The organism is Pseudoalteromonas ardens (assembly GCF_030125445.1).
In the GTDB taxonomy this organism is placed as follows: domain Bacteria; phylum Pseudomonadota; class Gammaproteobacteria; order Enterobacterales; family Alteromonadaceae; genus Pseudoalteromonas; species Pseudoalteromonas ardens.
The window spans coordinates 230,686-288,356 of sequence record NZ_JASJUV010000004.1 but is presented as its reverse complement, the minus strand read 5'-3'; the positions used below and the strand labels follow the sequence as shown (position 1 = coordinate 288,356).

The 57,671-nt window shown below is 41.4% G+C and carries 46 protein-coding genes and 1 tRNA gene (1 of these 47 running past the window's edge); 2 read left to right on the top strand and 45 right to left on the bottom strand.

Features of this window, described 5'->3' with window-relative positions; translation table 11 throughout:
- The 39 genes from QNM19_RS14945 to QNM19_RS14755 all read right to left on the bottom strand — a co-directional run.
- Window positions 1-482, bottom strand: the start of a protein-coding gene (locus QNM19_RS14945; protein WP_049864419.1) for a glycosyltransferase. Its footprint begins 634 nt before the window's first position; 482 of the gene's 1,116 nt are visible here — the first part of the coding sequence; it begins with the start codon at window positions 480-482; the stop codon falls past the left edge of the window.
- Window positions 479-1,324 (bottom strand): hypothetical protein, encoded by an 846-nt coding sequence (locus tag QNM19_RS14940; protein WP_284026873.1) that lies wholly within the window; start codon window positions 1,322-1,324, stop codon window positions 479-481. The genes QNM19_RS14945 and QNM19_RS14940 overlap by 4 nt, the downstream gene beginning before the upstream one ends.
- A gap of 73 nt (window positions 1,325-1,397) precedes the next feature.
- On the bottom strand, window positions 1,398-2,486 hold the full coding sequence (locus QNM19_RS14935; protein WP_284026872.1) for a glycosyltransferase: 1,089 nt from the start codon (window positions 2,484-2,486) through the stop codon (window positions 1,398-1,400).
- Entirely contained in the window at window positions 2,479-3,612 is a 1,134-nt protein-coding gene (locus tag QNM19_RS14930) for a prenyltransferase/squalene oxidase repeat-containing protein (RefSeq protein ID WP_049864416.1), read from the bottom strand. The genes QNM19_RS14935 and QNM19_RS14930 overlap by 8 nt, the downstream gene beginning before the upstream one ends.
- Window positions 3,599-5,149, bottom strand: a complete 1,551-nt coding sequence (locus QNM19_RS14925) for an asparagine synthetase B family protein (RefSeq protein WP_049864415.1) — start codon at window positions 5,147-5,149, stop codon at window positions 3,599-3,601. Before QNM19_RS14925 ends, QNM19_RS14930 begins: the two co-directional genes overlap by 14 nt.
- Window positions 5,118-5,921: a hypothetical protein gene (locus tag QNM19_RS14920; protein ID WP_156202266.1), complete on the bottom strand. Its 804-nt coding sequence runs from the start codon at window positions 5,919-5,921 to the stop codon at window positions 5,118-5,120. The genes QNM19_RS14925 and QNM19_RS14920 overlap by 32 nt, the downstream gene beginning before the upstream one ends.
- Before the next feature lie 379 nt (window positions 5,922-6,300).
- A complete protein-coding gene (locus tag QNM19_RS14915; RefSeq protein ID WP_049864413.1) occupies window positions 6,301-7,821 on the bottom strand; it encodes a capsular polysaccharide export protein, LipB/KpsS family in 1,521 nt (506 codons plus the stop codon).
- Window positions 7,793-8,806 carry a nucleotidyltransferase family protein gene (locus QNM19_RS14910; protein ID WP_049864412.1) on the bottom strand — a complete coding sequence of 338 codons (1,014 nt, stop codon included), beginning with the start codon at window positions 8,804-8,806 and terminating at the stop codon, window positions 7,793-7,795. Before QNM19_RS14910 ends, QNM19_RS14915 begins: the two co-directional genes overlap by 29 nt.
- Window positions 8,790-10,001, bottom strand: a complete 1,212-nt coding sequence (gene neuC, locus QNM19_RS14905; RefSeq protein WP_049864411.1) for a UDP-N-acetylglucosamine 2-epimerase — start codon at window positions 9,999-10,001, stop codon at window positions 8,790-8,792. The genes QNM19_RS14910 and neuC overlap by 17 nt, the downstream gene beginning before the upstream one ends.
- Complete coding sequence (locus tag QNM19_RS14900) at window positions 9,994-10,794, bottom strand: NAD-dependent epimerase/dehydratase family protein (RefSeq protein ID WP_284026871.1); 801 nt, start codon at window positions 10,792-10,794, stop codon at window positions 9,994-9,996. Before QNM19_RS14900 ends, neuC begins: the two co-directional genes overlap by 8 nt.
- The gene (locus QNM19_RS14895) at window positions 10,788-11,582 is read right to left on the bottom strand and encodes an SDR family oxidoreductase (RefSeq protein ID WP_284026870.1); all 795 of its coding nucleotides are present in this window, start codon (window positions 11,580-11,582) and stop codon (window positions 10,788-10,790) included. Before QNM19_RS14895 ends, QNM19_RS14900 begins: the two co-directional genes overlap by 7 nt.
- The gene (locus QNM19_RS14890) at window positions 11,563-12,273 is read right to left on the bottom strand and encodes an acylneuraminate cytidylyltransferase family protein (protein WP_284026869.1); all 711 of its coding nucleotides are present in this window, start codon (window positions 12,271-12,273) and stop codon (window positions 11,563-11,565) included. The genes QNM19_RS14895 and QNM19_RS14890 overlap by 20 nt, the downstream gene beginning before the upstream one ends.
- Window positions 12,248-13,210 (bottom strand): Gfo/Idh/MocA family protein, encoded by a 963-nt coding sequence (locus QNM19_RS14885; RefSeq protein ID WP_284026868.1) that lies wholly within the window; start codon window positions 13,208-13,210, stop codon window positions 12,248-12,250. Before QNM19_RS14885 ends, QNM19_RS14890 begins: the two co-directional genes overlap by 26 nt.
- Window positions 13,207-14,247: an N-acetylneuraminate synthase family protein gene (locus QNM19_RS14880; protein ID WP_049864252.1), complete on the bottom strand. Its 1,041-nt coding sequence runs from the start codon at window positions 14,245-14,247 to the stop codon at window positions 13,207-13,209. Before QNM19_RS14880 ends, QNM19_RS14885 begins: the two co-directional genes overlap by 4 nt.
- 8 nt (window positions 14,248-14,255) lie before the next feature.
- Entirely contained in the window at window positions 14,256-15,440 is a 1,185-nt protein-coding gene (locus tag QNM19_RS14875) for a UDP-N-acetylglucosamine 4,6-dehydratase (RefSeq protein WP_049864251.1), read from the bottom strand.
- A 10-nt stretch (window positions 15,441-15,450) separates the two neighbouring features.
- Window positions 15,451-16,467 (bottom strand): NAD-dependent epimerase/dehydratase family protein, encoded by a 1,017-nt coding sequence (locus QNM19_RS14870; protein ID WP_049864250.1) that lies wholly within the window; start codon window positions 16,465-16,467, stop codon window positions 15,451-15,453.
- 48 nt (window positions 16,468-16,515) lie between these two features.
- Complete coding sequence (gene tviB, locus QNM19_RS14865) at window positions 16,516-17,790, bottom strand: Vi polysaccharide biosynthesis UDP-N-acetylglucosamine C-6 dehydrogenase TviB (RefSeq protein WP_049864249.1); 1,275 nt, start codon at window positions 17,788-17,790, stop codon at window positions 16,516-16,518.
- Window positions 17,790-19,052, bottom strand: coding sequence for a UDP-N-acetyl-D-mannosamine dehydrogenase (gene wecC, locus QNM19_RS14860; protein WP_049864248.1), 1,263 nt, complete (start codon window positions 19,050-19,052; stop codon window positions 17,790-17,792). The genes tviB and wecC overlap by 1 nt, the downstream gene beginning before the upstream one ends.
- Window positions 19,053-19,112: 60 nt before the next feature.
- Complete coding sequence (gene wecB, locus QNM19_RS14855) at window positions 19,113-20,228, bottom strand: non-hydrolyzing UDP-N-acetylglucosamine 2-epimerase (protein ID WP_284026867.1); 1,116 nt, start codon at window positions 20,226-20,228, stop codon at window positions 19,113-19,115.
- A 259-nt stretch (window positions 20,229-20,487) separates the two neighbouring features.
- Entirely contained in the window at window positions 20,488-22,725 is a 2,238-nt protein-coding gene (locus tag QNM19_RS14850) for a polysaccharide biosynthesis tyrosine autokinase (protein ID WP_049864246.1), read from the bottom strand.
- Between the two features lie 14 nt (window positions 22,726-22,739).
- Complete coding sequence (locus tag QNM19_RS14845; protein ID WP_049864245.1) at window positions 22,740-23,174, bottom strand: low molecular weight protein-tyrosine-phosphatase; 435 nt, start codon at window positions 23,172-23,174, stop codon at window positions 22,740-22,742.
- An 11-nt stretch (window positions 23,175-23,185) separates the two neighbouring features.
- Window positions 23,186-24,307: a polysaccharide export protein gene (locus QNM19_RS14840; protein WP_049864244.1), complete on the bottom strand. Its 1,122-nt coding sequence runs from the start codon at window positions 24,305-24,307 to the stop codon at window positions 23,186-23,188.
- Between the two features lie 916 nt (window positions 24,308-25,223).
- Window positions 25,224-26,390, bottom strand: a complete 1,167-nt coding sequence (locus tag QNM19_RS14835; protein ID WP_049864243.1) for a nucleotide sugar dehydrogenase — start codon at window positions 26,388-26,390, stop codon at window positions 25,224-25,226.
- Window positions 26,391-26,975: 585 nt separating this feature from the next.
- Window positions 26,976-27,719 carry a glycosyltransferase family 2 protein gene (locus QNM19_RS14830; RefSeq protein ID WP_049864242.1) on the bottom strand — a complete coding sequence of 248 codons (744 nt, stop codon included), beginning with the start codon at window positions 27,717-27,719 and terminating at the stop codon, window positions 26,976-26,978.
- Between the two features lie 4 nt (window positions 27,720-27,723).
- The gene (locus QNM19_RS14825; RefSeq protein WP_156202253.1) at window positions 27,724-28,674 is read right to left on the bottom strand and encodes an exopolysaccharide biosynthesis polyprenyl glycosylphosphotransferase; all 951 of its coding nucleotides are present in this window, start codon (window positions 28,672-28,674) and stop codon (window positions 27,724-27,726) included.
- A 319-nt stretch (window positions 28,675-28,993) separates the two neighbouring features.
- Window positions 28,994-29,842 (bottom strand): ATP-grasp fold amidoligase family protein, encoded by an 849-nt coding sequence (locus tag QNM19_RS14820; protein WP_284026866.1) that lies wholly within the window; start codon window positions 29,840-29,842, stop codon window positions 28,994-28,996.
- On the bottom strand, window positions 29,839-31,023 hold the full coding sequence (locus QNM19_RS14815; protein ID WP_049864238.1) for a glycosyltransferase: 1,185 nt from the start codon (window positions 31,021-31,023) through the stop codon (window positions 29,839-29,841). Before QNM19_RS14815 ends, QNM19_RS14820 begins: the two co-directional genes overlap by 4 nt.
- A gap of 64 nt (window positions 31,024-31,087) precedes the next feature.
- On the bottom strand, window positions 31,088-32,224 hold the full coding sequence (locus QNM19_RS14810; RefSeq protein WP_049864237.1) for a hypothetical protein: 1,137 nt from the start codon (window positions 32,222-32,224) through the stop codon (window positions 31,088-31,090).
- A gap of 25 nt (window positions 32,225-32,249) precedes the next feature.
- Entirely contained in the window at window positions 32,250-33,230 is a 981-nt protein-coding gene (locus QNM19_RS14805; RefSeq protein WP_049864236.1) for a glycosyltransferase family 2 protein, read from the bottom strand.
- A complete protein-coding gene (locus QNM19_RS14800; protein WP_284026865.1) occupies window positions 33,214-34,692 on the bottom strand; it encodes a lipopolysaccharide biosynthesis protein in 1,479 nt (492 codons plus the stop codon). The genes QNM19_RS14805 and QNM19_RS14800 overlap by 17 nt, the downstream gene beginning before the upstream one ends.
- Before the next feature lie 9 nt (window positions 34,693-34,701).
- The gene (locus QNM19_RS14795; RefSeq protein ID WP_082225415.1) at window positions 34,702-35,985 is read right to left on the bottom strand and encodes a polysaccharide pyruvyl transferase family protein; all 1,284 of its coding nucleotides are present in this window, start codon (window positions 35,983-35,985) and stop codon (window positions 34,702-34,704) included.
- 4 nt (window positions 35,986-35,989) lie between these two features.
- Entirely contained in the window at window positions 35,990-37,255 is a 1,266-nt protein-coding gene (locus QNM19_RS14790; RefSeq protein ID WP_284026864.1) for an ATP-grasp domain-containing protein, read from the bottom strand.
- The gene (locus QNM19_RS14785; protein ID WP_049866581.1) at window positions 37,252-38,313 is read right to left on the bottom strand and encodes a DegT/DnrJ/EryC1/StrS family aminotransferase; all 1,062 of its coding nucleotides are present in this window, start codon (window positions 38,311-38,313) and stop codon (window positions 37,252-37,254) included. The genes QNM19_RS14790 and QNM19_RS14785 overlap by 4 nt, the downstream gene beginning before the upstream one ends.
- Window positions 38,310-39,173 (bottom strand): glucose-1-phosphate thymidylyltransferase RfbA, encoded by an 864-nt coding sequence (gene rfbA / locus QNM19_RS14780; protein ID WP_049866582.1) that lies wholly within the window; start codon window positions 39,171-39,173, stop codon window positions 38,310-38,312. The genes QNM19_RS14785 and rfbA overlap by 4 nt, the downstream gene beginning before the upstream one ends.
- Window positions 39,170-40,234: a dTDP-glucose 4,6-dehydratase gene (gene rfbB, locus QNM19_RS14775; protein WP_284026863.1), complete on the bottom strand. Its 1,065-nt coding sequence runs from the start codon at window positions 40,232-40,234 to the stop codon at window positions 39,170-39,172. The genes rfbA and rfbB overlap by 4 nt, the downstream gene beginning before the upstream one ends.
- A gap of 49 nt (window positions 40,235-40,283) precedes the next feature.
- Window positions 40,284-41,201, bottom strand: a complete 918-nt coding sequence (locus QNM19_RS14770; RefSeq protein ID WP_284026862.1) for a Wzz/FepE/Etk N-terminal domain-containing protein — start codon at window positions 41,199-41,201, stop codon at window positions 40,284-40,286.
- 27 nt (window positions 41,202-41,228) lie between these two features.
- Entirely contained in the window at window positions 41,229-43,841 is a 2,613-nt protein-coding gene (locus tag QNM19_RS14765) for an SLBB domain-containing protein (protein WP_049863430.1), read from the bottom strand.
- A 115-nt stretch (window positions 43,842-43,956) separates the two neighbouring features.
- On the bottom strand, window positions 43,957-44,757 hold the full coding sequence (locus QNM19_RS14760) for a DUF481 domain-containing protein (RefSeq protein WP_049863431.1): 801 nt from the start codon (window positions 44,755-44,757) through the stop codon (window positions 43,957-43,959).
- 21 nt (window positions 44,758-44,778) lie between these two features.
- The gene (locus tag QNM19_RS14755; RefSeq protein ID WP_049863432.1) at window positions 44,779-45,594 is read right to left on the bottom strand and encodes a mechanosensitive ion channel family protein; all 816 of its coding nucleotides are present in this window, start codon (window positions 45,592-45,594) and stop codon (window positions 44,779-44,781) included.
- Between the two features lie 185 nt (window positions 45,595-45,779).
- Between QNM19_RS14755 and QNM19_RS14750 the strand changes: the two genes are divergently transcribed.
- Window positions 45,780-45,855 (top strand) — tRNA-His (locus tag QNM19_RS14750).
- Window positions 45,856-46,097: 242 nt separating this feature from the next.
- On the opposite strand, the gene nagP is transcribed toward QNM19_RS14750, so the two are convergent.
- The 5 genes from nagP to secA all read right to left on the bottom strand — a co-directional run bounded on the left by nagP (window position 46,098) and on the right by secA (window position 55,720).
- Window positions 46,098-47,399 (bottom strand): N-acetylglucosamine MFS transporter NagP, encoded by a 1,302-nt coding sequence (nagP, locus tag QNM19_RS14745; protein WP_010383632.1) that lies wholly within the window; start codon window positions 47,397-47,399, stop codon window positions 46,098-46,100.
- Between the two features lie 258 nt (window positions 47,400-47,657).
- The gene (locus QNM19_RS14740; protein ID WP_049863433.1) at window positions 47,658-50,243 is read right to left on the bottom strand and encodes a family 20 glycosylhydrolase; all 2,586 of its coding nucleotides are present in this window, start codon (window positions 50,241-50,243) and stop codon (window positions 47,658-47,660) included.
- A gap of 175 nt (window positions 50,244-50,418) precedes the next feature.
- Entirely contained in the window at window positions 50,419-52,488 is a 2,070-nt protein-coding gene (locus QNM19_RS14735) for a M13 family metallopeptidase (RefSeq protein WP_284026861.1), read from the bottom strand.
- Between the two features lie 39 nt (window positions 52,489-52,527).
- On the bottom strand, window positions 52,528-52,935 hold the full coding sequence (mutT, locus tag QNM19_RS14730) for an 8-oxo-dGTP diphosphatase MutT (protein ID WP_284026860.1): 408 nt from the start codon (window positions 52,933-52,935) through the stop codon (window positions 52,528-52,530).
- A 76-nt stretch (window positions 52,936-53,011) separates the two neighbouring features.
- Entirely contained in the window at window positions 53,012-55,720 is a 2,709-nt protein-coding gene (gene secA / locus QNM19_RS14725) for a preprotein translocase subunit SecA (protein WP_284026859.1), read from the bottom strand.
- Window positions 55,721-56,141: 421 nt separating this feature from the next.
- Between secA and QNM19_RS14720 the strand changes: the two genes are divergently transcribed.
- Window positions 56,142-56,633 carry a DUF721 domain-containing protein gene (locus QNM19_RS14720; RefSeq protein ID WP_049863434.1) on the top strand — a complete coding sequence of 164 codons (492 nt, stop codon included), beginning with the start codon at window positions 56,142-56,144 and terminating at the stop codon, window positions 56,631-56,633.
- Window positions 56,634-56,669: 36 nt separating this feature from the next.
- On the opposite strand, the gene lpxC is transcribed toward QNM19_RS14720, so the two are convergent.
- The gene (gene lpxC / locus QNM19_RS14715; protein ID WP_058797968.1) at window positions 56,670-57,593 is read right to left on the bottom strand and encodes a UDP-3-O-acyl-N-acetylglucosamine deacetylase; all 924 of its coding nucleotides are present in this window, start codon (window positions 57,591-57,593) and stop codon (window positions 56,670-56,672) included.
- Window positions 57,594-57,671 lie beyond the last annotated feature (78 nt).

Here is a 57,671-nt window from a genome sequence, read left to right as displayed (position 1 = left end):
TTAAAGAATGCTCTTTTTCTAAATGCCTTTGCAGCCGTCTCTGTTTGAAAAATCAAATAATCGTTATACCTAAGGTGCATACACTTATAGACTGAGTTCAGAAGCGCCTTAATAGAAAGTGAGATCGGCATGAAGTTGAAAAAATTGTTGAGACTTGAATGGGTCACGAATCCATCACTTATGCCACATACACTTAATGCCTTAACCTTCACATAAGACGGCCCCGACATAGTATAAAACACATCAGGCGATATTTCATTGGCTAACTTTGCAATTTCTTTTCTTGTTGACATGCATTTTGCAGGAGATTTTTTGAAAACATAAAGTCTCGAATCCGGAATATCGACACCCTGCAACTCCTCTAAAATGCATTCATGTACAAAGTAAACGTAATTGGGATACTTAACAGAATGCTTGATAAATAAAACCGCATTTTTCTTGCCTCCACCCATGATATTGGTAGTGCAGTTAAAAATAATCACTTTTTAATAATCCCCACAAATAGAAAAGGTAAAAACATCAACCTAAATCTCAGGTTATCATCGTGCTGAACTGTTAGCACAGCCATAACAAATGACATAGAAACCATACTAACCAACAAGGTTTGTAGCGAACTATTTCCTTTTTTATATAAGTTATAAAACAAATAAATTATAAGCACTGTTTCGGCATAAAGAAGAATATCAAACAAACCTCCCCTTCCGGATGGTGGAATAAACCAAAAAAATATGGGAGACAGTAGTACGTTCAACGCAGCATCGAACTGGTTCAAATTGTATATATCAATACCAATCATACCTAGTTCTGCTTTCTCTCTAAGATGGCCCAAAACAAAAAACTGAATGTAAGATTCGTATACACTCGAACTTTTCAACACCGCCAACGAAAAAAGAAAAATCGTAATAAATATTATGGGCGTTACACGCTTGAAATCGTACCTGTATATACCATAAGACACCAAGTAGAAAAGCGTAAACTCAGGCCTGACAAGGCTACACAAAACTGTTATCACTACGCCAATCAAATTATTAGTGTAGACAAAATATATAAAAGCGAATGATAGGATAAAGAAAAAGAAGTCACGCAAAAAAGTATTAGAAAAATACAAGTACGAAGGTAATATAAAAATCAAAACTATCGTTTTATGACTTACCAGCCCGACCTTCTTCAACTTTAACAACACATACAGCAGTAGTATATTATTAAATATGAAAAAAACACGAGGGTCGTAGGCTTTGAAAAAGCCTACGTATGTTTTCCACAACATGTACTTGAAGTGTTCAGTTTCCCTGTCTGACAAGAAAAACATCTCATCGCCAGACATGTAACTATCACCTACCCCGGATAGAAGGTACAGGCTAGAATAAAGAAATACCAGAAAGAAAAATAGGAAATTATTATTGGTATGCATTGTAAATAAACTCTGCGCGACTCTTCCAGTTGTACTTTTTCTCTATCAAATCATATGAACGTTTGATTTTATCCAGTAAAACATCAGCATCTTCACTTAAGATATCATCGATGACCTTCTGCCAGGAACTTAGATCGTTCTGGTTAACAATGTATGCATTATCATCATTCAAAAATGATTTAAGTACTTTGTGATTAGATACCAATAATAGCTTTTGATACGACATATACTCGAATATCTTAAGAGGACTCATGTATGCGGACGTATCTCTGCCATCGGGCACAAAGACTTTATCTTCATAAGGCGCAATTGCTATGTCAAACGTATCAAATGCTTCATCAAGCTTATCTCTACCAATGAACCCGTAACAGGTAATGTTTTCAGGTATCGACTGCACCGTATACTTATCCAAATCTTCTGTAGTTCCTCCGAACAAGTGAAAATTGATGTCTTCATACTTGTTGGCCAAGCCTACTATGATGTCTAATCCTCTTCCCTTATTGAAACTGCCTACATAGCCGATATCAGTTTTAACTGGTGCGGTATCTTTTTTAGGCTTTAACTCAGCGCCATCGTGGTAGAAATCAACATCTTTACAGCTGGTCTCATTTAAATAATACTCCTTAAGTTCTTCTGAAATCGTCAAAATTCTAAACTTAATTCCTCTTAGCATTATTATTTTAATAAACAGCTTGTTCCACATCGAGACCGTTGAGTGGGCCTCGTAAATAACTTTTCGGCTGCCTCGTCCAAAACTGAAAAGCGCGATAACAGCAAGACTAAGGGGGTTCCTGGTGAATACGCATTCGAATTTGTTAACAGCTAGAATAAGCTGAATCAAATACCCCAATATATATAGCTTGTTCTCATATCTGACCCCAAGAAGCTCAACACTCTTGTCTAATAGGTAACGATTAAACAGGATAGCTCTATGATCTTCTGTGCCTTTGTACTTAAACATAAAAGCTATACGAGAATAAAAGTTTCTTAAGCCATTAACCTGTTGCACAACTTGATTTGAGTTAGCCGACTTTGACGGGTAGATACTGGCACTGATATAAAGTAACTCACTCATGGTAGAATCCTATTCCTATAGTTCCTAACGCTCTGTTATCTCTATCTAAAACACCAAGCATTGTATAATACCTTTTTATAATCAAATATCTAAACCAGCTGTCCCACATATCTGATTCATTCCACCCTCTATCAACTTGAGACCAATGCGTACTGATCTTTGCAAATTGAGGCCTAGATAAGCTAAGAATCATTTTTAATTTTTCGGGAAACGATTGTAAATGCGGCTTCAAAAGACTAATTGAAATCTTGCAAATATTTTTGAAATTGAAAGGTCTAAAATACTGAGACTCGCAAAATCCGCCATCGCTGTTCTGTTCATTACAGATAGCATTAGCGAGCTTTTCCAAAGCTCCTAGAATCTTTTCGTCGCTACTCTTACTATAAGCAGTCATCAAAATACTAAATGCATCATAGTCATAGCACCCGCCTCCACCAGGGATCGGCGCGAAGTGCCCATCGGGGTCCTGTAGTGCTAGTACTAAACGTGCAGCAGCGTCTAGATTCTTAATCTCTTTTTCGAAGAAATCATAAATTTCATACTGATGATATCCGTTCTGAAATTGAGTATATGTTTCTCTACTAGGGGTACACCAAAACCCAAAGTCATTCATGTTTCTATTATGATAGTCAAACCACTTATCAATATTATCGTTTTCAATGATCCTGTACTTATTACTCATATGAGAAACAATCGCAGCAAACATAGCATAGTTTCCTGATGACGGCCGTCCAGTATCGACACCTTTAGAACCCAAGAAATGCTCTAAATCTATACTAGTTACAAACTCTTCAATGTACTCTCCTAATATATCCTTGACGTTTAGGGAGATCAATTCGAAAACAGAAAACACGAAACATAGCAGTTGTAGAAATGGCTTTGAGTAAATGCCGTGCTTTTCCTTTTGTTCTTCTAGACTGCTCTTTAAATAAGCGCTCAACTTTTCCTTATCTATATGCTTGAGAGGATCCTCGCCCACAGTATTTAGTCCAAAAACAGCAAAGCAAGTTGCATAAGCGCTTCTATCACCCCCTTTAGTCAATGAAAAAGAGCAATCATCAATCTTACAACTTAGGATGAATTTTAAGTAACGATTTTCAATTCGCTGTAATTCATCTAATCTCATGGTAATCCCTATTATTCACGCAAAAGATCAAACCTGTAAACTTTTCAACTTCAAGAGTATCGAGTTGAAGGTAGTCTTCAAAAGTACCAGGTAACACCAGTCCTACTTTAGAAGCTAAGGACTTAACTTCGTCTTTGCTAAACTGTTCTTTAAAATATTGGTATGTAGATTCGTTCTTGAACAAGGTAAAAAACTCGTCAAGTGTCTTATAGTTACCTCTAGAATAGGAATTCTTTGGAATATCCTTTCTCAACAAATCATAAAACAATGTCTTATATTGACCAGGTAGTTTTAAGAGGTTTTTCCACCCCCCGACTCTCTCTTTTAAAGAGTAATTTAACATCCTTTCCTGATAGCACTGCTCATGAAATGGATAAACATTTCTGGAATTATATTCATTGAAAGAGATAGTTTGATCTCTGTGATGCATCCACCATCGTTTAAGAGAGTTATAATTATCACAAAGTGTCAGGTTTGCAATTTGAGAAATTTCTCCTGTATCAAGTGCACACTTAAAGCGATTAACATATTCTGTTCTGACCTTATCACTGCAGTGGCCGACCTTACAGACTAAATATCTTTCAAGAATTTTCTCGAGCATACTATCAGGTAGCACCGGGATGTATTTCGTAAAGAAAGTAAGAAAATTGAATAGTCCGAGGCTATTTGTTGAAACCGTTGGTGAAATAATCGAGTACTGAGAGCCCCAAATTATCTTCGCGTTATCATAACGGGAATCGACATATTCGTAGAACTTAAGCAAGTAGATAGGCATACCGTCTAATCGGAGCTCGCTCATACATTGATAAACCCCTTTAATGTAATTTTCCCAACAATGAATCGCATCTTTAGGATCTATCTCAATTGCAGTTACAGTCGCATCAAAATATGACGCAGACTTGTTCGCGTACTCCTTCTGAACAACATCCCCTTCGACACAGAAGGTTACTAATTCTACGTTTTTATAACCCAGCCTCTTAATTTCTTGAAGGAGTAAAAGAGAGTCACTTCCCCCTGAAAAAGCCACTACAATATCGTCATCAAGAGAAGCAGATTTTAATAGCACTTCACTTAGGGTATCCATATATTCAGTTTGAATTTCAGAATATGACTTGTCTGACGTTCTTGATATAGGAGTAAAATGCGACTTAACAACATAATCTAAAGGATTACTTAAGTCTATTACAATTTCAAACCCAGGAGGTAGCTCATTTATATTCTCATAGATAGTTTCATCTGTGTAGTGCTTACGATCCGATAGGAACTTGCCTACCCTTCCTACACTTAAATTAACAAACTCAGTCGGTATATGCTTAATGTCGTCCGAAACAATAATACGCCCTTCTGATATATAGTAATAGATACAAGTATATCCGGGCCAATCTCTTCTAATTGTTACTTTTGACCTGTTGACTATTATTTCAGATTTGGAGTTTGATACTGATATATTGCTCTTTGATGTAATATCAAAATACAACGGAGCTTCAAAAGCATCAATGCAATGCTCATCTCCGTTCGAGTAAAAATTTAAAATCAAACCTAAACCTCCAAACAAAATAACTAAAATCAAACAATGATTTAACTAACAAACCGTAAACAAAATATTGCACATAATCAGTTGCGTAACTTGACAGGGCATAGATAACTAATAGTAAACACCCTTGAAGTAGACTAAATTCCAAAAAGTCTCTCGTTGAAATAACAAAAGATTTAATTAACTCAGCTTGTGATATAGCAATAGCATAAAAGAACAAAAAGTAGACTAGTTCATCTTTAATAAACTGGCTATTTATATCACTACTTATCAATGAGCGATAAATGGAATCAGGGAGTATGAAAACCACCAATAATGCACAAAAATTAACAAGCAACATCGATTTCACATATTTAATGTACATCCCAAACTTATCTTCAAGCGCTTTATTAATTAGCTTAGGTGTCAAAGACATCCCAAAAGCGCCTAAAAATCCCATATATGCAATAAACAAGCTAAGTAACAACTTCGATTCAGTCGAGTTGATCTGTTCACTAGGAATAGAAAGTATCGCATTAGTTGAAAATAACACCCACGGAACAGTGAAAAACATACCAGACAAGTTGTTTTTAAATATGCTTTTGACGTCTTTAAAGTCAATTTCCTTTATATAAAGACCTTTATAAAGCTTCACTTTAAAATAAAGCAGAAAATATATAACTGAAGGCGTGAAAGCATAGAAAAAGATAAACAGCTCAAGCTCATTTTCGAAATAAATAAGCGAAAACAATAAAACAAGTCTAAATAGCGCGTTAATCACCTCAAACTTTTTCAACTGACTAATATCATTTATAGAAAAATAGTGCGATATAACCACCCTAAAAGGCAAGAGCAAAATAGGAATAAGCACGTAGTTGAAGTACTTAAACTCTGACAAATATAAGGTAGAAATTAGAGCTAGAGAGATAAAGCAGTATATATAAAAAACGAACGTTGAAGCAAAATTGACTTTATCCTTATTGTCAATATTAGTTCTTAGATATCTAGAAAGTCCGGTAATCAATACCCCATCGAGAATTGAGAAAATGACAACATACTGGTTAACATCAATCAATGTGTTAAGGTTCCCTTTTTCGTACTCGAGAACGAAAAAGGGAATAATAATAAAAAAAGAAAACCCAGATACAATTCTATGTAGCCAGATAAATAGTATGTCACTCAAAAATCTTATTCCCTACATATTGCGCCAATTTGAGGTACGGGTCTTCTTTTCCTTCAAACTTCTCAACGTAGTTTCTGCCTAATAGGTCAGAATACAAATTGACGTCTACTGAGTGATCTACGATATTTGCTATGAATTTATCGAGCAGCTCCAGATCGGGCTTATGATTATCCAGAAAATCCATATATTTTGTATAAAAGTCAGATAAATTCTCTAGATAAAGCACCATGCTTTCGGGCAAACAGTTAAATGGTGAACGACCTAAAGTGATTAATGGTTTATTACCCAATATAGCATCATATCCAGTAGAACCAGTTACAACTAATACTGATTCAGCAAACTTAATAATATCATTCACTTTCAACGAAGGTTCGGCAATACGTACATTCCCTAATTTGAGAACTTCCATATAAAACTGGATACTGCGTTTACCCACCATCCAGGGGTGCTCTTTAATTACAAGGGTTTTACCAATCGGTAATTGTAAAGAAATTAGTTTAATAATATTAAGCTGATCTATTAACGGCTTTCCGTAAACAAGTAGTGAAACTTCAGGTTCAGTATGTAACGGATAAAAAATAAAGTCTTCATCTTTAAAAGAATCCAAAGAAGAATATTTACCTTTGAGTTTCATCCGAGTTAGTTTGTCATATATATTGTTATAGAAATTCAGATAGAACAAACCAAGAAAGGGGTTATGTAAGTGGTTATCACCCTTAATTTCTGGATTCTTGAAGTAAAAAAGGATATCGCTTATTATCGTTCCCAGCTTTTTCAGTTTACTTGCTTTAAAGCTAGTTTGCACCTTTCCTGTAGACTGAATGACTCCTTCATAGGCAAGGCCCTTTTTAATTGTCTTGTCTATATACTGTTCAGCGACCTTATGCGCCTCTTCAGAGCTTTGTCGCTCGGTGTACTTCTGAAAAAAACCTGCAGGCTCGTAGATAGAGTTATCCAAGAAAATGTAGTTATCAATACGACTAGGGCGTAAGTTAAAAAACTTAATGTTTCTCTTCTTACATATTAGAGATGTGATGTAGTCGAATGAAGTTACACATATAAAAGTCACAACAACTTGCGGTTTCGTTTGGTCAAAGAATCGCAATACGCTTGATACCAGGTTATAAGTGATTTCTAGCTTTTGGCGTTCTGTAAACTTCGGTGTATTATCCTCACGAACAACACTCTTTTTACCCATCGAAACTCTGCGATCTGTCAGGCAAACGTCACGCAGCGAAAACTCTGGAGAGTATTCCCTTTCGAAGTCACTAAGGTAAGCCCTCAGTTCGGCATCGCTCATATCGACTGGCTTACCGAACTCTTCCCATTCTAATAACTTATGAGCAGGATCAATCAATTGATCGTAACCATTTTTCTTATAAAAAAAGCTATCCGAAATAAGAAAGTTATTACGTTTAAAACCTAATTTTTTACTAAGCCTGTAGAAAAGTTCCAGAGACCTTCCTTGGCAAACAAATAATATGCTATCGGTTGCATTCTCTGTTGTAGTCATCAATCTGTCCAATGTCGTTCCAATACTCGTACATTTTATAAATGTATACTTTCGATTCTAGTTTAACCTGATTAATTAAATCAGGCATGTCGAGATAGTCATTTTCGATACCTTTTACAATATTTGTATTCAATGCATAAATGCCCGAATTACAAAAATAGGTATAAGTTGGTTTTTCAACTATATTGCGAATCTCATTATTTGCGCCATACTCGATGATGCCGTAGGGCATAGGTACGCTGTAATCCTTTCCACAAATAGTCAACATTGAATCGTTATTTTTGTGAAACTGATAGAACTTGTTAACATTTAAATCTGTAACAACATCACCATTTAGGAGGATAAAGTCGCCTTCTTCCACAACGTCCAGCAAGCTCAGGCACCCGGCAGTACCTAACTTTTTATCTTCCTTTAAGTACTCTATCTGAACTCCGAGGCGACTTCCGTCTCCGAAGTAGTCAATAATATAATCACTCAAATAATTGACAGATATATAGAACTTTTTAATATTATAATTTACAAGCTTTAGAATCTGGTGCTCAAGCAATGGCTTATTATGCACAGGTAGCATTGGTTTAGGAATATCGTTTGTCAGAGGCCTTAAGCGCTTTCCTTCACCACCTGCCATAAGCAATGCGAAATCAAAGGATTTTTGCTCTTTTTCTTGAGTGCAAATTTCCAACACTCTGTAGCTTTCATCAACAATAGGAATAGCTTTGTATTTATCCCAATCGCTTTCTTCAATTTCACTATGGTTATATACTACAAATGGGTTTCTATTTAACAAGTTAGATATAGAATCATCAATATTTCCCGCGTTAATAAGATAGCGTCTTATGTCACCATCAGTAACAGTTCCTATTAAATGAGACTCGACATCACATACAAAGAGGATTTTAAATTTATTCTTATTAATACGGTTCAAAGTTTCACAGACACTAACATCCGGCGAAATTGTGTAAATAGTCTTATCTAAACCAGCCATTTTCAACCTCACCTTTAAGCGTCATCTGCTTTTGAATTAGCACTTTGTTCACTTCAGTCGTAGATAAAACATCGACCAGTGTTTTTGCTGCATTGCCAAAATCATATGGGTCTTTAACTTCTGAACATGCATCGCTAAACTCAGGTGAGAACAAACACTGTTCAATCGCAGCAATGATCTCTTCCTTGTTATAACCAACATGAATAGTATTGTGGGCGCTCAGTCGTCCATTTTGTCTACTACCTATGTTGACGGCAGGGCATTTAAACGCTGGGGTTTCTTTAATTCCTGAAGAGGAGTTACCGATGCATGCCAACTTGTATCCAAGCTTATTGAGCTTTAATAAGCCATGATATAAATAGCGTCCAAGACTAGGGACAATTTGTACATTATCAAAACTGTCTAATTCAGAGTGCAGTTTCTTGATAATTTCCTTTCCACCGGCGTCATTATTAGGGTAAGTACAAACAACTTGTACACCTTTATTTGCCCAATACTTCAGAGCTTCAATCGAAGGGATGATCTGATCTACAGCTTCATCGAATTCTGTGGTCACTGAATGCTGAGTGAAAACAATCATCTCTTTATCTAGGTCTAATCCCAATTGGCTCTTTATTTCGTCAGGTGTTGCAACTGAAATATCAGATAGAGTTTCCAATGATGGAATACCAATTGTGTGCACTCTCCATGGTTCTTCACCCATCGCAAGAAGACGGTTTGTAGCTTGCTGATTAGTGGTAAAGTGAAGATGAGATAGCTTACTGATGGAATGTCTCACAGAGTCATCCAACGCGCCGCCCTCGGTAATATCACCACCTTCAATGTGCGCGACAGGGATATTCATTTGCGTAGCAGCAATCGCGGCGGCAAACCCTTCAAATCTATCCGCATAAACGATAACAATATCAGGCTTTAGTTCAGCGAAAACCTCTGACAATTTTAGAATTCCATTACCAATTGCTTGAACTGTAGAAATCAAATTGTCCTTGTCATTATTGATAGAAATTAACTTATAGATGTCAAAACCATCTCTTTCTATTTCTTGTAATGATTTTCCAAAACTATCATCAAGATGAGCGCCAGCTACTACAAGGTAGTAGTCCAAGCCTTCTCTATCCTTAATTTCTTTCAGTATAGGAACCTGAAGACCATATTCAGCCCTATTACCTGTAAAGACACATATTCGTTTAATCATATAAATTCTCCAAGTTGTACACCGGGACCCAACCTGTATCATTTTTAAATTTGGTTATATCTTGCACTTGATAAGAGAAGGTTGAACTAGTATTTTTTGAAATCACTTGCTTACCAGGGAATTTGTGTTGCACAATTTGAGTTGCAAGGTCAAAAGCACTAAGCCCATCGCCGCTTCCAACATTATAAATACCTGAGACATCTTTATTAATAACTGCTAGTAAAGCTCGAGAAAGATCTCCAACATGTAGAAAATCTCGAACAGGAGAACCATTTCTTATGTAGACAGGGTCAGAAGTGGGCTCCTTTAGTTGTTTATAGATATCCCCAAAGATATTATTTTGAGTAAATGATTCCTTTGAATACAGATTACTCAATCTCAAAATTGTGTTATTCCCGAAGTTAAATAACGTCTCGTTTTTACACTTTAATTTAGCGTAGAGATCTATTTGTTCAAGCGCGTCGGTTTCAGTTGAAGGGGCCTTGTTTTTATCTCCGTAAACTACGGAGCTAGATAAATAGACAACCTTCGAAAAGTCTGAATCTAAAATATTTTGATTAAGACGCTCAAGAAATCCTTGATAGTCGTAATTATTATTGACATAGCTTCTGTCTCCACACTCACCAGCATGAATACAGATGGCATCCTTTCCACAATCAACGCGACTAAACTCCCGCGCAGAAATAACGGATAACTCAAAATTATCCTGTTCTGAAAAATAGGATGCCAGTTGCTTTGCTACGAAGCCACTTTTACCGATAACAAAGACTTTTTTTGTTGCAGCATTTACCACGATGTTAGGCCGCCATCAACGAAGAACTTCTGACCAGTCATGTATTTAGAATCATCAGAAACCAATAACCTCAACATAGGGTATAGATCGGCCGGTTCAGCCATTCTACCAAGTGGTACACGGTTACAATATTTTTCCTTAAAATTGTCGGATTGGATGCTATTAACCCCACCAGGATAAATTGTATTTATGCGACCATTGTATTGATTTAAATAGCTAGACAACCACAATGTGATACCATGAATTCCGGCTTTACTCGCAGAGTAGCTAATAAATGAAGAGAACTCCTCACCTTCATATATTCTATGATCAGGTGCAACTTCTCCATAAATGCTAGCCACGTTAACTATTGAGTGAGCCTCGCTCTTTTTAAGTAACTTCATTGATTTTTGAATAAGTAAAAATGGTGCGGTTAGATTAATCGCAATCACCTTTTCCCATAAACTCAATGGATACTCTTCAAAGCTCTCGAATACATTTCCGAACTGCAGAAGGTATTCTCCAGTTGCAGCTGCGTTGTTTACCAGCGCGTCCAATCTATCTGTGTGCTTTTCCACATCCGCAACTAATCGCTCAATATCCTTCTCAGAACATAAGTCAGTTACAAAGCCGTGCACTTCGGTGTTATATTTCTCACTTAAATGCTGAGCAAACTCCAGTGGCTTTCTGCTTTCGATGTCTGACAGGAACAACCTGGCGCCTTCTTTGACCAGATTCTCACAATAATAGCTACCGAGAATACCTGTGGCACCGGTAATCAATACAACTTTATCTTTTAGATTGTTCATGTAATTTTTTTCTCATGAAATATTCGACCAGTTCAAAGTCAAGCTCTGAATCGACATCAAAACACTTTTCTTGCCCGATGTCATAGCCTATGGTTTCTCCAGACAATAAGCCTGTGCCATTTTTGATATAGTCGGCTCCCATGACATAAATAGAGGCAACATGTTCATACACTTTTGGTGCATCTTGTCGTCTAACAATGGGGTTAGCGAGCGTTTTGGACATTTCAAAAAAGCCTTCACTATTCGCTTCTACGACATTAAAGTAAGGGTTCTTTCTAGCTTCACAGACTGAAAAAACACCATCACATTTACTGTTTTCATATAGCTCGATCGCGCGGTCAATATCAGAGACATCTCTAAGAGGAGAAGTGCAATCTAAATCGATATATGTATCAATTTTACCATCTTTAAGTTTGTTTAATTCTGACAAAGCATGCTGCCAAACTTCCCACTTACCAGCTGAATCATTTGCTAATTCATCAGGGCGCATGAACTCTACCTTTGCGCCATACCGCTCCGCGGTTTCAGCAATATCTTTACAGTCCGTGGAAATGTAAACTTCATCAATATATTTTGATTGCAAAGCAGTTTCTATTGACCATGCGATCAACGGTTTACCTAATAATTCCTTTATGTTTTTATTCTTAAGACCTTTGGAGCCGCCTCTAGCCCCTATTACGCAAACTTTCATCTACGTTTTCCTTTTTAATTACATTTATTAGCTTAACTATTTCTAATCCATCTTCTAAATCGGAAACAGCATTTTTCTCGCCACTTTTAATATTATTCAGGAAGTGTTGCACGTAATCCTCGTACATATCATTCCTGTCAAAATTGGACATGCTTTGAGATAGCGTTTCTACGCCTTCATTGTCAAAGACTTGCAGCTTTGCAGTAGCATAGTTCCAAAACACACTCCCTCTCTCAAAAATAAATTGAGAGTTTCGCGTATAAGCCAAATTGAGATAGTCCAGATGGACGTTTGATTGAATGCCATTATTGTGTATTGATATGACATCTGCACTGGCTTCTGACTCGATGTTAATAGCACTGCCTGACAGTATTTGAGCACTAGAGCTGCGATAAGCGCCACAAAAGAAACGAGCGAGATCTAACTCATGTGACAAGTCATTAAGTACTCCACCACCTTCTGTAGCCTTAGCACTATAACTATCAACATAATCAACGTTTGGTCGCCAGAACTTTAAGTGCTGTCCGACATTGAGCTTGCAATGAAGCAAACGACCAAGATCACCACTTTCGATAATCTCTTTTATTTGTTTGACTTGTGGATGCAATCTCAGCATAAAGCCGGTTTCGATATAATGCTCTGGATTAACAAGCCCACCCCATGAAGCAAATTCATCTAGCTTCATGAGCAAAGGCTTTTCAATAAAGATATTTTTCGAACACTGTAACGCAAACGCAATATGTTCTTCATGCTGACTCGTTTTAGAACAAACAAGTATACCATCAAATTCTTGCACGCTTAAAGAATCGATATAATCGAGTTCCTTGAACTTTCGTACGCCAGAGCAAGAATAAAGAACAGGACGAACTCCCAGCTTAAGCAGATTGTTAATATGCCTAGTGCCAATCGAGCCCGTGCCAATTACTAAGATCTTCATAGTGCTACGTCTGATTTTCTCAGTTGCACGTTTTTGGCAATTTTAGAGATGGCCTTTTTACCGATCAGAGCGTCGTAATCATTTACAGAGAAATCTCCACCACCTGGTCTACGTACCCAAAGGTTTTCTTCGGTCAAAACTTCACCGGCTTCGATTTCTCTCGTCGTCACTACTGAAGCAAAAGCAAACGCAATCGTTTTCTCTTCCTCAGCAATAGGGCCTTTACCAAAACCTTTGCTCTGATGAATAATTTTTGATCCTTCAATGAGCTCTTTTAAGGCACGAGGATCCATTGAGCAACAAATATCAGGGCCTTCACGATTCATAGTATCGGTGTAGTGCCTTTCTAAAATAGAAGCACCGAGCGCAACAGCACCTAGACATGGGTAATTAGACAGGGAATGATCCGACAAGCCTACAACTGTATCTGGGAATTCATTTTTCAATACAGTAATAGCATCCAGACGAATCAACTCCGGGGGAGTTGGATACACATTGGTACAATGCAATAAAGCTAAAGGAATATTGTTATTTTTCAATATTTCAACCGAGGGGCGTATCGTCTCGATAGTATTCATGCCAGTGCTCATAACGACAGGCATACCCATCTTAGCTACGAACTTGATTAGAGGGTAATTGTTACATTCACCCGAACCAATCTTAATCGCATCAATACCAAAACGTTCTAGTCTTTTAGCGGCTTCTCGAGAAAAGGGAGAGCTCATGAAGATCAAGTCCTTTTGCTTTACATATTTGAAAAGCTTGAACTCATCTTCTTCATTTAGCGCACACTCAGTCATAATTTGATGAATGTTTTTATCAGAATTACCAGGTACGATTCCCTTTGCCTCTTCTGACATTTCATCTTCGATGACATGTGTTTGGTGCTTGATAATTTCGACACCAGCGTCTATGGCCGAATCTACCATTTCAATAGCTAAATCCAATGAACCGCCATGATTGATACCAATTTCAGCTATAACAACTGGCGGATGGTTTTCACCGATTTTTCTTCCTGCAATTTCAATTTCAGACACAGTTACACCTACATTTTATCATCTAGATATTTTGATTTACTAATATGTTCGAACTCTGGAATCACCAATTCAAATAGTTTTAGTAACTCTTCTTTCGTCCACTTCTTTTCAGCTTTGAATCTCTCGATAGTCGCTTCAAACGTATCTAGCTCCTTTGTATATTCACCAAATCCATTTTTTATAACACCCAGGTTTTCGTAAAGCTCTAAGTCGAGTTCTTCTTCTTCAGAGAAGAATTCTTCAAACGGCTTTTCCCCTGCCGTATCACTGGTAGTAAAGAAGCAAGGCCAAACATTGTCGCTTGAATTTTTTCCTAACCAGCTTCTTGCTTCTTCTTCACTCTCGCAGAGGTGTGGGGTTAGCCTAAGACTCTCTAAATAATTCTTTGCAATCTGATCTAAGTTGAGCAGGTCAAGCTCAGAATCTAGCTTAGGAAAATAGATATCACCAGAGCGACCAAACATACATGAGAGCAAACATAATTGCCCAGCTTCTTTAGGTGTTACAAAGTACCGCTTGACATCTTTAGGGGCAACTATAGGCTGCTTTTTCTCAATTCGTTGCTTAAAACTGTGCAATAGAGAACCATCTGAGAAAGCAACGTTTGCAAAACGCGCTGTTGAAATCTCAATTTTATCCTGATATTTGGACAGGAACTTTTCCATTATACGCTTTGAAGCACCCATCATATTGACGGGGTTTGTTGCTTTGTCTGTTGAAACGCAAAAATATTTTTTCGCGCCCATTTCTATGCTCTGCTCAATGGTTTTAATTGTGTTAAAGATATTTACATTGATTAGTCTCATTAACGTAAATTGGTCTTTTTCACTTCGAACATGTTTTAGAGCAGATAAATTAAGCACGTAGTCATATTTAACGCCCTTTGCCATAAACACATCAAACTCATGCGAGCCAATGTCCAGAACAAAGGTCTTGAATTCGCCTTCGATATAGCCAACAGAGCTTCTTATATCTCTCACTAATTCAGCTAGATTATTTTCGCTAATATCCACTACATGCAGCAATTTCGGATTTCGTTCAAAAATTTCTTTTGTTACTGCTTGGCCGATAGAACCTGCACCACCGATTACCAGAAAACTACTACTTTCAACCAAATCAATTAATTCAGACGAATTGCCATCAATATCGCTGTTTAATAGAGCATTTTCCCTACCAATTATGTTTAATTCCATAATATCGCCTTTAAATATTCTTTATATACCAAGCAATTGCTTTTTCAATGCCTTGCCCAATTCGATACATCGGTTGATACCCAAGGTTGTTAACTGCTTTAGAGATATCCGCTTGAGAGTGTCTAACATCACCAGCCCTAAAATCTCTATAAATTGGAGATTTTTCAATTTTAATACCGTTGGCTTTTAAGGCTTCAGTGATTGAACTATACAGTTCGTTAAGAGATGTTCTATCACCAACTGCAACGTTATAGACCTCATTCTTGACTTCATCTTTCGCTGTTGCAGCAAGCAGGTTCATTTGAACTGTATTTTCGATAAAACAAAAATCACGGCTAGTTTCACCATCACCATTGATATAAACATCTTCCTTTTTCATCAAAGAAGCTGTCCATTTAGGTATTACAGCTGCATATGCACCATTGGGGTCTTGACGTTGACCAAATACATTAAAATATCGTAAGCCAATAGACTTAAATCCATAAGTTCTGGCATACACAGATGCATACAACTCATTAACGTACTTGGTTACAGCGTATGGAGACAGAGGGTTTCCTATGTTTTCCTCTACTTTAGGCAAAGCAGGATGATCGCCATAAGTTGAGCTACTTGCCGCATAGGTGAAACTCTTAACATTAGCTTCTTTGGAAGCATGCAGCATATTTAGAAAGCCTGAAATGTTTACGTCATTTGAGACTGTGGGATTTTCTATCGACCGCGGAACAGAGCCCAATGCAGCTTGATGTAAAACATAGTCTACTGAGCTGGTAAGCTCCAAACAGGTAGCATAGTCTCGGATATCCCCTTCAACAAATTGGAAGTTTTTCCATTGTTCTGAAGTTACAAGACTCTTTACCTCGTCTAGATTTGCTTGATGACCTGTCGCAAAGTTGTCCAGGCCATAAACTTTCTGATCCAATTTAAGTAAAGTTTCTAATAAATTTGAGCCAATAAAGCCAGCAACGCCTGTTATAAGCCAAGTCTTAGGGCTGGCTTTTAACTCTTGCTGTAAATTCTGATAATGCATATAAATCCTATCCGGTAGATTGAGTATTTAGTAGGTAAGAGCTTACCTTTATAAACGCATATCTACATCGCTTTTATCTAAAACATATTTGAGATCATACAGGACATGCGTATCCTTACCTAGAGCTCGGATTTTGTCAGCTCCAAGTTCTTTGAACTCGTTATGGCCTACGGCAATAATAATCGCATCATAATTGCCGGTTTCTGGCTTATCTTGTAAAGCAATCCCATATTCAGCTTGTGCTTCTTCGCTAGAGCACCAAGGATCCACAACATCAACGTTAACATTGTACTCCTCTAACTCAGCAACGATATCAACTACTCTGGTATTGCGTAAGTCTGGGCAATTTTCTTTAAATGTAAGCCCCATAACCAGAACATTTGCCCCTTCGACATGGATTTTCTTCTTCAGCATTTTCTTTACTAACTGAGAGACGACGTACTCACCCATACCATCATTTAAACGGCGGCCGGCTAGAATCATTTCTGGATGATAACCCACTGATTGTGCTTTATGGGTTAGATAATATGGGTCTACACCAATACAGTGACCACCAACTAACCCTGGTCTAAATGGTAAAAAGTTCCATTTAGTACCCGCAGCTTCCAATACTTCCAGAGAGTCGATATTAAGCTTATTAAAGATAATTGAAAGCTCATTTATTAATGCGATATTGACATCACGTTGAGTATTTTCGATCACCTTCGCAGCTTCAGCTACTTTTATTGAGCTAGCCTTATGCGTGCCTGCTGTAATAATTGAGCCATAAAGTGCATCTACAAAATCAGCAACCTCTGGCGTTGATCCAGAAGTAACCTTTCTAATGTTTGTTAACGTGTTGACCTTATCTCCAGGATTAATTCGCTCCGGAGAGTACCCTGCAAAGAAGTCTACGTTGAACTTCAGACCTGAAACTTTCTCGATAATAGGGAGACAAACTTCTTCCGTTGCACCTGGGTAAACGGTGGATTCATAAATAACTACATCTCCCTTTTTGACAAATTCACCAAGCATTTTAGATGCACCCTGTAAAGGGGATAAGTCAGGTGTATTACTGTCGTCAATAGGAGTGGGCACAGTAACAATAAAAACGGTGCAATCCGTTAACTCATTTTTTTCACTTGCAAAGCGCAAAGAAGTTGCTGCTTTTAGTTCTTCAGTAGTCACTTCTAAAGTCGAGTCATTTCCTTTACTCAATTCATCTACGCGGGATGAGTTGATATCAAAACCCAGTACATTGTATTTTTTTGATAATTCAACTGCCAGTGGCAAACCGACATAACCAAGACCTATGACTGCGATTTTTACATCACTTAAATTCATTACCAAATCCCCTTTGTATCGATTAGGTAGTCACTTTTGACTCTAGTTTCTTTAAATTCTTTGTGGTCAACCAACAAAACGTGAATATCTGCAGTTTTAAGTCCTACATCTAAATCTACTAACTCTATGTTTGTTAATGATTTTGGTAATACCTCGATATTTGGCTCAACGGCCAACAGACTACCTGCATGATAATCACGCAGCATTTTTGTTATGTTTAATGCAGGGCTTTCTCTTAAGTCGTCTATATCAGGCTTAAACGCAAGGCCATAACAAGCTATCGTAACTTCTTTAATTGTTCTATTGGGATTTGCTTGAAGAAAACGCTCAATAGCTAGCTTAACTTTTCTTATCACCCAATCTGGCTTCTCATCGTTTACCTGACGAGCCGTATGTATAATTCGGGCTTCTTCTGGTGTTTTACTCACAATAAACCAAGGGTCAACCGCGATACAGTGGCCACCAACCCCGGGGCCTGGCTGTAAGATATTAATACGAGGGTGTCGATTGGCTAAAGAAATAAGCTCCCAAACATCAATATTTAGCTTGTCACAAATAACAGATAACTCATTTGCGAAAGCTATTTGTACGTCCCGACAAGAATTCTCTGTTAACTTCGCCATCTCCGCAGTACGCGCATTTGTGGTTACACACTCACCTTCTACGAATGTCTTGTAGAGCTCAATAGCCGCTTGTGAACATTTAGCGGTCATACCACCTATTACACGGTCATTTTCAACCAATTCACGTACAACGTGACCAGGTAACACTCGTTCAGGACAATGCGCAATACGAATATCTGACTCTTGCCCTTTTTGTTGTGGGAATGTCAAGTCAGCTCTCGCTTCCGCCAACCATTCAGCCATCTGTTCTGTAGCACCGACAGGCGAAGTCGACTCAAGTATAACCAAATCTCCCTTTTTCAATACGGGTGCAATAGCTAAAGCTGCTGATTGGATATAAGACAAATCTGGCTCAGGTATTTCAGAGCCATTATTTTTAAAAGGCGTAGGTACTGCAATAAGAAAAGCGTCAGCTGCCTCGGGAACCGTTGTCGCTTTCAAGTAATTTTCAGTGACGGCTGCATGAACAATCATATCGAGCTCAGGTTCAACTATGTGAATTTCACCTCGGTTAATCGTATCAACAGCATGTTGGCTAACATCAACACCGATTACTTTTTTCTTTCGGGAGGCAAACATCGCCGCTGTAGGTAAGCCAATATAACCAAGGCCGATAACCGAAATTGTATTGAAAGACATGGTATCCCTTTTTTTAAGTCTGTAAGCTATAAGTGAAATTTGAATTCAAAGTTGTATTAATTAGCTAGCTAAAATATCACAAATACGTTGACATGCATTGCCATCACCATAAGGGTTATGTGCTCTGCTCATTTCAGCGAAGCTATCTTCATCTGTTAGCAACTTAGTTAAAGATGAGGTAATCAGCTCTACATTTGTGCCTACCAACTTAACTGTGCCAGCCTCAACTGCCTCTGGACGTTCCGTAGTATCTCTCATTACCAATACCGGCTTACCTAAACTCGGAGCTTCTTCTTGAATACCTCCAGAGTCAGTGAGGATTATATGGGCGCGATTCATTAAGTAAACAAACGGTAGATACTGCTGAGGTTCAATTAGATGAATATTATTAATGTCTTTTAAGATACGATTTACGGGCTCTCGTACATTTGGATTTAGATGTACAGGGTAAAGGATCTGTGTTTCTGGGTGAGCCTTCGCTGTTTGGGCTAATGCTTCACAGATACGCTCAAAGCCACCACCAAAGCTCTCTCGACGGTGGCCTGTCACTAAAATAAGTTTCTTTGACCGATCTAAAAATGGAAACTGAGCAGAAAGCGTCGATGATAAATCGCTGTCCTGCTCAATTTGCGTCTTAACCATTAATAAGGCATCAATGACCGTATTACCAGTTACAAAAACATTTGCTTCTTTATAGTTTTCTGCAAGTAGGTTACTTTTAGAGGTTTCTGTTGGTGCGAAGTGGAACTTAGTTAGTGCACCTGTCAGCTTTCTGTTTGCTTCTTCAGGCCAGGGTGAATAAATATCACCTGTTCTTAAACCCGCTTCAACATGGCCAACTGCGATTTGCTCATAATATGCTGCAAGACTAGCAGCAAAAGTGGTTGCTGTGTCACCATGGACTAAAACAACATCGGGTTTAAACTCTTTTAATACTGGTGTTAGCTCTAATAAAATACGGCTAGTAATTTCTGGTAAAGTTTGCCCAGCTTTCATTAAGTTTAGATCGTAGTCAGGCGTGATTTTGAAGAGCTCTAAAACCTGGTCTAGCATCTCACGGTGCTGTGCGGTTACACACACTTTAGCTTCAAAACGCTTATCCGACGCAAGAGCATGAACAAGGGGAGCCATTTTGATTGCTTCTGGCCTAGTGCCGAAAACTGTAAGAACTTTCACAGGTGTTCCTTTATTTTGTTGGTGCATATTTGTGAAGAAACATTTTTATTTCTTCTGTTACTTTCTATATAGAAATAATTAGGCCTTCAAGACTTTAAAGAGTGAAGTTATTAAAACTCTGCTATCGCGGTTATATGCAAAATCATAAAGCTAACTCTCGTCTTAAAAAACTCATGGTTTATTATCTATCTCTGCCCCGTTTAAGCCGATGCAACCATGTCAGTTCAAACCCTGAGATAACCTCAGGGTTACGAGATTGCTACTTGTCTGATTTATATTCGTAGTTATAGTAGCCATAATAGCCGTAGGCATTGCTGGCTTTTTTCACTACACCGTTAAATACGACACCTTTCACGTCTATGCCATTTTGCTCGAAACGATTACGCGTAACTTCCAGCTCCTTTACGTGGTTTTGTCCAAAGCGAGTGACAAGTAACGTACTTCCCGCATGAGCGCTAACAATGGCTGGATCAGTTACAGCTAGAATAGGGGGTGTATCAATAATGACGAGATCGTATTTTGCGCTCACTTCTTCTATCAATTTAGTAAAGTTCGCGTGCATTAGTAGCTCAGATGGGTTCGGCGGTATTTGGCCTCGGGTCATTACTTCTAAGCCCGCTACTTGGCTTTGCTTTATTGCTTGCTCTAAACTGATTCGACCGGATAAATAATCACTTAAACCATCGTCCCATTGCATGCCGAACTGGGTTTGAAGGTAGCCTTTACGCATGTCGGCGTCAATAATCAGTACTTTTTTATCACTTTGCGCCAAAACCGTTGCTAAGTTAACGGAAATAAATGACTTACCTACGCCAGGGCTGGGACCTGAAATAGCTATTACATTGTTTTTAGCTTCCATCATTGCAAAATGCAGACTAGTACGGAGACTTCTTAATGCTTCAATAGAAAGGTCTGCCGGGTTATCCATAGCAAGGATTGATTTCGCCTTTGCTGTTTTACCTTTACGTGCTTTAGCAAAGCCAGTGAGTTTAACTTGATACTCAGAATAAGGCACGCTTGCATAGACGGGTAAACCCAAAGCTTCAATTTCACTCGGATCTTCAATACCTTTGTGCATTACCTTTTGGATCAATACAATAGACACAGCCAGCATACCACCCAGCATAATCGCCATCATTACAATCAATGCTTTTTTAGGTTTAATCGGCTTTGAGGTGTTAACTTCAGCTAGGTCTATAACACGTACATTACCCACTGTACCGGCACGTACAATGTCTAGTTCTTGAGTTTTAGCCAGTAATAATGTGTAGATTTCATTATTAACCTCTACATCTCTGGTTAAACGTAATAATTCCTGTTGTGTCTCAGGTAGTACTTGCACTTCTGCAGTTAAGCGTCGCTTTTGATTTTCTACAACTTCAATTTGCTCTACTGCTGCTTGGTAGCTAGGGTGACTTTGCTTAAATTTGCGACTAAGCTCCAGCTTTCTTAGCTCAAGTTCCTGCAGCTGAGTCTCTAGCTTCACCAATTGCTTTAACACGCCTTCGGTTTCCAACGAAATGTCCACCGATCGCTGTTTTACCTGGTAGTCATTAAAGCGTTGTTCAGCAGCCTCGAGTTGCTTCTTCACTTGTGGTAACTGATACTCCAAGAAGTCTAGAGACTTCTGTGCTTCCGCACTACTACGCTCTACATTACGACGAACATATATATTAGCTACTTTGTTAAGTACTGCTTCAGCATATTCTGGGTCTGAACCTTGAAAACTTAAGTTAATGATACCTGAATCTTTACCTTTTTCGCTTGCGCCAATAGCCGCTTGCAAATCTAGTATTGTATTCAAACGATCACGCCTGGCCAAAGTAAACTCAGTATCGGGACGGGCGGTCAGCGTTCTAAGTGTTAGACTGAATGCACCATTTGATACCTCTTCTCCCACTTTGCCTTTTAGTATAATTTCACCATCGCCGCCGAGTAATTGAAACTCATTGTTTGCAAGCGTTACCAGAGTAAACCCTTGGCCAATTGCGTTGCTAGGAACGTCAAATTTGAATACGTCAATTTCTTCACCACCCCACGCATAGCTAGTAGCGGCAAAACTCGGTTCAGCCAAGTCACCTTCATGTGTAGGTGTGAATTTACGAAATGCACGACCACCTATAATTGGGTATAACTTTGGTTTTGCTACGATGTCTAGTTTGAGGCTATCAACCGCTTCGCCAATAATGCTACGCGATTTAAGCAGCTCAATTTCAGTGACTGCGGCAGAGGTGCTCTCAAACATGCCCCCCAGCTCATCAAACCCTGGGACTGAGCCTCCTTTTTCTTCAACCTGTATCATTGCAGTGGCTTGATAAACAGGCGCGCTAAACATAGCAACCGCCACACCTATAATCATAAATAAAGTGGTTATAGCGATTATGAATAATTTGCGGTCCAGTAAAGCACCGAGCAATGCCATTACATCGATTTCTTGCGCTTGTTGCGTGGTTTGCTTTGGTTGCACGCCACTTAATAGGTTTGATTGAGCGTTCATTGACTCTTTCATCCTTATAAATACTTCTGCCAAGCGCCACACGCGCTATCGATTAAATCGTATACATGTTCGAATGCTTCACGGCTTTGACGGTATGGATCAGGTATTTCTTTATCCCCTAACCATTTTCCTAGCAAGAATGTTTTTCCTCGTGCTTGCGGGTAACGGGAGCAAAGATCTTCTAGGTGGCGCTGCTCCATAACTAGTATCACACTATTCTGAGCAATCAACGATGAGCTAACTTGCTGCCCTTTGTGTGCAGACATATCAATGCCATTTTGCGATGCAAGCTCTTTGGCCATCGGGTCTGCCGGTTTATCAACCAAAGCAGTAAGGCCAGCTGAAGCTACTTTTATATCTCGGTCCTTGAGTTTATTTCTCAAGACATATTCTGCCGTGGGGCTACGACAAATATTCCCGGCACATACCATTAAAACACTATCAAACATGAATTTTCACACTATTGATTGTCGATATCTTGTAGTGCATCCACTGTTGCAAGTGAAGGCAATAAGAGACTGATAACTTTGTTCCATCTAGCAAGTGGAGCGCTAGTAATATAAACGATATCTTGTGGCTCCAGTTCAAATTGCTCTGCAAGCACCAAAGACGCTATGTTTCTGGCATGCAACTGATATACATCTGCAACGACCCCATCGCTTTTCAAATCGCGTTTGCGCAACACAAAGACACCATTAGCATCTGCGGTACGTTCATTAATGCCACCGGCCTCAGTAAGCGCCTCAGCAAGACTTAAACCATAGCGATTAATGCTGACTTTACCTGCTTTGGTCACATCGCCAAGTACATAAACATTGCGCTTATCATTACGACTCACATGGATAACATCTCCATGTTGCAACAATCGATTTTGAGAAATATCACCGTTACTATAAAACTCGTCAAGCTTGATTTGCTCTGTTGTATTCCCACGAGTAAAGTTCACAACTTCCCAATTAGCATTGTTAGTCAATCCACCTGCCTGATTTACTGCGTCGATCAAGGTAAGTGGCGTCTCTGTAATAGGTAGAACGTTAGGTTTTTTCACTTCGCCGGTGACGTAAACTTTCTGACTTTTGAAGCCCACAACTTTCACATCGATTTGGGGATCTTCGATAACTCGGCTTAACCGTTTCACCAGTTCAGCACGTAATTCCGTAACAGTACGACCTGCCGCCGGAATATTCGGGGCATAAGCAAAAGTAATGGTGCCATCAGCCTGGATTCTGAAGCCATCAAATTCAGCCGTACGTTGGACTGCAGCTGGAATGGTTAATTCTGGGTGGTCCCAGACACCTATAGTAAGGACATCTCCGACACCAAGACGATATTCAAAACCAGATAGGTCAACACCTTCACTAAGCTGGCTAGGTCTGATATCACCTTGATCTTGATTTCTTTTGTATTCCTGAATGAGTTGAGCATCAATCAAATGGATATTGATATTCTCTAGGTCGTTTTGCAAGCTTGCGGTCTGCTCACTTGAGCTTATTCCTTCAAAATGGCCGCCGGGAACAATCGAACAGCCAGTCATTGCAAGAAATAGAGTAGAAGCAATGATAGTTTTACAGCTAAGCGCCATTATTTTTTCCCAAAATATGTAATTTTCTTTCAGTTCTTTGATAATTTGATATTACGAGCAGCCAATTAAAGCATGCGCTGTTGTTAATCGCAAGTGACAATTCTTTTCATGCTCAAATCATCAATAATGTCCGGCATTACGGGCTCTTACTCCCATCCAGCTTTGCTTGTCCAAGGTAAATTTAAAACTTCTTTGCCAAGTACTCCGTTACACTTTAGACATTATGACTTACCAAAGTTACAGAGATTTTTAAGCCCTTTTCAATTGGCAAAGAGAGCTTTTATGCTCAAGCTAATTTTTCATAACTCTTGCCAAATTGAGTCCGTTCCCGTCAATGTTGTTCCAAGATTTACAAGCACGTCTAAATTAACACTTTAGCTACATACCACTGTCAATTACATTACTTCAGCTGATAATTTGAAATGAGAAAACCAAAAACCGGAACAATTAAAAATTTGCAACAATATAATTCCCCTTGCTAAGTGATTTACAGCGACTCCATTTCATTACACTCTTTCAGTGCCCTGCAGGCTATTCAGTGCCCCATAGAGTAGGGAGACCGCCTTGATGTGCAGAGTGGCGCTTATCTAAACAGCGCCGATGATCGTGTAAGTATTTCTAAATTAGAGTTATTCAAAAAACAAACTTCAGCAATTACACTAGGTTCTTTGCATGAAACATCATTTTGACAAGGTGGAAGAAAAAGCAGAAACTAATGAGTTAAAACTTCGGCTTCGCGAAGTTTTCTTTTGACAAATATCTGCGTTCCTTGCACTGACTTCTCAATCGAATATTCCATTAATGTTCATTATACTGCTTTTGTTACGTGAGTCTAGCGCTTAAGGTAACTTAGCTCTCAACTTTAGAAGGACTAAAAGAGCCTAAATTAAAAAACAAAATTTCAAAAGTCAAAAACTTAGTCATTACCAAATAAGTCTCTCGTATATACTTTATTTTCCACGTCACGAATATCATCTACCATCCGGTTGGCCACGATAACATCTGATACTTTCTTAAATTCATCCAGCTCTTTGATCACGCGAGAATGAAAGAACTCGTCTTCACTCAAAACCGGCTCATAGATGACAACCTCGATGCCTTCCGCTTTAATGCGTTTCATAACCCCTTGAATAGCCGAAGCTCTGAAGTTATCAGAACCACTTTTCATTATCAGACGATAAATCCCCACAACCTCAGGCTTGCGATTCAAAATAGATTCCGCAACATAATCCTTACGCGTGTCATTAGCGTCAACAATAGCGCGGATCAGGTTATTCGGTACGTCTTGATAGTTGGCTAACAACTGTTTGGTGTCTTTTGGTAAACAATAACCACCATAACCAAAAGATGGGTTGTTATAATGCTTGCCAATACGAGGGTCCAAACCAACCCCTTCAATAATTTGCTTTGAATCTAGCCCATGCGTTTCAGCATAGGTATCGAGTTCATTGAAGTAGGCAACACGCATTGCCAGGTATGTATTTGAAAAGAGCTTGATAGCTTCGGCTTCTGTAGAGTCCGTGAATAACACATCGATTTCTGCTTTTTCGGCCCCTTTTAGCAGCAGATTTGCAAAGACTTCAGCGCGCTCAGAGCGTTCTCCAACGATAATACGAGAGGGATGAAGATTGTCGTAAAGCGCTCTACCCTCACGTAAAAACTCCGGTGAAAACATGATATTATCTATACCAAACTCTTTTTTCACACGCTCTGTATACCCGACGGGGACAGTGGACTTAACGACCATCACAGCATTTGCGTTGTACTCAAGCACATCTTTGATCACAGCCTCGACCGACTTTGTGTTGAAATTGTTAGTTTCCGGGTCGTAGTCGGTAGGCGTGGCGATGACAACATAATCAGCATCAGCATATGCTACAGCTTTATCAGTTGTCGCATGTAACTTAAGCGACTTAGAAGTAAGATAGTGAGATATCTCAGGGTCGACGATAGGTGACTGCTTGTTTTTCAACATAGATACCTTGCTTTCATCGATATCTAATGCAATAACGTCATTATTCTGAGCTAACAAAATAGCATTGGACAGTCCTACATAGCCAATACCCACGGTGGTGATTTTCATATCTGTATTTACTCCCGCCTAAAAATAACGATTCTAGGGCTTAAATATAATGCGTAAGTCTAACACAACAGCCCTTACTCTGTAAGCTTTGTGACACAGGACAAAGGCAAGTAAATATGCATTCACGACAACAACACCCTCAGGAGTTTCACCTATCCAGCGTGCAGAGTTCTCAGCTCAATTTAGCGATAAGAACAAAGGCAAACACAGTGTTTAATTGCATGTGGTAATTAGCACTCAGGCCTCCTCGTCTCATCTCAATACCACCATCTAATCAACACTCAAGCGCAGGGTGATAGATATTGACCGCATAAGGAAGTTAATAAATGCCAATCGAGCGGCTATATACCGAATAGGATGACCCCCTTAGGCCAGAGCATGAATTCGGCTCTTAACACTTAATCTCTCGGGGGGCAAAACAAAGGGGATGAAGGTGTATGAAGCCCTGATGATTTCCACCATTGTGGGCTTTAAAATGAGCTTTCAATGAAACAACTGCTAAAGCTAAATAAAACAATAACCACGCGAAACGGTTTATTCAGCCCAGTAAGTTAAGACATGAATATTACGCAGCTAAACCTTGCATTATTTTTTGTACTTTAGGTAGCCCTTCACCAGATATTCCAAAAAATAACGAGAGGACAAAAAGAGATTCAATCCAAGAACTTCTCTATATAAACGCCACTGCCAGACAATTATCTTAAACTTGTTTTTGGACATGCCAGAGTCAACTCTATAAAGCGCGAGAGGTTCTTGCAATGATGCAGCCATTGGGATCTGTTGCAGAATTGTCAGCCAAAGAGCATGATCTTGCCTTTTGCGGATCGAAGGCATATAAACTTTACCCAACTTTTCAGTATCATACATAGCGGTCAGGCAGCCGATGACATTACTACCCAGCAATTGCTTAAATGTCACCGATTTTGGGGGAATAACCTGCCCAAGTTTCGCTTCGGTGGTAAATTTCTGGTAAGCGGTGAAAGTGAGTGCGTGATCATTCTTTAGTGCAAATGCTACCTGCTTCTCAAGCTTTTCAGGAAGCCATAAATCATCTGCGTCTAGAAAAGCAATAAAGCGACCTTCAGCACGGCTTATTGCATTATTTCGTGCCAAACCAGCTCCGCCATTTTGACCCTGAATAAACAATTTGATACGAGGGTCTTTCTTTGCTTCTTCTTTAATTAACTCAACAGTGTTATCCGTAGATAAGTCATCAGTTATCAACAACTCCCAATTTTGGTACGTCTGTTCAAGAACTGACTGAATGCTATCAATTACATACCTTTCAGCATTATAAGTTGGCATGATCACTGAAACTAAAGGTGTCATTCTATTAGCGCCCCATACCCATAACCACTACTTTTACGGTGTGAAGCATGATTTTAAGATCAATATAGGTACTGTGGTGTTTGATATAATGGATGTCGTATTTGTGCTTCCAAATCGCATCTTGCACCGATGCACCATACGGATAGCTAACTTGAGCTAACCCTGTCACACCTGGTTTCACCGCATGGCGGAATCGATAATACTTAATCTCGTTTTCAAGAGTCTCAATGAAGATTTCACGTTCAGGGCGCGGGCCAACCATAGACATCTCACCTTTCAGAACATTTAGAAGCTGAGGTAATTCATCTATGCGAGTCTTGCGAATAAACTTTCCGACCTTTGTAACTCGGCTATCATTCTTCGTTGCCCATTGCGCACCGCCTTTCTCAGCATCCGTGCGCATTGAGCGAAATTTAATTACGTCAAACTCGATATTGTACTGTCCGGTTCTTTTTTGCCTATAGAAGATGGGACCTGGTGATTCAAGTTTGATCATCAAAGCTGCGATAACAGAGATAGGCGCTGTTAAAACTAACAATATCAGCGCAGAGAAAATATCAATTACCCTTTTTGCTCTCTGAGTTCGTTTAGTCGATAAAATTGAAAATGCTTTCTGATGCAAAAAGTAGCTACTTTTCAATAAGGACACTTCCGTATAACCACATCGCTCATCCAAATAACTAACCAAAGGCTCAACCCAAGCGCCATATTCGGTAGCAGAAACTAAGAATTCTCTTTCGTCATTACTTAGTCTTGTATTTTCAAAGTGTGTAATTACTTTCTGATCCAGGTTAGTCAAATGATAATCATTAAAAACAACTTTAACGTCACTTCCCGCAAGCACTTCCTGGATAACGTCAACCTGATCATTCGGACAATATACATAAATTTCTTTTGCTTTATAAGCATACTTGGGCGCTTTAAAAGACTTACTTTTCTTAAATTTATTAACCATGATTAAGTCGAACAGTTCCTGACAGTTATTGAAAAATAATAACGTATTTTTCTCATAGAAAAAGGTGAGATATAACATACATAACGACGGCATGATAACCGCACATTACGCAAAATCAATTAAGAGACAGATGATAGCACACTAGCAGATCTTCGAACAGTACAAAGTCTGTTAATTCTTGTAAAGATAGTGGATCTTGTTGTAGTTCGGTGCAGTAAGCTAGAAAGTAAACATAACTGAAGGAAGCTGTACCGCTCCCTTAGCCATGTATTACGCCCAAGACAGGAGAGACCTCTCGATGGGGAAGGCCTCTTCAGCCTCAGAACAAAGACTTTGCGTAAAGTTCTCCCCAATACGCCTCTGCTTCACGAGATGAAAATGCTTCGAACCCATTTCCTGGAGTCAAGGTGAGTTCGCCAAAATAGATCTGCCCACCGACTAAATACAAATCGACTCTCATATACTCGCTATCTCCAAGCAATGCGATGGCTAGTTCTGCCATTTTATTTAGCTCTTTGCTATTCGGTAACTGATAGTTACCATTTTTGTAGATCACTTGGTAGTCTAACTGATTTAACTCACTATCATAGTAATTTCTCTTATGATCTGTAAATCTATCAAAATCAACTTGCAATATCCAAATGGGGTTACCGCCATTCCTGAAAACATGAAACTTAAAATCTTCTGGAACTTCGCCATTAATACCTATTTTTTTCTCAACAACAACTCTTCGGTCAATATACTTGTATTGAACCTCACCCAGCAAAACTCCTCGATAATCTTGCATTAATGCACTATTAAACTTATCACTAATCTCTTTAGCCGTTTTATCAGTGGGAAATATTTCGAGGTGTGCACTACCACTTCCGTGGTTAGTTTTTATTACTATATCATCTCTCGAAGTATCAACATCATCGACACCTAGTTTTTCATACACACCTATTAGAGGGATCAAATACTCAGTACCTATTTTTTCCTCAACATACTTCCGCACTGCGTATTTATCAGCATATACGCTTTCTTTTTTTCCCAAACGAAGCTTGCGCAGCTGGATATACTCACTGAAAAGCTCAGGCTTACTCCAGCTCATAAAGTAGCCATGCTTAAGGTAAAAATATATGAAAATTCTAACTTTTAAAGGCAAGAGTTTTAGTACTGTATCTATCATTTCGAAACGTTAAACCTCTTTCCTGCGATCTGAGTAATAACTTCATGCCAATACTTTTGTAAAGTCAGAGGCTGTACTTTTGCAACATGTTGAGATAGCCGCTCTCTGGTTTCCACATTCATCATAGCTTGGATTGCCTCTTCTAGGCCGATAGGATCTCCAGGGCGAATGATCATGCCATTTTCCCCATCTTTCACAAAGGCATGAATGCCCCCGACATCAGAGACGATGACTGGTTTACCTAAGCTCCATGCCTCCATAATAACCCTCGGAAAACCTTCATAATTATTCTTAGAGGGCACAAGTACGACATCACTTTTATCGTAAAGCTTTGCTACATCTTGGTTTCGAACCTGCCCATACAGCGTCACACAATCGGATAAGTCATGCTCTTTAATGAACTGCTCTAATGATGCTTTGATTTCTCCACCGCCAGCGATATGGAAATTAACGGTACCTTTCAGCCTCTTTGCTGCTTCCATGATTTCCAGAATGCCTTTGTCTTCTGTCAACCTTCCTACGAACAAACAATTCAACTTTTCATTCTTTTGTACAACATCAGCCTTTGAATGACTCTGCACCATAGTGTCGACAAACTGGTACGTACTAGTAGGGTTGTACTGAGCACTAAAATCATACATAGCCTGGCCAGTACACACATTTTCTACAGTATCTCCAGCACAAATTTTTGCCATATAGTGCTTTATTACCCGTGAGAATACATAAGCTAAGAACTTGTTTACCCCTTTATATTTACCATCGCGCCAAGTGTTGAAGCCATCTGCACAAATATGGTTAAACAAGGGCTTCTTGTGCTTCATCACTCTCAGTGCGAAAACAATCGCTCCCATTGAAGGAGTTCTCGCCCAGAATATAGCGTCATCATGCTCTAAGATAACTTTGTCACACGCAGCTTTGAAATCTCTCAGGTAACCTGGTTTAAGCAAAACAGACTTGGCAAATTGCATAGTCGAGTCATACCAGGGAGCCTCATAAAAGTGGCTTTCACTAACTTCTGTGCTCGCACCTTCTGGCATAACGTCATTATTATATGCCTGAGACATAACATAGACATTCTCTTTCCCTACCATATTCTGTAAGAAAGCTGCTGACGTTTGTCTTGTATAATAATGGTCACCAAACTTAGTGTAAGGCTCTCCCAAAAAAGCTATAACTTTCATTATGTACCTTATAAAAATTCAGGCCTACCAAACCTTCAGGTGTAATATAACCGTAAATTATATCCTATTTCTCAGTTCTAATCGAACTTGAGTACTTGTAACTTAGGCCTATCGCAATGCCATTGCATAGAAAAATGGTTTCAAGGAAAGGGTGTAGATAAGACAGCCCAACGACATTCGCGACCAGAAAAATACACATTCCTTTGCTTTTCAGCCCCATCCCATAAAGCAGAAAAAATAGAAAATAGCATGCGAAACCAATGAGACCAAAGTGACCAATCAACATGGTAATTAATAAATGACTGTATTTACCCTCTTCATATGAGTAGGCATAATTTCCCTCATTTATGCCAAACCCAAACAATAGCTCCTTGATTGAGTACTGAGCACTCAACGTTGGTAAGCTCTGTAGAACGCCCAGTTTGGTCGATCCACTACCGTCACTTGTCAACACCTGGTAGATGAAAGGGGAAAGGAAACAGACGGCAACTAAACCCAAGATAACCAGCTGTACCTGGTTGACCATGCTGCGACGGAAAAAAAACAGATATAAATACAACACAAAAGTTGTTGCAATAGCCGCCCTGCTCAAAGTAAGAAAAATGAAAACCAGAAAAATTGCACTGATCACTTTCCTGAAACGCTGACTGACTGAAAAGTATGCAAAATATATCTTATGAATTACAAAATAAAATAATGCGTATAACCCCACTGCGTTCGAGTCAACCATAAAGGGGCTATCCATCTTAAGAGCATAGAAGTTTTGCAGTACCTGACTTGGGTTTGAGATAATAGATAGTGAGCGTAGAGCAAATTCTAGGCCCAAGAAAACCAAAGCAAATACACTCATTAAGAGTATTGCATTATGAATCTCGTTCTTGCGTGAATGATAGATCAAATAAATTGCCAGCAGAGACATCAAAACTGGCAAGAATATCTTTACTGTGTCGAACAACGCCTCAGATGCAGAGGAGTTACCTATAAATGAACACACGACCAAGGAAAAAAACAGAAATGCATGCAAGTTAAAGTCTGTTCGAAGACTTAGCTTGTTGCTTGTATCAATTCTGGATGCAAATAAACTCCAAACAACAACGAGCACGCCAAGCAATGGGACGAGAAAGCGAGTGCCCGTATATGACCCATACTGAATTGTACTTGCAACAAGTAAAATTGTAAGAAGTAACCCGTACTTAGACATCAACTTTGCTTACCTAAGATAGATTTTACAAAAATTTTTTCTTAAGACTATGCAGTCCACGTAACAAGGGTAAGGCATGTTTAAACCGGCTCAGCACCCTCTGGCTTGAGTTTACCCCTTTATAAAGTGCTTCCGACTCAGATAAAAACTGTTTAGTGAGGTCATAATGGCGTGATTTGAGCGCTGCAACGGCTAAGTAAGCCAATTCTCTTGCTATACAGTAATCAACAAGTTCAGGTGCTACATCAAGTTTCTCTGTTCGTTTTAGAGACATAACAAATGCGTCACGCTCTTTTAGCAGATGTGCTTTGGCAAGCGCTGAGCGCTCACTCGACCATGAGTTTTCAGCTTCCCGACGATACATAGAATAAACACCGGGCACGTAGACAGCACCTCCCTTAGAAGCTGCCACCATCTGAATAAACATATCACCGACCGGAGCTCCTTCGAGATAAGCTGGTAACTCAGCCACAGCACACCGTTTGAACATCAGCGTTGCAGTTGCCATAAGGCCACCACCACCTTTTATGACGTCTTCAAAAGACAATAGTTTTACTGCATCACCCAAGTAAACATTATTGGTTTTCTTACCATCAGGGAACAAGTTAATAGCAGGGTGAAAACTCAAAGCAACATCAGGATGCGCCTGCATAGCTTGATACTGAGCTTCCAACTTGTCCTCTGAATCCCAATAATCATCGCCTTCACACATTGCTATGTAATCACCTCTGGCTGCACCAAGCGCAGTAATAGTCGGCAAGGTCCGCATTTTTGAGTATTGGTTTTCGTCAGGGAAGAGTAAACGAATTTTCTCAGGGTGCATCTGCGCGTATCGAGAAATGATCTCACGAGTCTTGTCAGTCGAACAGTCATCATACACGACTATCTCAGTATTCAAGGTGGTTTTTTGACTCAAAAACCCCTTTAGGGCGTCTTCTATATAACCTTCCTGATTAAACGCGATACAGACCACACTCAAGTCTATACTGTTACCTGAATTCAACATTTACCAAAGTCTCTTTATTTAAAATTTTAGCTAAAACTAATGCCCCTAAAACGATAGCGGCGTATAGTGAAGCCATTGTGATAAGCAGAACAAGCGTTGTAAGCTGGATTTTATTTATACCAAAAAATACAGTGAACCCACTCACCAAGCAGCACATAAGCAGCGAAGGTAAAATATTACGGCTAAACCAAGCTTTATGTGTAACAACACGGGTTTTGTGATGAACATACCATTGCCACAACAAAAATGACGCCAGCTTAAAAGTAAATGATAAAATAGCCACATATAATACATCATAGAAATAGGCAAAAAAGAATATAAGCGGTATATACGTTACTAACAAAATCTTGTTATATCTGACATGCTCTTTAAGATCTCCGATAGCGACCTGGAGATAATATTGAAACGCTGTAACAATTGCGACACTGTTACCTAAAATATATAAAGTGAGGATGGTTTCCCCCCATTCTGCCGCTACCGGATCCGAGGTGAATAAAAGCAACACCTGCTTTGAAAATAGTGCGACTAACACACCAACAGGCAACAACACAGCCGAGACAAACATCGCGCTTTTATGGTACAGACTGAGAAACTGCTCCTGTTGATTACTCGCGTATAATTTGGTTAAGCGCGGGATCAAAACGGCCCCAATAGGAAAACCGAGCGTAATCATGGCAGAAGAGATAGTAATACACATAGTGTAATAACCATATTCTTCTGGAAGAAGAATATTTGAAAACAACAGCTTATCTAAGTGCAATGTAGCTGCACTTACTAACGCGGTAAATGCAACACTCAGGATGTACTTTTTATTTTCACTCAATTCTGCGATATAGAAGCGTCCCGGTAGCCAGAACGAAAGCGACAATCGATTGGCAACCCTTAGTCTGAAAATGAATAACTCTAAGACAGTCGCAGCGAAATGGATCTGAAAGTACAATTCTAAGCTGGGTTCTTTGTACATAATATATGTACAAACGGGGTATTTAATAGTATTAAACAGTATTGTTCCAGCATTTAGCCATAGAAAGTCTTCTTTACCCTGTAATGCAGCCCTATAGATCGAAGCTACCAGGCGGGAAGAAACAATACAGAACAGCAAAGCAACTATAGTTTCAGTAACTATTTCATTTCCTTTGAACCAGTACTTCAGTATCTGATCGGACAGGAGATAGCTCGAAAAAAAGATAACGGCAAATACAAGTAAAGAGATAGTTTCAAAACTCTTCAACGTCCTGGTCGTTGCTTTTGTGTTGCCCGAACTGGCTGCTATGACACGACAAAGTGTCGGACTCAAACCTGAGTCCAACACATTTATAAATATCTGTATAACTGTGTAAAAGCCGATAATACCAAATGCGACAGGCCCCATAATGTTATATAAAAAAGGCATAACAAGTATGCCTATTAACATCGAGTAACCCTGATTTAGGTAAGTCAGCAATGCATTACGTTTCAGCAAGCTTTGAACCTATTTTGTCAGATACTTTTTAAAGTAGTCTTTTCTTTTTTCGCCCAATGTACGCTTATTAAGATCAAACTCTTGCGATTGATAAAAGTCACGGTATGCCTCTTTCAAATGCGAAAGATTACTACCGATGTCTTCAAGCACCTCTAAATAATCGGTTCTCAGAATCGTGGACGCATCATACGAAGTACCCGAAAGTGCATTCTTTAGCAAACCATAATTCTTATTAAAGTAGTATCTTAAGTCATAAACTGGCTTCATGACATTCACAACCGGAACCTTGTGCGAGATAGAAATAACGAGTGCATGATAGCGGTTACAGATAACGAACTCTGCGTTTCGGATGATCGATACGGCATCTTCTAATTTCAAGTAAGAGCCAGTACTTTGAAAAACATGGAAAAAGTCAAACTTAATGTGCTCTTTTAGGTAATCAGAGACATCATTGTCATCGAAGGGCATGTACACCACATCCAAGCCATGCTCCTTGTTAATGCGTTCGATGAACCCCTTCACGGCTTCAAAGTGTTCCTTAAGCCAAGAAAGAGGATAATAAAACTCAATAACAATGTATTTTTTGTCAAAGTGACTTACATTATCAGCCTTGCAGCTTAATTCATCATTTAGCAGATACAGGTCATCAGGCAACTTATGCAGCTGTGCATTATCTACCCCTAACTTCTTTAAGTAAGTTGATGACATTACAGTGTCTCGAACTGCTATTGGAGTGTCATCCAGAAAACCGAATATCTCGCTATAAAACTTTTCACTTTCATCAAACGGACCAAACCCATTAGCAGAGAAAACAACCTGTTTTCCTAACATTTTAGCGACGATAATGGGGGCTACAATTTTAAATAAGTCGTCTTTCCTACCCCAGTCATACCAAAGCTGATTAAAGTATCCTCCCCCGGATACCAGCAGCACATCAACATCTGCAAGCTGCTTCTTGATTTCATCAATATTTTCAATGGCATCAGCGATTTCAATCGGTGTGGGTACAATGTCTACAGGATTAATTTTAAAATTAAGAGATTTCAGCGCGAACTTAACAACTCGCTCGATAAACTTAGGCTTTCTGTAAAATGACTTGGATAACTTAACTTCAACATACTCACAGTTATAATCACCAAAGTAGTCGTTATCGAGTTCAGCAACAAACCCTTTTGAGTAGTTGAAGATAACATATTGGTTATTCTCGCCCATATCGTAAATATTATTTACGAACATAGCGTAATCACCAAGGTTTCTATCGGCCAGAGGGCCAGTTAAAGCTATTTTCATCATTGACCTACAGTAAAGCTTCCACACTATCTATAGAGAACGTTGCAACACCAAGTTGCTGCACATCGACACGCTCTCTGAAAGAATCATCGATAAATATCGCGTTCTTATGTTTTATAACTGAAGACTTAGGTGAGCCATCTGTAATATGATAGATAGTGTCAAACAAGTTTGTCAGTCGGTACTTATTCAGGGATTCTGTCAGATCATATTCGTGACGTGTAACTAAATGTACCTGACAGCCATCAGAAATTGATTTGTACAACAAGGCAATAAGCTGCTCATTGACTCGATTATTGATAATAATACAATCATCAAAATCAACATATATATGCTTATAATTTAGCTGCAAATTGTATCTATTTGAAAGGTTCCTTTCTTGTTTAACCTCAAATGTATTTGGGTTTACCCGGACAGATATTCCATCATGTGCATACAGAGACAACTCAGCAAAGTTCACACCTTTTACCCGGTTTGTTGACATTGAACCGGCAATACGTGTTGCAACTTCCATCAGAACTAGCTCACCAGAATCACTTTCTTTTACCTGAAAAAACCACGCCCCAAGCATTCCAATGCTATTGTTTAGTTTTTCAGCAAAACTAAAAAACTTCTTCGTTGGATCTGCAACTGTCTGGGTACCAACTGCAATGCCATTCATGATCCTCGTGCGCACGCGCGGGCCTGCGTACTCCAGAGTACCTTCAGCTGATGTATAACAATCAATGGTATACTCTTTGCCTGGTAAATACTCACACACAACGTGCGTTTCAAAATCAACCTGCTCTAAAGCTTCCAGGCTATCGGCCCTGAAAGCACCTTTACTACCCTGCCCAACATCAGGCTTTACAAAAACGGGGAGCGCAGATGGCAAAACCTCATCTAGCTTATTAAACAAGCGCGGTAAGGCAACCGTACCCTTTAACTTGCTGTAGGTTGCTTTTTTTGAACGGCAAATTCGGTTAGCTTCTACACTAGACGTGATGACTTTTGCATCGATATCTTCTCTGCTCTCTGAAAGTAAAAGCGCTGCGTCATCATGTGCCGGAAAAACATGGGTAATGTTATGTTCTTTAACAAAACGATTGACATGCTCCAAGAATAATTCGTCTCTGATGTACGGCGCACCACTATAAAAGTGCTCGTATTCATAGGCTGATGAGTCTTCAACAGAGTTTAGACCTATAACTTTAAGCCCTTTAACACCTTTTAAAGCTCTGTTTATCTCTAAGCCAATTTCCGTACCACAGGGCACAACTAATACATTTTTCATAATTTACTTTCTTTTAAAACCTTACATACACGCTCTACATCTTGCACCGTCATATAGTAGTGTAGAGGAAGGCATAACACCTTAGATACGCGATCTTCCGCAATAGGCATACTGTCAGCATCTTCAAACTGCGTATTAATAGCTGGTTCAAAGTATCGTCGACTTTGAATATTATTTTCCTGGAGTGCACTTTCTATCTTGCTTCTTTCCTCAGAAGAGGCACAGCCGATAACAAAATACGCACCATTTTTTGATGCTTTGTCGTGCCATTCTGGAAGGATAAAGTCATTTTTCAGGAGTCTAGTGTAGGTCTCAAACAGGTGAGTTCGATGACTCAATACATCATCAATGATATCCAGATTAACCAGTCCAACAGCAGCCTGGTATTCATTCATTTTAGCATTGATACCAATTTCACCATGATGCTGAGCAAAATTAATTAACCGTTTTGCTATGTCAAAATGCTCTTTCTTCTTAAAGCATATTGCACCGCCTTCCACAGTATGAAACAACTTGGTCGCATGAAAACTTAAAGTAGAAGCATCGCCAAATGTCAAAACCGAACGTTCTGCTACACGCACTCCAAAAGCATGTGCCGCATCATAAATGACATTCACTCCTGAAGGTTGCTGCGCTTCTATAAGCTCAACATCACATGGGTTACCATATACGTGTGTTGCGACAATCGTGTCAAAGCCATCCTGCTGGTTAACTAGCTCAATCGCTTCAGGCGCAGCCAGGTTCCAACTTTTGCCATCGACGTCCGAAAACAGAACCTTGTGGCCTTGCCACTTCAAAGCACTGGCTGTCGCAATGAAACTAAATGGTGTTGTAACCACACCGTTTGCCGACAGCGCTTTAGCAGCCACCTGTAGCGCGCTGGTGCCATTATTTACAAGCAGTAAATTCTGTACGCCCAAATAGGCCTCTAAACGCTCTGTTAGCTGTTGATGCAACTGACCAAAGTTCGTATACCAGGCATTGTCTTCAACCTGCTCTAAGTACTTTGTGAGTTTTTTCAGATCCGGCTTTATCGGATTATTCAGGTTGATATTCATTTCAACAGACTCAACAGATACTTACCGTAATCATTTTTCTGCAATGCTTCACCCGCACTGCGTAATTCTTCTTCGCTCAACCAGCCATTGATAAAGCCAATCTCTTCCAAGCACGCAATTTTAAAGCCTTGTCGTTGCTCTACGGTATGTACAAAGTGGCTGGCTTCAAGCAAGCTCTCATGAGTACCTGTGTCTAACCAAGCAAACCCTCGCCCAAGCAACTCAACATTCAGTTTACCTGCTTCCAGATATCGCTGGTTAACGCACGTGATTTCAAGCTCACCACGCGCTGATGGTTGCACCGACTTGGCAATTTCAACAACATCGTTATCGTAAAAGTACAAGCCAGTCACGGCATAAGACGATTTGGGATGTTCAGGTTTCTCTTCAATTGAAGTCGCTCTTTGATGTTCATCAAAACCAACAACACCAAAACGTTCTGGGTCTTTGACCTGATAACCAAACACCGTTGCGCCCTCAGCACGTTCTGCTGCTTTTTTTAGTTTTGGGGAGAAGCTTTGGCCGTAAAAAAGGTTATCTCCCAACACAAGAGCAACAGAATCATCACCAATAAACTCTTCACCAATGATAAAGGCTTGTGCCAGGCCATCGGGTGAAGGCTGTACTGCGTAAGACAAATTAATACCAAACGCGCTACCATCACCCAATAAGTTTTGAAACAATGATTGCTCTTCAGGTGTGGTGATCAAAAGAATGTCTCTGATACCAGCCAACATCAGTACTGAAATTGGGTAATACACCATAGGCTTATCATAGACAGGCAACAACTGCTTAGACACACCTTTAGTCACAGGGTATAAACGAGTGCCAGAACCACCGGCTAATACAATACCTTTCATTCTGCCCCTCCTAGTCTTTCCAATCGATAACTGCCATCGAGGATTGCTCGCCACCATTGTTCATTAGACAAGTACCATTGCACTGTCTTTCTTAATCCCGTTTCAAAGGTTTCAAGTGGCTTCCAGCCTAACTCTCGCTCGATTTTCGATGCATCAATGGCATAACGCAGATCGTGCCCCGGTCTGTCTTGGACAAATTGGATTAGCTCTTTATAGTGTTTTACATTGCCATGCTGACTTGGCTTAAGCTCATCTAACAATGCACAAATCGTTTCTACCACTTCAAGGTTAGTCTTCTCATTGTGACCACCAATGTTATAGGTCTCTCCAACTTCACCTTGAGTCGCAACCAGGTATAGAGCTCTGGCATGATCCTCAACAAACAGCCAGTCTCTTATTTGCTGGCCATCACCATATACAGGTAAGGGTTTGCCATCCAACGCATTCAGTATCATGAGCGGAATGAGCTTCTCCGGGAAATGAAAAGGGCCATAGTTATTTGAACAGTTAGTAATCACAACCGGCAAACCAAAGGTTCTTCTCCACGCTCTGACTAAGTGATCGCTCGATGCCTTAGAAGCCGAATAAGGCGAACTAGGCGAGTAAGGGGTTGTCTCTGTGAAGAGATCGGTCGTGCCTTTCAAGTCGCCAAACACTTCATCGGTGGAGATATGATGGAATCTAAACTTGCTCTTTTGCGCATCAGACAGCGTTCCATAGAGCTCACGGCTCTCTTCAAGCAAATTATACGTCCCAATAATATTCGTTTGAATAAACTGGCCTGGCCCATCAATTGACCTGTCGACGTGACTTTCAGCCGCCAGATGCATCACGATCTCAGGCTGATGCTTTTTAAAGAGTGCATGAAGCGCAGCTCGGTCACATATGTCAACCTGCTCGAAAGTATATCTCTGCGAGCCGGCAACACTGTCAATAGAAGACAGATTTCCAGCATACGTTAATTTATCAACATTGATAATTTCATGCTCTGTCGATTCATGAAGAAAGCGAACTAGTGCGGAGCCGATAAAGCCCGCTCCGCCTGTAACTAAGATTCTCATTTAAAAAACACCCAGATGTGACTACATCTTAACCAGTTTAATACAATAATTACTTAAAGCTTCTGGTTACGACAATAAAAATTGATAAAAGAAATCCGATAAAGGTTGCCAAAATACAAATCAATGCCCTGCTAGGTTTTGACTTACGCTCGGCGACGATAGGTGGCTCTATCACTCTAAAGACATATTCATGATTAACTTCAGCGAGCATTTTTTTACGTACTTGTTTCTCGAACAACCCATGTAAACTAGCTCTCAACTCCTCAAGTTTAGTCGTCTCCAACTGTTCTGACAGGTAGTTAATACTTTTTTCAGCCTGAGCGATATCTCTTTTTCGCATTTCCAAGTTGATTTGCTTGACAAAATAGTTGGCCCACTCAAATGCGAGATATGGCGAATAATGCTCTATAGTAAGCGTATATAAACCACTCTTTTCTTGTTCAATATAGAGACTTTTTAATAACTGACGATGCGATTCTTGCAATGATGGCTTTAGTGAAATCCCATCTTCTTCCAGCCATTGTTTTTGCTCACTGTTAAACAAAGCTGGATCATAGATCACCTGGTTCGCTGCTTTGTTCCAGTCTTCTGCAGCCATCAGGTTTTCAATCACACCATCTTGTTGCAAAAAGTCCTTAGCAAAAGTAAATGAACGCATAATTTCTACAGCCAGTGCTGCCTGCTCAACTTCATTTGACGCCAGACTAATCCCCGCCAAACTAGCCACCCCGCCGAGAGAGCCGGCCATACCAGCGCTGTCTGAATTTGATGAAGGAGCCATCAGCACTTTCGACTGATACACATTGGGTAAGTTAAGTGCAATCACCACTGCTAACGCTGCAAAGAGTGAGGTCACAGCGGCAATAAACCACTTAGCTCTAAAACAAGCCGAGATTACGCTTCTCAGATCGATATACTGATTGTTATACCCATTTGTTACATTTTGCATTGGCTCTTTAATACTCATTTCAAGTTCCTTACACACGATTGCCAGTTAAATTCTGGCGATCGCCGCGACACCAACACCAAGTTGATAGAAGATCTGCGTCGCAGTGCTCCAGAGTGTCAGGTTGTCCATGTAAGAAGCATCCATTGGAACCACAATGGTGTCTCCGGCTTCCAGCTCAACTTGATTATTAACAGCAAACCAGCTGCTTCCTCTGTTCGGAATAAACACGGCACCATTTGCTTTAATCACGTATATTTTTTCACTGTCAGCACGTTCTCGTAGGCCTCCACTAAGACTAATATAATCTTCAACAGAAGTGCCCTTTTTAAACAAATGAGAAGAACTGTAATTCACTTCACCAATGATAGAAATGGAGTCTTGCTGACCAGGAACATAAAGGGTATCACCATCTTGCAAGCCTAAAGATTCAGTATTATTAAGCACACTTGGCAAATCTATGACCAGCCTACCCACAGCTTCTACACTCGCTAGGTCTTTCAGTAGCTTGTTCGTTTCGTTGTAGCTTAACGATGTGTTTGCGCCAATAGATTTTTGGAAGCTTTTTGCAGCGATATCTTTTCTCAGCTCGTCAGACAATTTGGCCAGCTGTTTTCTTTCCTGAACCTTGATTGCTTCTCTTGTAAATACTGCAGCACGAGGGTCTGCATAATGGGTTAAGCCGCCTGCGCGTTGAATAACGTTGTTAAGTGTCTCATTGCGCTTTACGATATATGTACCAGGAAATAGTACCTCTCCTTTTAGTTCAACTCTAAAGCTTTCTTGCCACTTAGGTTGTAGAAGAACGTTAACGATATCGCGACTCTTAAGCTTCTGCTCCAAGACTTCATCATTATCAGCAGTTACTGAAGACTTTATATGGAGTACATCACCGTTCATATTCACGCGGGTCACTTCTGCAAACTCAATATATGCGGACTCAAGCAAACCGCCTGCAGCCTGAATGGCCTCAGAAGTAGACATATCTTCAACTAACGGATAGACACCTGGGAAGCGAACCTGACCACTCACTTCGATCACCTGAGATCTGACCGCTGATGAGGCTTGATACTCTAGCTGCGCCAAAACTGGTGAGAGTAATACCTCACGACCAAATACACTCGGAGTGTAATCTAGTTCTTCTTCCTCTTTATTGCTGCTTTTTTTATTCTGCAGCTTATCCATTGCCACATCAAACGACACTTTTTTCTCAAACTGCCGCTGCTCATACATATGCCAAAGCTTTACGCTAACTTGCAGTTCCTGCTCTTGTGCCGTCATAGCCAGATCCCGTAACGCTTCGTCTTCTTCTTCCTGACTAACAAAACGGCTAAAGACGTAGACAGCATCATTTTTTTGCAGCTTTACATCTGCGTTCTTTAACGATTCTGCTAACGAAAACTGAATAACTTCAATTTCGCCTAACTCATCACTTTCACGCACAATAATTGAATAATTCAAATCGGCTTGAGGTAGTAGATCAGATTTGAAATTGCCAATTAGTGATTTCACAGTCATACCGCTGTGCCATTCAAAATAACCAGGGCGTGCAACAGCACCGATTAATGAAACGGCGCCAACCAACTGCTCATTCACAGGTTGTACTTTTATCTTATCCCCGCCTTGAGGTTGATAGCTAATTTGGCTTTCACGGAAGTCAACTGAAACAACAGATTTTTCGGTGTTGTTGAGAACTCTCTTAACTTGAACCTGTTGAAGAAACGCGTTTTCTTTAAATCCACCGAACATCTTAACCAGGTGCTCAACCGTATCACCTTCTTTTAGTTCAAAAATAGCTGGACGCTTAACCAGGCCCTCAACGGATACTTGAGGACCAACAGAGGGAACAAAAACAACGTCACCAGACTGTAGTACAACATCAGAACGAGTATCACCTTTCAACAGCAGGTCATATAAATCAAGCGTAGAAATTGTCTTGCCTTGTCGTTTAATCTCGATATTTCGCAACGACGAAATCTCAGTTAACCCGCCGCTTGCAAACAAAGCATGCGTTGCACTCGAAAGAGGTGATAATGTGTAACTACCTGGTTGATAAACCTCGCCTACAACAAGCACTTGTAAAGAGCGTAGCTGAGCGATTGAGACATAGGCTTGTAAACCAATCGCCTCACTTTTAATTTTTTTGGTGACCAGTGATTTTAGCTCAGCGTAGGTCAGGCCTACCACATCGATAGGTGAAAACCCAGGAAGATTCAATCTGCCCTCACGGTCGACAATCACATTGTGCGTTGCCGTTTCTTTACCGTAAAGGCTAACAGTAAAGCTATCGCCTCCTGCAATTACATAGTCATTTGGCACGGATAATGACTCAGAAGGAGCGAAGCTACTAGGCTCACCAGAAAAAATACTGTAGCCAAAAGGTTCCAGTTTTTCTTCGCGCGGTTGCAGCGGGTCTACAGGCTCTTCAGACGCTTTCTCCTGTCGTGGAGAGACACTCTGCTTGCCTTGCGTTGGAGTCGTACCAGCACTTCCTGACTGAGGTAAATCAGAAATATTGATGCCATATTGTTTTGCCAGGGCTTGTTGCTGGCTTTTTGGCAATTTTTTAAACTGTGCTATTTGTTGCGCTGTTGGCGTAAAAGCAATTGAAACCGCACTAAACACCAGCAGGGTTGCTGCAAAAATACGTTTAAATGACATCCGATTTTATATCCTGTTTCACAATTGGCCAAAAAGATTGCGTATTTTACATAAAAACGACGCCATAAAAAAAGGGCTTATTGCCCTTTTTTTGATATAACTTCAGTTAATCATGTTAAAAGCTGTAAACTAAGGTCAAAGATGTTTCAGTATCTGTATTTTCTTTGCCTTCGTCGACTGTTGAGTTATGGGTAATATTGTACGCCACCTTCATCTGCAAAGAACCGTTGATTTTCGTCATCAATGCTGACTCAGACGTTGTTTTGGTGTTGGTATCACCATATTCCACGCCAACAACTTGAGTAAAGCGGGCGTTATCCGACACCTGCCACTCAAAATCAACCTTGGCAACACCAATCACTTCGTTATCCGTTGTGCCAGCAAGCGGGTTGCCATTTTCATCAACCTCAGTGCTATCATCCTGATACTCGAAGCGTTTCATACCAGGACCAATTTCGGCATCCAGGTACATTGTGTCCAGGCTCAATAGGCGTAAGCCATAACCTACTGACACAACGGTTTCGCTCCGATAGGCGCCAAAGTAATCCGAATCGTAGGAGCCATAGATAAACAGGTGACTGTGGTCTTCGTTCAGCTTGTAATTACCCTGCATCGACACGGAGTACTTTTCATTAGTACGTTCGCTGATGCGTTCGCCATCATCATTTTCGATTTCATCTTCCTTGTAGATCCCGTCCAGTTTGTATTCATTACGCCAGTTTTCAAGATTATGCTTAGCCTTGAGGGCCCCCTTAAGCGTTGTAGTCTCGGTGTTACCACTGGTAATTATGGCTCCCACCTCACTGGTGATATCCCAGGTTTTTTCCTGTTTTGGCTTCGTCGCAGGAGCTTCTTCTGCAGCAACATTGGTGCTAATCGCTGTCAATACGCACAGAGATAAAAATTTTAATTTCATTGCCTATAAACCTGTCATTATTTAGTCTTTGTGAAGATGAATGTCCATTTGTGGGAATGGAATTTCGATATTAGCATCATCTAATGCTAATTTTATATTCTCTACAAGGTCAAAGTAAGTGGGCCAATAGTCAGAAGTCGCCACCCAAGGGCGCACAACAAAATTGACACTTGAATCCGCCATTTCCAATACAGCGACCGTATACGCTGGCTCTTTCAGGATCCGCTGATCTTTGTCCAGCACGGATTTTAACACATTTTTTGCTTCTCTGAGATCAGCCTCATAACTTACACCGATAACTAAATCGATACGCCGTGTTTTCTCTCGAGAGTAATTGACGATTGCGCCCGACATAATCGCTGAGTTTGGCATAATGATAACTTTGTTATCCGGTGTTCTGAGTTCAGTCGAAAAAATTTCAATGCGCTGTACACTGCCTCCTTTTCCACCTGCTTCAATATAATCCCCTGACTTAAATGGCCTGAGAATAATGATCAAAACACCTGAAGCGAAATTCGACAACGAGCCTTGCAATGCTAAGCCAATTGCCAAACCAGCGGCACCGAGAATAGCCACAAAAGAAGTCGTCTCTATGCCTACCTGTGAGAGCGCCATAAGTAAGGTCGCAGCAAAAACTATACTGTATGCAATATTACCAACAAACGCCCCAACGGCTTTGTCTACCTTACGCTTGTTAAACGCCTTTTCTGTCAGGTTTGCGGCAAGCTTTGCCAGCTTCATACCGATAAAGAAGATGACAAGCGCCAATAGCCCCTGCAAAAGATAGTGAATGATAAGAGAAGAGTTATCATCGACCCAATGAACGATTGATTCCATAGTGACTCCTGTGTGCACTTGAGTGAGATAGCGGGGTGAGTGTACTCCGCCAGTATGAATATTCGCTTTACAGATTAGGATCCTCAACAGACTTCTTTGAGATTTTTTTCAATTTAACCCTTTGCAAAGCCCGTGTTTTTATGTATTATGCGCGCCACACCAACAAAGGTGTTATCTATTTTGTGGCGGCTGTAGCTCAGTTGGTAGAGCCCCGGATTGTGATTCCGGTTGTCGCGAGTTCAAGCCTCGTCAGTCGCCCCACTTCCTCCTTTCTGTTAATTCCTTTATTTATTACCACAAACGCCTTACACGCATTTATATTGCTTCCCAAGTTCCAAGTGTCCGTTTGTCTCAGGTTTACATAACTATTTCCTTCATGCTAGATATAGACACATTTTCGTTACATATCAATGATTATGTCGATTTTCAGGCATAAAAAATGCCACCTTACGGTGGCATTACACACGGGATTATTTCTACTTTACAGATAGAAATTCTTTTTGCTATTTCCAGCTTCTCATCTTATGACCTTTAAGGGCATAGAATAGAATAAACAGATAGCTGGGTAGCATTAAACTGTAGGCACCTTGAGCACCAAGGCCAGCAACATTACCGACGCCAATCAACAGCGGTCCTAACGCGCCCCCTGCAATACCCATAATCAGCAGGCCTGATGCTGTTCCGGTCAAACGCCCTAAGCCATCAAGCGCCAAAGGCCAGATAGCAGGCCACACCATCGCATTTGCAAAGCCTAACAGAGCAATACACAGAAGCGGATCCGGTAGCTGAGGGCCACCAAATGGAACGAGCAATAAATTTGCTAGCGCAGTCGATTCATTGTCCCCTAAAACTACAGCAAAAACGGTAACAATACCAGCGATTGCAGACATGACGAGTGCATTTTGTTGTGACATAAAGCGTGGGATCAGGGCGATACCTATTGCATAACCAATCAACATACAGCCCATAGTATAAGAAGTCATTACAGAATAATCAGCGATCCCTAACTGCAAAGCGTAGGAACCAATGGTATCTGCTGCGATCACTTCTACCGCAACATACAATGCAATACCGATCACACCTAAAGCGAGATGAGGGTGACTTAGGGCTTCTTTCACTTCCCCTTTACTGGTTTGGCCTTCCTCTTCAAATACTAAGTCTGGTAGAGGCGAAAATTTAGCAAATGCAGCAAATAAGAAAATTAATCCGGCAATCCCCAGGTAAGGGGCAATCAGGCTATTTGCCATCATATCTTTCTGAGCCTGACTCAGTGATTCACCCTCGTTTACAACACCGCTTACAACCACAGCAGCGAATACGATCGGAACAATTACACCCGCCGATTTATTCAACAAACCCATGATACATACGCGCACAGCAGCAGAACGTTCTGAGCCCATTTTGACCACATATGGATTTACCGCGGTCTGCAGCACCGTCTGGCCAACGCCAATCATAAGCTGTGCGAACAAGAAGATCTCAATCATTTGCATCTTCGCTGCCGGAATATACATCAGCGCGGACAACGCCATGATTGCACAACCAATCGCCATGCCGTTTTTATATCCAACTCGCTTTATCAGCATTGCTGAGGGGATCCCCGCAACGGTTACGGCGATATAAAATGAGGAAATAATGAAAGAGGCCTGTAGCGGACTCAGTTCCAGCATTTGCTGAAGGAATGGTGTGATAGCACCATTTAACCAGGTGATACAGCCCAATATAAAAAACATTGAGCCAGCAAGTGTCATAGGTAACCAGACACTCTGCTTTTCGAGGTCATCTTTTTCCACTGTCGCTTCCATAAAACTCTTCTTGTTGCTAATTAAGATTAATACAGGTCGGATTAAAACGAATTAAAAGTAATCCGGATTATTATTTTCTGTGCTATCGGCCCAGACAGTCGCATCATGATGACGGCTTTTAACAACTCAGAATCAAAATGACAGCGCTGACATTTAACTTTACGTTAAAATTTGGCCTTTTTCTAGTTAGTTTTGTAATCAACTGTTCTCGTTATGGGTAGGCAATAACACCTTTCCCACAACAAAATAACCAGACGATTAATCTAACCGGGTGGTACGACTGAACTTTTTATCGCCTAAACGGGTACGTAATAATACGCCATCAGCGTTGCTTACACTCATCGGAGCTGTGTAAGTTTGCCAACTCTCTCCCTTATCAAGGCTCACCTCAATCGTTAGGTACTCAAATGCACTGTTGGCATACAGCTGACCGTCAATCACTTTTGCCCCAGGCACAGGTAAATTCACATTAACGCCGGCTTTAGCTAACTTAGTCAGTTCTTTTAACGCCAGTGCAGCTGAAAATCCGCGCCAGTCCTGAGCAAAGCGTTTCTTATCGATACGCTTGCCTTCCCAACCTGCTTTATGCCAGGCTCGCTCTGCCATCGCCAGTAAACGCGGGAACACCATCGCCTGTACCTGTGCTTCAGTACGGATAGTTTCACTCCAGACCTGCCCCTGAATACCGAGGATATTTTCTGGCTTCTCCAGCGCAGGCATCGCACGACCGACCAACGCCTCTAAATTTTCAATCGGTGCACCACTGCGCGTAAAGTCGGCATTGGCATAAACATCATCCGGCATGTAGCTGAACGTTTTTTTGCTATCTGTATAACGCGCAGCCCAATAATATCCGCGTTCAGCCGGGTGCGGCTCATAAGGGTGATCAAAGTACAGGTGCGTGCCATGAGATAACACCACCTGGTAGCCATCATTTGCCAAACGATGTGCCCTGTCAGCAACCCCCCATTCCCAGATATTGTCCCACACGTTTGCTGTGAAGACTTCATTTGGAAATGCATCGCGGTTAAACGGATTCACCCTGTCATACATCAGACCGTCTTCCCATGCGCCCGGTGCAATCCCGCGCTTTGCAAACAAAGTTGCAACGCGCTGAGTAAAATAAGGTTTCAGATCAGCAGGGCCTGCAACCCCGTTATTAGGATCAGCAAACATGGCCTGACAGACAGGAGAGTCCACCCAAGAGCCAGCCCCAACTTCATCTCCGCCAAAATGCAAATTCGTCAGACGTGTACCCGCTTCACGATACATGCCTTGCAATTCATAGGTGACTTTTTCAATGAACGCATAAGTCGAGTCCTGACACACGTTCATAGAGTTATCAGTATAATTCTGTACTGTGATGTACTTTGAGGTATCCTGAGGATCGCTCAGTAAATAGGCACGAGCCTGCTCAGGTTTACCTGCTTCCATGAGTGTATGATAACGTGCTTCCATTGCCTTGATCGATGCTCTCGCATGGCCTGGGCCTTCAATCTCAGGAATGATCTGTACGTGACGCGCTTTGGCAAACTTAAGTAATTCTACAAACTCGTCTCGGGTCAGATACCCGTTACCCGAACCTGACTTGTGAGGGCCTGTTCCAAGTTGAGTAAGTAAACACTCACGTTCATCCAAGTCAAAGCAGCGATAAGCGCCAATGTCGGTCAGCTCAGGTAACCCCGGGATCTCAAGTCGCCACCCTTCATCTTCAGAAAAGTGCCAGTGGAACTTGTTCAGTTTGTAACGACCCATTTGTTCAACCAGTTTGAACAGCGCCTCCTTACCATGGTAGTTACGGCCGTTATCATAGTGCATGCCCCGCCAACCAAAGCGCGGAGCGTCCTTGATGTCAACGTTAGGGACGCTGACCTGGCCTTGTTGCTCAGCCGGGAATAATGCAAGTAAACTCTGAATACCATAAAACACACCGGCATTGTCATGGCCTGTGATCACGATTTTGTCGTCGTCTACTTCCAGCTGATAGCCTTCACTGCCCAGCTCGGCTAACTCTGCCACACGCAAATAGATGGTCTTCGTCTTGCCAGCACTGATGTGATCTGGCTGAGCATCCAGCTTCAGTCCATAATCGGCTAAATCTTCTTGGAATACCGTAACTTCGCTCTTTAATCTGCCCGCATAGCGGATCTGCCACTGATTGCTGAGCTCAGCATAACCACGGTTAAAATCGACATCCATTGGTTTGGGAATAATGCGCTTCAGGGCATCTTCGCGCGAAAGTTTACCAGCCTGTTGATTTTGCTCATAACGCCATGATGCTGTCGCACGCGGAGACAAATCCTTTGGCTCGGCATGACGATCCAATTGGTTATCACGCTCAATTGGGGCAACAAAATCCAGCATATTCTCACTGTCAGTGTTGGTAAATACAGCCGGCTTTGCGTCACCGCTAACCATAAATGCCCGGGGCATAAAGTCGGTATATGCAGCTATCCAGGCAGCCGCTTCATAGGGGATTTCCAATGTTTCACCCGGCTTTAACCCGGTGAATGCTTTGGTCGGTACCAAGCGGTGCAAATCGCCATTCACATGTTCGAATTTCAGGCCGGCGGCCTGCTGCGTGGCAACTTTTCTGATTGAATGGAAATAGATCTGCCAGTCACTTTCACCAGCCGGTAAGGCAATTTTGGAGTTGTTTTGTAAGGTAATAGAAGCCAGAAAACTACTGCTGCCATTATGGTGATTATTTTCTACCGCAAACATAAAGGTGGTGTTATCAGTAAAGGCTTGCAGTTGCGAGCTATCCCAGGCGGCTTTGGCCATCATCGGGACTAAAAGCGTGGCCGCGATGGCCCGGGTGAGCAGTTTTTTCTGTATTTTCATTCCGGCTCCTTAACCTGCGCTGAGCGCAAACTTCAAATTGTTGTAAATACCATCATATAGAAGAAAAAATGACAGCGCTATCAATTTTTCCTTACAAGATCTCTATATTCAAGCTTATCAGTTGGTTAATACAAAAAAGCCGCCATTGTCTGGCGGCTAAAATAGCAGTAAACACTTACCAGATTTTGACCCGCTCTTGCGGTTTAAGATACATTTTATCGCCTTCTTTGACATCAAACGCATCATAAAACGCTGGCATATTTGGTAACACCCCAATGACACGGTAGTGACTGGGTGAATGCGAATCGGTCATCAGGCGATTGCGTAATTCTTCATCACGATATTGTCGACGCCAGATCTGTGCCCAGCCCATAAAGAAGCGCTGCTCACCAGTATAACCATCAATCACCGGGGCCGGCTTGCCCTCAAGGGACAATTGATAAGCTTTTAACGCCACACTCAGGCCGCCCAAATCACCAATGTTTTCGCCCAGCGTCAGTTCGCCGTTCACATTTGCGTCTTCAAAGGGCTGATACTGATTATATTGCTCAACCAGCTTCTGACTGCGCGCCTGGAATTGCGCCAGATCTTGCTCACTCCACCAATTGCGTAAGTTGCCATCACCATCATATTTGGCCCCCTGGTCGTCAAACCCATGACCGAGCTCATGGCCAATAACGGCACCAATCGCACCATAGTTAACGGCATCGTCCGCATCCAGATTAAAAAATGGGGGTTGCAATATGGCCGCAGGGAACACGATTTCGTTATTCACCGGATTATAGTAGGCATTCACCGTTTGCGGTGTCATAAACCACTCACTGCGATCAACGGGTTTGTCGACCTTGCCAACCATGTCCTGATAGGCCCATTCATTATATCGAACATAGTTACCCACCAGATCGTCGGCGTTGATCTCCAGCCTGGAGTAGTCACGCCATTTGTCCGGGTAGCCAATTTTAGGTGTAAACTTGCTTAGCTTGACCTTCGCGGCCTGCTTTGTTTCAGCACTCATCCACTCCAGCTCATCAATTGACTGGTCAAATCCTTTAATCAAATTGTCGACCAGCTCTCCCATGCGAGCTTTGGCTTCTGGTGGAAAATACTCTTTGACATAAATCTTACCAAGCAGCTCGCCCAATACATCATTACTGGCATTCACCGCTTTCTTCCATACAGGGGCCTGCTCTTCCAGCCCGCGCAGCGTCTTACCATAAAAGTTAAACTTCAGGTCAACCGCTGTTTTATGTAGCAGCTGCGCATAATCGCTGGCAAAGTGAAAGGTCAGATAATCACGCCAGGCAGCTACTTCAGAGGTGCCAATCAAAGCAGATAACCCCTCGAGATAACTGGGCTGAGTCACAACCAGCTCTTTGGTATCCAAGCCAAACCCTGTCAGGTAGGCTGAAAGATCAAAGTGTGGCAGTTGTGCATTCAGTGCATCAACCTGAAACTTGTTGTAAGTTTTATCCGCATCCCGACTTTCAACCCGTGACCACTGAATTTCAGCTAACGCGGTTTCAAGTGCCATGATGTGCTTAGCCGCCTGTTCCGCACGAGGCTGATCATAGCCCATGACCTGTAACAGGCGCTCAATATACTGGCTATATTCGGCACGAATGCGTGTGAACTTTTCCGTATCCTGAAGATAAAAATCACGATCAGGTAAACCCAGGCCCGATTGCCACAGATAAAGTGTATTTACGGTTGAGTTTTTGGCATCGTTATTGGCATACCAACTAAGTGGCGTGGTGCCACCTTGAGATAAAGCGCGGGCAAATAAGGCCGGCAGCTCAGATTTACTTTGTAATGCCTGAAATGGTGCCAGGTAAGACTGCAGCGGTGTTGTTCCCAACTCTTCCCGAGCCAGCTCATCCGTATAGCTGCGATAGAAGTCACCCAGTTTGGCTTCGTCTGAACCGGGCTTGGCCTGATCGTTGCTCGCAGCCTGTTCCAGTGTTTTGCGCAGTGCTTTTTGTGATGCATCATACAATTCGGTGAATGAACCATAGTTCGACTTGTCTGCCGGTATCTCTGTGCGCGCTAACCACTTGCCATTAACGTGATAATAAAAATCATCCTGTGCACGAACGGCACTATCAATATTGTTCAACGCTATCCCTGAGTTTAGCTGACTCTCAGCTTGCGTTGTTTCTGATTGTGATTCGGTTTTCACAGGCTCGCTACAAGCTGTCAGACCTAATGCAAGTGCTACCGCGGCGGCAGTAACTGCTATATTTTTCATTTTTATATCCTTCACATCAAATTTGCTCAACGGCCGTTGTTACTGATCCACGCCATACTGTTGCGCCAGCGCTTCAAGGATAGCCACATTGGCTGCCGGGAAAGCCAATTGATTTAGTTCATTCCAGTTTGCCCACTGGCTGGCTTGCCCTTCCAAACCCTCTGCGTGTCCCGAAAAATCTTCGACCTTATGCACTTCCAGTTTAACTTGTTTATCGCCATAGTCATGTTCAATCGTCAGTAAATGTTCAGAACTATGCACATCAATACCGATTTCTTCTTTTAACTCTCTGGCTAGGGCCTCAGTCACCGTCTCCTGCGCTTCAATTTTTCCACCGGGGAACTCCCATAGCCCCCCCTGATGCTGCTCTTTTGCACGTTTACACACAAAAAACTGCGCATCACGAATGATGACACCGACCGCTACATTCACAATTTTCTTTGTCATATCTAACTCAAATATTCTGTTTTTCTGAGATAAAAAAAGCGACTCTAGGTCGCTTTTTCATAGGGTTACCGCAAGCTTATTTCAGCTTACCGCAACACTGCTTGTACTTTTTACCTGATTTACACGGGCACGGCTCGTTACGTCCAACTTTAGGCTCAGTGCGTGCAGCGACGGCAGCACCCTGTGGTGCTTCACCGCCAACAGGCTCAGACTCTTCATGCTGATACTGACGTGGAGCCTGCTCGCTACGACGATGCTGCTCTTCAACTTTCTCAACATCTTCTTCAGCACGCACCTGCACCTTGCTCAACACCCCGACCACGTCAACCTTCAGGTTTTCGAGCATTTCAGAGAACAATTCAAACGACTCACGCTTGTATTCCTGCTTCGGGTTTTTCTGTGCGTAACCGCGTAAATGGATGCCCTGACGTAAGTGGTCCATTGCTGCAAGATGGTCTTTCCAGTGCTGATCCAGGCTTTGTAGCATCACAGCCTTTTCGAACTGACGCAGTACCTGTGCACCCACCATCTCTTCTTTTTGCTTATAAGCAGCATCAATTTCTTCACCGATACGCTCGCGTAAACGCTCTTCGTACAGTTTGTTGTCTTCCTCAAGCCATTGCGCAATCGGTAGCTCAACCATAAAGTCATTCTTCAGGCGTTCTTCAAGGCCCGGGATATCCCACATTTCAGCCAGGCTCTGCGGCGGAATGTACTGATCAATTGCGCTATTGATGACATCACCACGAATAGCTGAAATTGTTTCTGAGATATCCCCTTCTTCCAGCAGCTCATTGCGTTGCTCATACACCACTCGACGCTGGTCATTGGCAACATCATCGTACTCAAGCAGCTGTTTACGAATATCAAAGTTGCGTGCTTCTACTTTGCGCTGCGCATTTTCAATCGCACGGTTAACCCATGGGTGCTCAATCGCTTCTCCACGTTGCATGCCCAGTTTACGCATCATGTTAGTCATACGCTCACCGGCGAAGATACGCATCAACGCATCATCCATTGACAGGTAGAAACGGCTTGAGCCCGCATCACCCTGACGACCTGAACGACCACGCAGCTGGTTATCAATACGGCGAGATTCATGACGCTCAGTACCGATAATGTGCAGACCACCGGCTTCCAGAACGGCGTCATGTCGCTTCTGCCACTGTGCCTTAATGTCGTCAATCTGCGCATCGCTTGGGTTATCCAGCTTGGACACGTCATTCTGCCAGTTACCACCCAGCATGATGTCCGTACCACGGCCTGCCATGTTGGTTGCAATTGTTACTGTACCCGGCAAACCGGCATCAGCAATGATATCCGCTTCCTGTGCGTGGAATTTCGCATTCAGGACATTGTGTTCAATTTTTTCCTTACGCAGGAAGTGCGACAGGTATTCAGAGCTTTCGATGGAAATGGTACCAACCAATACAGGTTGACCACGCTTCTGACAATCACGGATATCAGTCAGAATTGCTTCAAACTTTTCATCCTGGGTCAGATAAACCAGATCGGCACGATCATCGCGGATCATTGGCTTGTTGGTCGGGATAACCACCGTATCCAATCCGTAGATCGACTGGAATTCAAACGCTTCTGTATCAGCGGTACCTGTCATCCCGGCCAGTTTGTCATATAAACGGAAGTAATTCTGGAAGGTAATAGACGCCAGCGTTTGGTTTTCATTCTGAATACGCACATTCTCTTTTGCTTCCACCGCCTGGTGTAAGCCTTCTGACCAGCGACGACCTTCCATCGTACGACCTGTGTGTTCATCAACAATGATAACTTCATTGTCTTTCACTACATAGTCGACATCTTTCTGATACAGTTTGTGTGCACGCAGCGCCGCATAAACATGGCTAAGCAATGTAATGTTACCTGCTGAATACAGCGAGTCGCCTTCTTCAATCAGGTCATTTTTGACCAGTAACTCTTCAACTTTAACCTGACCACGTTCAGTTAAATGAACCTGCTTGCTCTTTTCATCTAGTGTGAAGTCACCATCACCTTCGACCCCTTCCTCGTCCTCTTTTTCCTGTAAGGTCAGTTCAGGCACGATAGTGTTGATCTTGGTGTACAGCTCAGAGCTGTCCTCAGCCGGACCTGAGATGATCAGCGGTGTACGCGCTTCATCGATCAGGATGGAGTCAACTTCATCCACAACGGCATAGTGCAATGGACGCTGAACACGCTCTTCAATGCTAAATGCCATATTGTCGCGCAGATAATCGAAGCCAAATTCGTTATTGGTACCATAAGTGATATCGGCCGCATACGCGTCCTTTTTCTGAGCAGGCATCATACCCGGCACGTTACAGCCTACAGTCAGGCCCAGGAATTCAAATAGTGGACGGTTGTTCTCAGCATCACGTTTGGCAAGATAGTCGTTAACAGTAATGACGTGTACGCCTTTACCCGTCAGACCATTTAAATAAGCAGGCAGTGTCGCGGTGAGTGTTTTACCTTCACCTGTGCGCATTTCAGAAATTCGGCCCTGATGCAGCACAATACCACCGATCATTTGCACATCAAAATGACGCATGCCAAATACCCGTTTAGAGGCTTCTCGCACCGTTGCGAAGGCCTCAGGAAGCATATCGTCCAGGCTAGCGCCTTGCTCAAATCTTTGTCTGAATTCCGCGGTTTTAGCTTGCAGTTGTTCGTCTGACAGCGCCTTGTATTGTTCTTCTAGGGCGTTGATCAGGGCGACCGTTTTTTTCAGATTTTTAATCATTCGGTCGTTGCGGCTACCAAAAATCTTGGTAAAAATTTTCGTTATCATGTTTAAACCATTTCACTCATCTATTTGCGAGCACCTACTTGGGTAACGCGGTTATCACGCTCGCTCGTCCTGTTGGCGACAAAGTCGGACCTTGCTGTGTGCCGAGTTAAATTTGTGCCCTATCATACCAGACTATGCGCGTCTGCAAACCATCAAAAAGTAATCTGTTCCTATTTAACCATACAAGTCTGGGGAAACACACCCAAACCGTCTAATGACACACCGGCAATGCCGCTTTCTCGGCTTCCAGAAAAAGAAAAGAGACACAGTTTTCGAGGTAGTAACCCTATCTATGTGGGCGATGTCTGCGTATTTCAACCATCACCACAGGCGCATTGTGCTATCTGTAATGACGCGCACGCGTTATACTTAAAGGGAAGTGGCCGAATGCCTGTAAGGTACACGCTAGTGAGTTGTTACTATGAGTAAAAACCGATTTGATCCTAAACCCCTGGACGAGTTAGCCGGCAGCTGGTCGGATAAACTGCATGGTTATATGCAAAAAGCACAAGGTATCGCTGAATTACAACAGCCTCTGCACAATGCGTTAGGCCCTGTGCTCAGTAAAAAATGTCGTGTTGCTAATTATCAAGACGGAACCCTGTACGTTGAAGCCGCATCAGCGACCTTGGCAACCCGGTTAAATTATCTGAAAATGGAGATCCTGAGCAATTTTCGCGCCGCAGGTTTGCACGATTGTTGCCAAGTGAAAATAGGCACAAACCCAGAGGCACAACAGCGCCTGGCTCAGCCTGTGAATCAGGTAAAGACGCTACAGGCAACGTATACTGGTACTGGACGCCACATGAGTACCCAAACGGCAGACGATTTAATGGCGCTTGCCGAGCTTGCTCCGGCCGGATTAAAAGAAAAATTACTGCGCCTTGCAAAACATGGCGGACAAAAAAAATGACGCTAAAAAGCGTCATTTCTTAACTTAATTTGCGATTCAGGCAGTGACCAGAGTCGAATCCACTTCCATGCCTGGTGCAGGCATGGTTACTGGCTCGTCGAATGTAGCCCATTCCCAGGCTGATTCTGTCGCCATCACCTGACGCAGTAATTTGTTGTTCAGACCATGTCCTGATTTAAAACACGTGATCTTACCTAAGATATTGTGTCCAGCCATAAACATATCACCAACACAGTCCAGGATCTTATGCTTCACAAACTCGTCTTTATAGCGTAACCCATTCGGGTTCAGCACTTTGAATTCATCCAGAACTACCGCATTGTCCATGCTGCCACCTAACGCTAGGTTGTTGGCGTGCATGTACTCGATGTCTTTCATAAAACCAAAAGTGCGTGCTCGGCTGATTTCTTCAGTAAAGCTTTGCGCTGTGATATCCAGACCAATGCGTTGGCGGCTGGCATTAATAGCCGGGTGGTTAAAGGCAATTTCAAAATCAATATGGAAACCGTCATAAGGCTCAATTTCTGCCCATTTATCGCCATCTTCCACACGCACTTTTTCTTTAATACGAATAAAGCGCTTCGCCTGATTCTGCTCTGCGATCCCACCTTTTTGCAGCAAGTAAATGAAAGGCAATGCACTACCGTCCATAATTGGTACTTCTGCACTATCCAGCTCAACGATCAGGTTATCAATCCCCAGTGCAGCAACGGCAGCAATGAGATGCTCCGTTGTTGACAGACGAACACCGTCTTTGTTGGTCAAACAAGTACACAATTGCGTGTCGCCCACAGCTTCAGGGGTTGTTTCAAAATCGACAACCGGGTCGAGATCCACGCGACGAAATACGATCCCCGTATTTACGCTCGCAGGTCGGAGAGTGATCGTGACCTTTTCACCTTTGTGTAATCCTACACCTGTGGCTTTAACGACTTCAGCAATCGTTCGTTGTTTTATCATAGGTTCGTCCGCTTCTGACTGGTTAATGAATAAATAGACCGCAAATTCTATCACAGATAGAACCAGCTGCCAATCGTT

What these genes read in the sequence shown, in the direction of transcription:
- QNM19_RS14785 (WP_049866581.1), bottom strand. Translation starts at nt 38,313, where the DNA reads ATGAATATCAACCTGAATAATCCGATAAAGCCGGATCTGAAAAAACTC.
- QNM19_RS14735 (WP_284026861.1), bottom strand. Translation starts at nt 52,488, where the DNA reads ATGAAAAATATAGCAGTTACTGCCGCCGCGGTAGCACTTGCATTAGGT.
- QNM19_RS14790 (WP_284026864.1), bottom strand. Translation starts at nt 37,255, where the DNA reads ATGAAAAATGTATTAGTTGTGCCCTGTGGTACGGAAATTGGCTTAGAG.
- QNM19_RS14820 (WP_284026866.1), bottom strand. Translation starts at nt 29,842, where the DNA reads ATGATAGATACAGTACTAAAACTCTTGCCTTTAAAAGTTAGAATTTTC.
- QNM19_RS14840 (WP_049864244.1), bottom strand. Translation starts at nt 24,307, where the DNA reads ATGGCGCTTAGCTGTAAAACTATCATTGCTTCTACTCTATTTCTTGCA.
- neuC (WP_049864411.1), bottom strand. Translation starts at nt 10,001, where the DNA reads ATGATTAAACGAATATGTGTCTTTACAGGTAATAGGGCTGAATATGGT.
- QNM19_RS14835 (WP_049864243.1), bottom strand. Translation starts at nt 26,390, where the DNA reads ATGAAAATCACCACCGTGGGTATTGGCTATGTAGGACTGTCCAATGCT.
- QNM19_RS14870 (WP_049864250.1), bottom strand. Translation starts at nt 16,467, where the DNA reads ATGCATTATCAGAATTTACAGCAAGAGTTAAAAGCCAGCCCTAAGACT.
- QNM19_RS14890 (WP_284026869.1), bottom strand. Translation starts at nt 12,273, where the DNA reads ATGAAAGTTTGCGTAATAGGGGCTAGAGGCGGCTCCAAAGGTCTTAAG.
- QNM19_RS14720 (WP_049863434.1), top strand. Translation starts at nt 56,142, where the DNA reads ATGAGTAAAAACCGATTTGATCCTAAACCCCTGGACGAGTTAGCCGGC.
- mutT (WP_284026860.1), bottom strand. Translation starts at nt 52,935, where the DNA reads ATGACAAAGAAAATTGTGAATGTAGCGGTCGGTGTCATCATTCGTGAT.
- QNM19_RS14760 (WP_049863431.1), bottom strand. Translation starts at nt 44,757, where the DNA reads ATGAAATTAAAATTTTTATCTCTGTGCGTATTGACAGCGATTAGCACC.
- QNM19_RS14815 (WP_049864238.1), bottom strand. Translation starts at nt 31,023, where the DNA reads ATGAAAGTTATAGCTTTTTTGGGAGAGCCTTACACTAAGTTTGGTGAC.
- rfbA (WP_049866582.1), bottom strand. Translation starts at nt 39,173, where the DNA reads ATGAAAGGTATTGTATTAGCCGGTGGTTCTGGCACTCGTTTATACCCT.
- QNM19_RS14915 (WP_049864413.1), bottom strand. Translation starts at nt 7,821, where the DNA reads ATGACTACAACAGAGAATGCAACCGATAGCATATTATTTGTTTGCCAA.
- QNM19_RS14755 (WP_049863432.1), bottom strand. Translation starts at nt 45,594, where the DNA reads ATGGAATCAATCGTTCATTGGGTCGATGATAACTCTTCTCTTATCATT.
- QNM19_RS14940 (WP_284026873.1), bottom strand. Translation starts at nt 1,324, where the DNA reads ATGTCTGGCGATGAGATGTTTTTCTTGTCAGACAGGGAAACTGAACAC.
- QNM19_RS14875 (WP_049864251.1), bottom strand. Translation starts at nt 15,440, where the DNA reads ATGGAATTAAACATAATTGGTAGGGAAAATGCTCTATTAAACAGCGAT.
- QNM19_RS14885 (WP_284026868.1), bottom strand. Translation starts at nt 13,210, where the DNA reads ATGAAGATCTTAGTAATTGGCACGGGCTCGATTGGCACTAGGCATATT.
- lpxC (WP_058797968.1), bottom strand. Translation starts at nt 57,593, where the DNA reads ATGATAAAACAACGAACGATTGCTGAAGTCGTTAAAGCCACAGGTGTA.
- QNM19_RS14895 (WP_284026870.1), bottom strand. Translation starts at nt 11,582, where the DNA reads ATGAACAATCTAAAAGATAAAGTTGTATTGATTACCGGTGCCACAGGT.
- rfbB (WP_284026863.1), bottom strand. Translation starts at nt 40,234, where the DNA reads ATGAGAATCTTAGTTACAGGCGGAGCGGGCTTTATCGGCTCCGCACTA.
- QNM19_RS14740 (WP_049863433.1), bottom strand. Translation starts at nt 50,243, where the DNA reads ATGAAAATACAGAAAAAACTGCTCACCCGGGCCATCGCGGCCACGCTT.
- QNM19_RS14765 (WP_049863430.1), bottom strand. Translation starts at nt 43,841, where the DNA reads ATGTCATTTAAACGTATTTTTGCAGCAACCCTGCTGGTGTTTAGTGCG.
- nagP (WP_010383632.1), bottom strand. Translation starts at nt 47,399, where the DNA reads ATGGAAGCGACAGTGGAAAAAGATGACCTCGAAAAGCAGAGTGTCTGG.
- QNM19_RS14810 (WP_049864237.1), bottom strand. Translation starts at nt 32,224, where the DNA reads ATGTCTAAGTACGGGTTACTTCTTACAATTTTACTTGTTGCAAGTACA.
- QNM19_RS14770 (WP_284026862.1), bottom strand. Translation starts at nt 41,201, where the DNA reads ATGAGTATTAAAGAGCCAATGCAAAATGTAACAAATGGGTATAACAAT.
- secA (WP_284026859.1), bottom strand. Translation starts at nt 55,720, where the DNA reads ATGATAACGAAAATTTTTACCAAGATTTTTGGTAGCCGCAACGACCGA.
- QNM19_RS14830 (WP_049864242.1), bottom strand. Translation starts at nt 27,719, where the DNA reads ATGACACCTTTAGTTTCAGTGATCATGCCAACTTATAATGCTGAAAGG.
- QNM19_RS14930 (WP_049864416.1), bottom strand. Translation starts at nt 3,612, where the DNA reads ATGAGATTAGATGAATTACAGCGAATTGAAAATCGTTACTTAAAATTC.
- QNM19_RS14910 (WP_049864412.1), bottom strand. Translation starts at nt 8,806, where the DNA reads ATGGCTGGTTTAGATAAGACTATTTACACAATTTCGCCGGATGTTAGT.
- QNM19_RS14805 (WP_049864236.1), bottom strand. Translation starts at nt 33,230, where the DNA reads ATGTTGAATTCAGGTAACAGTATAGACTTGAGTGTGGTCTGTATCGCG.
- QNM19_RS14795 (WP_082225415.1), bottom strand. Translation starts at nt 35,985, where the DNA reads ATGATGAAAATAGCTTTAACTGGCCCTCTGGCCGATAGAAACCTTGGT.
- tviB (WP_049864249.1), bottom strand. Translation starts at nt 17,790, where the DNA reads ATGAATTTAAGTGATGTAAAAATCGCAGTCATAGGTCTTGGTTATGTC.
- QNM19_RS14825 (WP_156202253.1), bottom strand. Translation starts at nt 28,674, where the DNA reads ATGGTTAATAAATTTAAGAAAAGTAAGTCTTTTAAAGCGCCCAAGTAT.
- wecC (WP_049864248.1), bottom strand. Translation starts at nt 19,052, where the DNA reads ATGTCTTTCAATACAATTTCGGTTATCGGCCTTGGTTATATTGGCTTA.
- QNM19_RS14935 (WP_284026872.1), bottom strand. Translation starts at nt 2,486, where the DNA reads ATGAGTGAGTTACTTTATATCAGTGCCAGTATCTACCCGTCAAAGTCG.
- QNM19_RS14845 (WP_049864245.1), bottom strand. Translation starts at nt 23,174, where the DNA reads ATGTTTGATAGTGTTTTAATGGTATGTGCCGGGAATATTTGTCGTAGC.
- QNM19_RS14850 (WP_049864246.1), bottom strand. Translation starts at nt 22,725, where the DNA reads ATGAACGCTCAATCAAACCTATTAAGTGGCGTGCAACCAAAGCAAACC.